The following is a 57,671-nucleotide window of genomic DNA, read 5'->3' as shown; positions in this document are numbered from 1 at the left end:
AAAAATGATCTTGCCGGTACTGACAGAAGCGGAGAGTTCGCTGTGGAGGCTTATTTAACTGCTGCACTGGTGATTTTCTTTGTTGAAGTGTTCATTGCGCTTTACGTGCACGACGATTTCGTGCGGCCCTGGGGAGGCGATGTGCTGGTGGTAGTGCTGCTATACTGCTTTGTACGTGGTGTTACCCGATTGAATGTACTGTCGGCGGCATTGGTGGTTTTGGTATTTTCCTGGTTGATAGAAATACTGCAATACCTGCAAATCGTCAGAATACTCGGTTTGGAAGGTAATGCATTTGCCCGGACGATCATCGGGACGACCTTCTCGTGGTCGGATATCGTTGCTTATACATTGGGCATTGTATTGGTGATTGGAGTAGAAGTGATGATGAGCAAAAGGCAAGCAGTATGAAATGGTTTGTGGAAGAAGGTTCGATTGTGCGGGAAATCTGGGGAAAGGCGGATACGATATTGTTCATTTTCGCAGGGGCATCAGCCGAATTTGCACTTAACAAGTCCGTCGACTGGCTCTATTTTACCGGAAGGCTTCCTGCGGACCCGTTGGGAAGGTTGTTTTCGACCGTGGGCTACGCGAGGCAGATCGTATTCTCAGAATATGATGATGCGATGCGGGCTATTCACCAGATTGCAGCGATACATCAGGGCGTGGAGCGGAGCCGCAATGCGCGTATTCCCGACAGCGCCTACCGCGACGTGCTTTTCATGCTCATCGACTATTCGATCCGTTCGTTTGAGCTACTGGAAAGGAAACTGACCATCGCGGAGAAGGAGGAATTGTTCAACGTTTTTCACGCGGTGGGCGAGGGGATGGGCGTGCAAGGCCTACCCGCGAGCCTGCGCATGTGGGAGCGGATGCGTGCGGAGCATTTGCAGGAAAACCTCGTCCAAAGCCATTTTACCATTGATCTTTACCAACAATACCGGAAACATCTTGGGTGGTACCGGTATCATTTGCTGCGGAATGTGCAAATGCGGCTCGTCCCCGAGCGCGTGAATGCATTGCTCGGCCTGGGGAAAGGCTGGGTTGTGGATTTGTTGCTTCCTGCTTACAAATTCAGCCGGCGACTGGGTGTCGGTACATTTTTTCGCAACATGCTCCTGCCCGAAAACTACAAAATGCAGGTTATTGACCTCGATATGGCCGTGCATTGATCACCGGAAATCCCGGGATGCCGGGAAAATTTCTGCCTGCACGTTCCTGTGGGGCTGTAACTTCCGGGCTTTGGCTTGTGATTCGTATTCATCCTTTTCATCGGCCCGCGACAATGTGAGCACATCGGGCTCCTGTTCCCCGCTTGCCGCAAGATTTCGCAATAGTCCGGATGCGTTGATGCATTTACTCACCACGACGTGGATAACAGAGCTCTCCTTTTGTACCTTGCCCTCGACCATCAGCAATTTGGAGCGCAGCACTTCCTTGCGATAGGTATCGAACATATTTTGAAAAACGACCAGGTTTGCCGTGCCGGCTTCGTCCTCGATGGTGATAAAACAAATGCCGCTGGCTGTGCCCGGTCGCTGCCGCACCAGTACCAGGCCCGCTACTTTCACGATTTTGCCATCGCCGATATTTTCGAGCTCCTTGCTGGTTACCGCGCCGAGCGCATTCAATTGCTCGCGCACAAAACTGACCGGGTGTTGTTTCAGCGAAAGCGACGTGGCGGCATAGTCATGGATGACGTGCTCGGAGAGCGTCATTTGCGGTAACTGCACATTCTCTTCACTGGCGCTGGCCGACGGTTGTCCCTGGAAGAGGCCAATAGGCCGGTCGGCCAGAGCGGAGGCTTCCCAGAATGCCTGCCGGCGGTCGAAGCCGATAGACCGGAATGCGTCGGCGTCAGCCAGTTTTTCCAATGCGGTATGTGAAATTCCGGTTTCGAGCAATTGATGAATATGGGTGAATGGCCTGGTGCGGGCAGCGATCAGAATTTGCATTTCTTCCTCCTTCAACCCTTTCACCTGTCGGAAGCCCAGTCTTAATGCACATCGTTCGCCGGGAATATTTTCAAGGGTATTATCCCAAAAGGAGTGATTAATATCGATCTCCCTTACTTTCACCTCATGGTTCCGGGCATCGATCACGATCTGCGCCGGGCGGTAAAAACCCATGGGCTGGCTGTTGAGCAGCGCCGCCGCAAAGACATCCGGATGGTGGCATTTGATCCACGAAGAAACGTAAACCAGCAAAGCAAAACTGGCTGCATGGCTTTCCGGGAAGCCGTAGCTCCCGAAGCCTTCGAGTTGCTTGAAAATGCGCTCGGCGAAGTCTTTTTCGTAGCCCTTTTTTATCATACCTGACACCAATTTATCTCTTAGTCTGGATACAACTCCTTTGGCTTTAAAAGTTGCCATACTTCTTCTTAGCTCATCTGCTTCTGTGGGAGTAAAATTGGCAGCAACAATGGCAATATTCATCGCTTGCTCCTGAAAAAGGGGGACTCCTTTGGTCTTTTCCAGAATTTTCCTCAGTTCTTCACTGGGATATTCTTCTTCCTCAATCTTATCCCGTCGCCTTAAATAGGGATGTACCATATCGCCTTGGATAGGGCCGGGTCTGACGATGGCGACCTCTATTACTAAATCGTAGAAACACCTTGGTTTTAATCGGGGCAGCATGGACTGCTGGGCTCGGCTTTCGATTTGGAAAACACCGATTGTGTCGGCCTTGCAGATCATATCATAGACGGCCTTGTCATCTGGAGGAATACTTGCGAGGTTGTGGCTTATATTATAATGCGCTTTAAGCAAATCAAAAGCTTTGCGTAAACATGTAAGCATACCCAAGGCCAGCACATCTATTTTGAGAAATCCCAATGCATCAATATCGTCTTTGTTCCATTCAATACAAGTGCGGTTTTCCATTCTTGCATTAAGAATAGGGCAGAGGTCCGAAAGTTTACCTTGCGTAATCACAAAACCACCGGTATGTTGGCCCAATTGGCGAGGGAAGCCCATATATTGCTTGGTGAGGTCAAGGATTTTAATCAAATGCGGGTCATTGGGATTGAAACCATGCTCGGTAATGATCTTGCCGTCAAACCATTCATCGGTAAATTCCCATAACGAGCTCGAAAGACGGTTAATGGCATCCATAGACATGCCCATGGCCTTTGCTACGTCCCGCACGGCACCTTTTTGATGCACTTGGGTAACGGTAGCGACTATGCCAGCCCGGTCGCGGCCGTATTTGTTGTAAATGTATTGCATTACCTCTTCCCGTCGCTCATGCTCGAAATCAACATCAATGTCAGGCGGCTCATTTCGGGAGGAAGAAATAAAGCGTTCGAAAAGCAGGTCAATTTCAACGGGATCCACAGCTGTAATGCCAAGGCAGTAGCATATCGTAGAATTGGCTGCGGAACCTCTTCCTTGGCAAAGAATATTTTGGGACCTTGCGAACCTGACAATGTCGTAGACAGTCAGAAAATATGGAGCATAATCCATCTCTTCTATGAATGTTAACTCATGTTCAATAGCATCTTCTACTTTTTGAGGAATGCACGCATCAAACCGGTCAACAGCTCCCTTCCAGGCCAGAATTTCAAGTTCCCGTAAAGGCGTCCGCCCCTCGGTAGTCAGCTCCTCCGGGTATACATATTTCAAACTGCTCAACGAAAACCGGCAGGCATCCGCGATTTCCTGCGTGCGTTCGATGGCTTCCGGGAATTTTAGAAACAGTCGCTGCATTTCGGCGGCTGGTTTCAAATACCTTTCCGCGTTTTCATGCAGCCGGTAACCGGCATTGTAAATGGTGCATTTCTCCCGGACGCACGTGAGCACGTCCTGTAATTCACGCCTTTGCAGGTTGTGGTAATGCACATCGTTGGTCGCGACCAGCGGAATGTTGAATCGTTGGGAGAGCTGGTCGAGGCGATAGAGTTTTTTCATATCATCGCCCTGGTACGAGCGTATAGCGCCGAGGTAGAGGTTGTTGCCCAATGCCTCGCGGTATTCTTTCAGGTTTCGGGCGAAGGAAGGGTCAAAGTCAAAAGACTCATTTAATGCGGACGGCGGTACCGCGATGAACTTGATCCCCGCCGAATGGCTGAAAACGTCGGCCTTATAGAGGTCGCATTTGCCTTTTTCGGTGCGGAGGTTGCCTTCGGTCAGCAACGCGGAAAGGCGACTGTAACCCTCCCGGTCGGTAGGGTAGGCAAGCAGGCTGGGGCCGTCGAGCAGGTCCAGGCGGCAGGCGGGGATAATGCGGAAGTCCTTGCCCTTCGCGGCCGCATGCGCGCGTACAATGCCCGCGAGCGTGTTGCGGTCGGTAATGGCAATGGCTTTGTAACCCAGTTCAATGGCATGTGCCACCAGTTCCTCGGGGTGCGACCCGCCGCGGAGGAAGCTGAAATTGGTGGTGACCTGTAATTCAGTGTAATGCATGATGATGAAGTGTAATTCGGGTAAATCGCCTTCCTTTCAGGCGAAAAAACCATGTATGAACCATTCAGGCTTTTTATCTTCCGCTTCTTCGGAATATGGGCCCAGCCTGAAAACCCAGTAACGCTGTCCCTCCTGATCTTCCAATGTATAATAGTCGCGGTGCAGGCCCTGTTGCAACCACCATTCCTGCTCGATGCGCTCGGGGCCTTCCGATTTACCTATGTAATGTACCTTACCCTGGTAGCTGAAAACGGTAGGAGGATAATCCGGGACCGGTGCGGTCACTTGTATACTTTCGGGTTTTGGGAGCAGGAAAACAGGCCTTTGCCGGTCGGTACGCCAGCTTGTATGCGGCTTTTCGCGCAGGGAGGTCACTGTTTTGACGGACCTTTCGGGCCAATGGTGTTCATCAGGCAAATACCTGTGAACCGTGTCGGTCCCGGTCCGTCCTATGACGGCATCGAGTAATTCGGTAATGGCCGCATTTTCAAAACCGCCTGTGGTGTCCCACATCGTTTCCTGTGTCACGTTCATGTCTTCTACCTCGGGCGCTTCAAGAAGGAACAACTCGATTCCAAAACCGGGCGCAATGGTTTTGATTTTCAATTCAAAAAGCCTGAAAAGGTGCTTGATATGATGAGATGCGCGGTTCGTTACTATATCGATTTGCTGCGTTTTGCCATCCACGCGGAAGCAGCTTAAAACACTTTTGCGCAGCCCCTTACCCTCCTTTACGAGGCGGGTACAAAGCATTTCCAGTAGTTTTTGCAAAGCTATTTCAATGCCTGTGGCAGTAACAATGGGTTCCAGGCAGGGAAGCCGTTCCTGGTAAGGGATAGCCTGCCGGATTGGTTCGATGAATTCCTGCGAGTACCCGAGCGCTTTGTTCAGTTTTTCCAGCAAATCTTCCCCAAAGCGTCGGCGTAGCATTCTGGCAGGTATCTGTATGAAACTGCTGATGGTGTAAAATCCCAGCTTCTGCAATTTTTCCAACGTTTCGGGTGGGAGACGAAGTGCTGCGGGAGGAAGTTTCAACAGTGCATTGTGTTGTTCCCCCGGCGGAATAATTGCGCCCAGGCGTCCATAATGCGCATGGGCCCAGGCTGTTCCAATGGTATTGGCCATAGCGGCACGTATTGTGAAGCCAGCCTGGTTAAGCCTGCTTATGAGATCATTCATGTACGCACGCTCGCCTCCCCACAGGTACGCGCACCCGGTCACGTCGAGAATAAGGCCATCCGGCGCATTCAGCGCGACGGTCGGGGTGTAACGCAGGCACCATTCGGCGAGGGCCTGCAACGCCTGCCTGGTAACCTCCGGCTCATCGTCCAGGACTATCAATGAGGGGAGTATGGCCCGGGCGTCCGCCACGACCATACCAGGCTCAATGCCTAATGCCCGGGCTTCGGCACTTACCGCGGTCACTACCATTCGCCCACGTTCGGGTGCTGCAAGCGCAAATTCAAGCCCATATAGCTCCGGTCTGACCCGAATCTGGCGGTCCGTTGCGAGGTTAGGGAACCATATGGAAATGAAGCGGGATGGCATTTTAATATTCTGTTGATGAGGTTATTAATTATTTATGATACTTTTAATATCTTAAAATAGATTACAATAATATCAAAACACTTTGAAAATTGCCAGCAATTTTTTTGCTTTGTTGAAAGCTTTTTACACACTTAAAATTTGAATAGTATGACTTCACATCAAGGCCCCTCGCTCTTCGAGCAAATCAGAAAATCCGACGACAACGGTAACGAGTTTTGGAGTGCCAGAGATTTGGCAAAAGTGCTGGAATACACAGAGTATCGGCATTTTAAACCAGCGGTTGAACGTGCCAAGGAGGCATGTGCGAATAGTGGACAGAACGTCAAGGATCATTTCGAGGATATGCTCGGAATGATCGAATTGGGAAAAGGAGGAAAACGAAGTGTCGATGATATCAAGCTCTCCCGCTACGCCTGCTACCTGATTGTCCAGAATGCGGATCCCGCAAAAGAAGTAGTTGCCCTGGGGCAGACTTACTTCGCTGTACAAACCCGTTTGCAGGAAATCCGGCAAATGGAGGAGTACAACCGGTTGAATACCGAAGACGAAAAGCGGGTTTTCCTGCGAGGCGAACTGACGCGGAATAACCTACTTTTAGCAGAAGCCGCTAAGACGGCGGGCGTTGTTGAGCCGATCGACTATGCGATTTTCCAAAATCATGGCTACATGGGGCTGTATGGCGGGCTTGATGCCAAAGCAATCCGTGAGAGAAAGGGTTTGAAAAACAGCCAGAATCTGCCTGATCATATGGGTAGTTCCGAATTAGCTGCAAATGTCTTTCGAGCTACGCAGACCGACGATAAATTGAGGAGAGAGAATATAGTTGGGAAGGATAAAGCCAATCAAACGCATTTCGAAGTGGGCGCCAAGGTGCGTCAAACGATTCAGGAGCTGGGTGGTACCATGCCTGAGAACCTTCCGCCTGCGGAAAATATCAAAAAACTCGATAAAGGGTCGAGGAGGCGCCTCAAATAGCCTGATTTTCATGATTGACAAATTTTTGAAAAAATTCTGCTTCGGAAATTTGCGTAAGTGAATACTTACATATACTATTATGTAAGCAAATACTTACATGTATGTCCGTTGAAGCAAGAAGAGATGTTTTTCAGGCGATTGCAGATCCTACCCGCAGGCAGATTATTAACCTCATAGCCTATCAATCCATGAACCTGAATGCTATTGCTGAGAACTTTTCGATCAGCAGGCCTGCTGTTTCCCAGCACATTAAGATTTTAATGGAATGTGGGATGGTGATGGTGAGGCAGGAAGGGCGTGAGCGGTATTGCGAGGCGAAGCTGGATGCTTTGAAAGAAGTATCTACGTGGATCGACCAGTACCGGCAGTTCTGGAACACGCAGTTCGATTCACTCGATCACTATCTGAACCGAATTCAAAACAACAATCAATCCGATCAATAACATGGAAAACCAGATAACACCCAAAGCGGAATTAAAAATCGTACGCCAATTCAAAGCGCCACAGCCATTAGTGTACAATGCTTTCGCTTCCAGGGAGGCGTTTGCAGCGTGGTGGGGGCCGGCGGGATCTACACTCACTGTGCTGAGTTTTGACTTTCGTGAAGGAGGGAGGACCCATTACAAACTCGATAACAACGGATTGCTGATGTGGGCACTCTTTCGCTATCAAAAAATTCAACAGCCGGATTCTATCGAATTCCTGAGCTCTTTCACCGATCCGGAGGGTAATATTACTTCGTCGCCATTCCCGATCGATTTCCCATTGGAAGTGCATAACCGCATTACTCTGAGTGAGGCCAATGGCGTTACCACACTGACCCTTTACGCCGAGCCGGTCAATGCGACACCTGAACAGGAAAAAACTTTCGCGGATTTGAATGCCAGCATGAACCAGGGATACGAAGGTACCTGGGGACAGTTGGATACTTATCTTGCCAAAGTGCAGGGGTAATGTCTTTTGGATGTGCCGTTAACTCAATTTATTGTGAATCAATGGTTTTGTGGCGAGGTTGTGCCCTTGTGTATATTGCGTTTGGTTGATTGACATGATAAGTTTGCGGTCCGGTTCAACAATGAGCCGGACACTGCAATCTTGTTTCGCACATCATCCATACACGCATGAAAGTGATCATTCAATCGATTACCCTGGCCACAGCTTCTCTGCTGTTGGCCTCGGTTCAAAGTTTTGGCCAGAGCAATAAGCCGGCGGTCAATTACATGGGCATTCCCGGACCTATTCTATTCCAAAAGAAAAGCTACCCGTTGAAATGGTCGTCGCATCCGGATGTTTCGCTTTACAAGCAGGAGTACCTGGTGGCCGGCGATGATTTTCCGAATTACAAATCAATGATTACGATTGATTTTGTAGTGGCAACGGCGAGCGTGGATGATGCGGTACGGACCAAGCTCCGTGAATTGGATCAGTTGAAAAAGACGCTCGATGTTAATTACGAGGTGATCGGCAATGCAGCTACCGGCGAAAAGATCATCGATTGCCTGCTCGGGCAGACGGCGGCCGACGACGCAAAAAGCATTTACGAACACGATGTATATCGTTTCAAAGCAATTACGGCGAAGTTGGGGCAAAAGGGGATATTGCTGTATGCACTTAGTAACCGCGCTTACGGCAAAGACATTCAGCCGTTTCTGACCCGGCTTAAAGTTGAACGTAAGGCATTGATCGCAGACGTTGCCAAGGCATCTGTTCCCGATATTACTATTAAAAAGTGACGACATGGAAAGTGAAGCTAACCGTTACGTAGGCCCGCCTACGACGCGTTACGCGTATGCAAAGGAATTTTGGGTGGAATGCCCGAAATGTGTCCAAGCAGCGCGGGTGATTAAGAAAGACCTTGTGGGGATTGGCGACGACAAGCTGGTGTGCCATCATTGCAACTATTCGGAAACTGCCGACAAACGTTTGCGATACACGGCAACTATCAGTCGCGCTTGCGGCCATTGCGGGGAGTCGATCGAGGTGAGTATTCCGAATAACAGGGAGAAAGTCGCCGAGCTGAAATATTCTTGTCCGCATTGTCATGTGCCGGAAGTGTATAAGCCCAATAATGTGCCTTATCGATTGAAATATAGCGCAGAAAGGCTTACGGACCCGGTATTTGGTCTGCCGCTTTGGTTTCAGGAAAATGTGAAAAGCGATACGCTTTGGGCCAGTAACAGGGAGCATTTGCTCGAAATCCGTAATTACGTAACCGCAAGGTTGCGGGAAAGGCAAACGATGCGAATTACGACGATGGTCGAGAAACTTCCGCAATTTATTAAAGCCGCGAAGAACCGGGAGGCGGTTCTGAAGGCTATCGAACGAATGTTGAAAAGGTAGTAAAGGGAGAAAGGAGTAGGGAGTAAAGGGAAAGCGCTTATCATAACGGTATTAATGCAAAACGCTATTATGGAAACAGTTAGACCCGTTTTTGCGCCTCAGCTTTACATCCCGAATGGTGTGAGGGATGTCGATTTTTACATTAATGGCCTTGGAGCGGTTGAGCTTCGCCGTTTCAGCAACGACGACGGCACCATTCATGTTTCGGAGCTATCGATTAACGGCGCAATTTTCCATTTGCATGAGGAAACCCGAAACCCCGCTTCATTCAGCCCGTTACGTCATCAGGGATCGACGGTGACGATCGGGTTATTTGTAGACGATGTGGATGCCTACATGGCAAGGGCAGTAGCCGCAGGAGCAAAAGTTACCTCGCCGGTGCAGGATTACGACTATGGCTACCGGCAGGGAGATGTAATGGATCCTTTTGGGCATGTATGGATGTTTGAAAGCAGGATTTGATTGATTTTGGTCCAAAATTTCCTGCCCGCTATGTAACTTGCATGAGCACAATTCAATTTCATCGTCCATGTTCAAGCAGCTACTTTTCACACTCCTGATCCTCGTTGCGTTTTCCGCCAATGCCCAGCACGTGCTGGATTCATTATTAATCGATGGACATTACCGGGTGTATGCCTATAATCCTTCTGTGAAAGTGAAGCAGGGAGCCAGTATGGTGTTTGTCATGCACGGGTCCGGTGGAGAGCCATTGGGCTTTGCGCGCAGGGGCGCGAAACTGGAATCGCTTTCGGAGTCGGAGAACGTGTTGGTGGTTTATCCGGGCGGATATAAAAAGTACTGGAACGAATGCCGCAAGGCTTCCACAGCAATAGCGAATACGCAAAACCTGAACGAGGAGGCATTTTTCACCGCGTTGATCGACCTTTTTGCTTCAAAATACAAAATTAATAAGAAGCAGGTTTTTGCAACGGGCTTTTCGGGCGGCGGACATATGGCCTATAAGCTCGCACTCACGATGCCTGGGAAAATCCGGGCGGTTTCGGCGATCGTAGCCAACCTTCCTACCGATGAAAATATGGATTGTGCTTCCATGAATGTGCCGCTTCCGGTGATGATCACCAACGGCACGGCGGATCAGACCAATCCTTACAATGGAGGTGAGGTAACAACGCCGGGTGTTACGTTGGGAACGGTACGGTCTACGGACCAATCATTCCGATACTGGGCAAAGCTGGACGGGTATTCCGGTGAGCCGGTGAAATCCATCATGCCGGATGGCGATACTTCCAACAATATCACGGTGGAGAAATACACCTATCAAAAGAAAGGCAAGCCCGAAGTCACTTTGCTGAAAGTAATCAACGGTAAGCACGAGTTCGTGACGGATTTCGATATGTTCGAGGAGTCGTGGAAGTTTTTTAAACGACAAATAGGAAGATAACGGCCTAGCGGTCACGGTAATCAAAAGGTATTTCAAGATAATGCCTGACACTCACCGGTATGCCGTCTTTGACTGCCGGTTTCCATTTGGGCATGTGATTGATCAGGTCCAATGCAGCTTGATCGCAGTTGTATTGCAGACTTTTAACGATCGAGGCTTCTTCGATTACGCCTGTTTCTGAGATGATAAACGACGTGTATACCTTACCGGTCACTTTCAGGCGCCGGACTGCGCGTGGTATTTCGAGGTATTTGTTAATGTATTTTTGAAGAGCGACTTGACCGCCGGGAAATTGAGGCTCGGTATCCACATCAATAGGCACAAAGTCTTCGGGGACCATCATTAATTCTCCGTCAAAGGCGTTGGGCATATTGTCGTAAAACTCGCCTTCGAACGCCTGTGTACCGATTTCTTCGATGATAGTGCCGGTTGTGTCGGTTGCTTTGTTTGTGGCGACGTTGGGAGCCGATTTTTCGCAAGTCAGCAATGCTGCATGAAAAACGAAGGCGAATGGAAGCAGTAAGTAACGCGTCATGGCTGTTCAGTCAATTTTTAGTTTATAAATATAAAATAAAATTATATATATAAATTAAATAATTGAAACAAACTTAATGCGTATTCGATCAACCGGTTTGTCGCAAATAAACCGGCGGCGTTTCCGCAACCTCTTTTTGGAGGTATTCGAATTGCCCGCTAGCCCATTGCATTTCCCATTCTCCCGGCTCTCCATTCCGGATCTTTTGCAGCTGCACACGCCAGCACGGATGCCCCACGCCGGGCATGCCTTCTTCCAGTTGGCTGGCTATCGGGGTGATTTGCCAGCGTGATACACACGCAAGGGTATTCACTGTGCGCGGATTGCAGCGATGCAGGAAACCGGTAACCCGGCTTTGCTCCACAGCCAGTTGCAGGCGCCGGGATTCCGTAAATGTGATTTCACGAAGCTCCCCGACCACGGCCGCCAGCGATTCGCATTTCAATGCTTCTTCCACGGCCCATATCACATCCTTCTCTTTACTGAGGTCAATGAAAATTACGCGGTGCGGTTCCACGCCAAATGCTTTCAATGACGCCGCGAACACGATAGGCCGTATGCCGATCCACAGGCATATACCATATTCCCCCATCAGTTTCCCCAGCAGCGCTGCGATAAAGCCGGTCGTCGCCGCAGCGCTTTCAGGGTCGTTACTGATAAACTCATGTACAGCTCCCGTAGGAAATGTATGATTGGGAAACGAGGTATTCATAGCCCCTAATCCGAAATCGATCTTCCTGGCCCCAACAGGCGCACGAAAGCCCTGCAATGCAAGAATATCTTCTTGCAACCTGCTAAACATGCCGTTTTTCAGGAGGGGGAGTGCCATAGGAACGTTTGAGTTACTTATTGATATTTTTGATATCAATAATTTGGTATCAAAAATAACTATTGCTCGTATTTGTTCCAACAAAAGCGGATTTATTATTCGTCATATTGCGCCAAGCAAACCTGCAATTGTTACGTCTGCCGGAAGCCACCAATGGACTATTTTGGCATCAGGCGGAACTGGGCAAGGGAAGTATCTGTGACATTGCATTGTATTATGCAGGGTATGACATTAATCATCTGCAACAGATCCGGGCAATCATGAATAGGTAAGGGTGATAGGATAGTGGCTTTTAGCGATGACAACCATGGCATGAAGAGCTGTGTCATGCATTAAAACTGCTATTTCTATGAAAAAACTCCTGGCCCTCGCCGCCATTGCTCTGGCCTGTTCCGAAAAGAAAGTGGATAAACGTGATAGTTGCGTGCCGGTGGAGCAGGTGGCGGTTTCGGCGAATTGTTACTCGGGTACCGACGGGCTGTTGCTCACGGCCGATTCACCTTCCTCCGTAGCCCTCGATTGGGTGCTGGCGCCGTTAAAAGATACTTCTGGCGCGCAGACGTACGTGCCCTATTACGCAAGCACGACGTCGAATCAGCTGGTTGTGCCGGATAGTATTGTCCGGAAATACCCGAAAATAGGAGTCATGTTTGTGGGTGCCTACGGATGCCCGTCGGATATGTATTTCAGCTTCGTCCGGCGGATGGACGGCGATTCGTGCGTGCGTTGGTATTTGCAGGAGCGCTTTTTGAAGGGCGACTAATAAAAAAGCCGGAGCATGGCCCCGGCTTACTTCCTACAATTTCCTCAGCTTGATATTGCGGTACCAAACGGTGCTGCCCCAGTCCTGCAAGCCGATGCGTCCCTTGTAATTGCCCTTGGAAATTGGCGCCGCTTTCAGGCCACTGTTGGCAATGCGCTGTTTCCAATCGGTGCCGTTGAGGTCGTGCTCCTGCACCGTGAACTCGTTCTGGTACACGGTCAGTTTGCCTTTTTTGACAATGAAATGGATCTTGTTCCATTCGCCTTGCGGGTTGCCTTCGCGGAGGCGGGCATTCGCAACACCGAAAAAGTCGCTTGCGCGGTGCGTATTTTCTTTGGCGCCTTCATAAATTTTATCGTCGATCACCTGCAATTCCAGCCCGGTATCGTGCATATTTTTGTAGGTAGGGGATTCTTGTACAAAAAAGAAGATGCCGCTGTTGGCATATTTGCTCACTTTCCATTCGGCTTTGAACTCGAAATCGCCATTTACGGCCTCGTTGATCACGATGTCGCCGCCGTTCTTGGCCTTGTTGCCTGCTCTTTCGGGCACATTCAGTTTAATGGCGCCATCCTCGATCAGCCAGGCGGAGCCGGGTGCCTTGCCATTGTATGCATGCCAGCCTTTCAGATCTTTGCCGTCGAACAGCAATTTCCAGCCTTCTTTCTTCTCAGTGGCGGTGAGGGTGTTGAGTGCTTGCGAGTAGGTGTTCAGGGAAAGCAGCACAGCAGCTGCGGTAACGAAAAAACGGGTCATAGGGGCAGATTTAAGTGTTTCTGGTTCATTTGAGTCTTGCAAAATACTGATAAATTTTCATGAAATTACCTTATTTTTGGGCATCCTAACTGACCTCTTAACTATGCGGCCTTATCTTTTCGGGCAAAAATGGCTGCTGGGTTTCGCCCTTGCACTGGTTTACATTCCGCTCCGAACCTATATAAACGTCCCCCAGCAATATTGGCATACCATCCCGCGTAACCTGCCGCTGTTTGGGCTGGAAATCGTGATCAGCACCGTTTTTTATACCTCATGGATTTACCTGATGGACTGGTTCCTGAGAAAACAGGCCTCCCTCACCGGCACCGACAAGTCACCCGCATTCAGTATCCGTGATCAGCTCATTGCATTGATACCCGCCGTGCTGCTCGCTGTTTTGTTCAATATGATCCTGGCGCGCACCTGGGGCCTCATGAGCCAATGGTGGAACCCTTACCCCAGGCCTATCTGGGGGGACCTTCGCACGCGCGACCTCATGCATACGCGTTGGCGTGCGGGGCAGGCGCTCACGATCCTCGCGCTCATCGCCGCCTATTACCTCTGCGTGAGCAATCAGGTGCAGGAAAAGATGAAAAAGCTGCTTGTAGACTCCGAGCGTTTGGAAAAAGAGAATATGCATGCGCGTTTTCTGGCATTGAAAAACCAGGTCAGCCCGCACTTTTTGTTCAACAACCTCAGTGTGCTATCGTCGCTGGTGGAGTCGCGGCCGGAGCAATCGGGGGAGTTTATACAGGAGCTATCGGCGGCGTACCGTTATATTCTGGAACAATCGGAACTGGATAAGATTAGTTTGAAGGAGGAAATGAAGTTCCTCGATACTTATATGTACCTGCTGCGGACGCGTTTCAAGGAAAAGGTCGTGCTCGACTCGACGCTTTCGCCTGCGGACCAGGAACGGTATGCCATTATTCCGTTGACTTTACAGCTGTTGGTGGAAAATGCAGTGAAGCACAATACGATGTCGTTGCTCAATCCTTTGATTATCAGCATTAAAATTATTGATCAAATGCTTGTGGTCAGCAATCCTTTGCAATTGAGGCAACAAGATCAGCCTACAACGCGTCTTGGGTTAAAAAACATTATCAGCCGTTATAATCTGTTGCAGGACAGATGTGTGGTGATCGAAAGGACAGCCACCCATTTTACTGTCAAAATCCCTTTGTTGTCATGAATGTACTGATTGTCGAGGACGAGGAACTGAGTGCCGAGCGCCTGCAAAACCTGATCCACCATATAGATCCTTCCATTTGCGTGCTCGGCATTATTCCGTCGGTTTTCGAAACCATTGCTTATTTACAAAACAAGGCCAACACGCAACCCGACCTTATTTTCCTGGACATTCACCTCGAAGACGACAATGGTTTCAAGATCCTCGAAAGCGAGGGGCTCATGACCCCGGTTATTTTCACAACGGCATTCGACGATTACCTGCTTCGAGCATTCAAAGTGCATAGCATCGACTACCTGCTGAAACCCATTAATCCGCTCGAATTGCAAGCTTCGCTGAACAAGTTCAGGAAAATCAGAACGAATGAGGGCCAGCCTACAGAGGAAATCATACATTCGCACGAGAAATACAAGGATCGCTTCCTTGTAAGCGCCGGCACGCGGATGTTCACTTTCAAAACATCTGAAATCGCCTATTTCACCATCGAAGAACGCGCCACATTCCTGCGGCTGTACGACGGGCGGCATTTTGCTGTGGAATATAGTTTGGAAAAGCTTTCGCAAATGCTCGACCCCGCCGAGTTTTTTCGCATTAACCGTACCATGCTGCTATCGCTCCACGCGATCCGTGAAATGCATGCGATGTCGGCCGGAAAGCTGAAAATTGATCTGAATCCGGCCGCTGCGCAGGAGACATATGTGAGCTCCGAGCGGATGACGGAGTTCAAAAGCTGGCTCGGGAAATAACCTCTCGTTGACTTCTGCATTTAAAATTGCCGTTTCAGCCCCGGAAAACGGGCGTTCCGCGATTTGCATTTTCATTCCAAATATGGCTTGACCAAATTGGGTTCAAACAGCAGGAGGTTTGTGTTATGTCAGTAATTCAGTTTAATGCCCACAAGAAGTACCATGTGCTTCAAAGTAAAACCCGCGTTTGGGAAACCCACAATGATCTGACCCCGCATTATCGCATCCTTTTTATCCGCAGCGGGGAGGGGCATTTCAGTCTCGACGGGAAATTGCATGATTATGCTGAGCACGGCGTCATTCTGCTCCGCCCCGGACAACATCCGATATTCCAGGAAGACAGCAGTGCCGAAATCTTCCTTATTGCATTCGATACCTGGCTTTCCGAGGATTTTTTACAAAAAAAGGAGTTCAGTCCCGATTTTGCCGACATTTACAAACAGGCCGAACACCTCTGCGACGGCCTACGCCTTACCCAGGGCAAACCGCTCCAAAACGAGCGCGACGCCCAAACGATTACCTACCTGATCAACCAGATCCTTTTTGAAGTAACCCAACAGCCCACATCGCATAACAAGCTGATCCGCGGAAGCATCGACCTGATCGTTACCATTCTCGCCCGGAATAATTTTGAGAGTAAAAAGGTCGAGGAAGCCACTTCGCGCCAGCGCCTGGCCGGGGCCATTATCGATTACCTGCGGCAGGAATTGCATCAGAACAAGAACATCCGGGTGCCCGAATTGCTCATGCGCTTCAATATCTCCGAGGACGTCGCCAATCTCTGCGTGCTCAACCAGACCGGAATGTCGCTCCGCAACTTCATTTTCAAATACAAGGCCGACCTTTTCAAAAGCAGAATGCTGAAAATCGACATTTCGGAACTCACCGGCTATCTGCAATCGGGCGGCCAGCAAACGCCTCATTTGTCTATTTAAAACGTCGCTTGTCGATTGCTGGTTGAAGCCGGCCATTCGCACATTTAGATTTGAATTCGTCGGGTAAATGCCCGGTGTATTTCAAATGTTCTAAATGTGAATTGCTATGAAAAAGCTGGTTTTTTATGCACTGGTGACGGTTTGCGGCTTGCTGAATGTGAGCGCGGGTTGCAGCGAGAAAAAGGCGACGACGCCCGAACCGGATAACTCCGCCCTGTTAGGTTATTGGAAATTGAAAGAAGGCCATTCGGAGTGGCTGAAACGGAATACCGAGGATCAATGGGTGAAAAAAGCGACTATTAATCCAGGCGTGATCGCTTATGAATTCCTGCCGGATAAAAGCTTCATCAGCTACGATCTCACCGGGAAACTGCCGGCTGTGAAGGGCACCTGGAGAATGGAAATTAAATCGCTTGACGGCAAAAACATTGAGTTAGCCACTCTTTTCCTTTTCAGTGATACTTTTAAAGACATCGCCGATACGGGTGTTCTGGAAAAGGATGGTTCCATGAGATTTGTAATTTCCATGTCGGCCAGCGCCGGAGTGGAATACCTGAATATGACATCTCCGCAAGCCTCCATTGACGAGGGAATGTATTCAGGCCTCCGCAATTATATGTCTTTTACGAAGGGAAAATAAAAAGCCCGCATCTGACTTATTTTACGGAAGTATGTGCCCTGGCGAATTCCGGGTAAAAATCCCGACCTTCGTGCATTCGATAACACACATACTTCCAGTAGTTTACGTATGAGGCGATTCTCCATCCTGATCATTCTTTTTGCATTCATTATCAGCCCGGTTGCCGCGCAGCAGGAAGCGCCGCAGACCTCACTGAACCATTATGTCGAGTTTTTGAGCCAGTCGTCGGAACTGGTTATTTACCGGTTCAAAATGCTTCGCAATTACCAGGACGACGTGACCCGTTACCGGAAAAAGCCGGATTATGGCTTGCGCTTGCCGTCGTCGGGGCCATTGGAAGAATTTTATTACAAAAAGGCAATGGGAGGGCTGGGTGTCGAGGCCGGGAAGCGGAAGCAGCTCAACGCCGGATTGGAAAATGTCTGGAACGTGCTTAACAAGCTCGATGAAACCTGCAAAACGCTGGAAACCTATGTACGCCTGAAAGACTACGAACGCGACAATCTGAAAAAATCGGATGCGCTGGGCACGGAAATACAGTCGCTTTTTGAGCGCTATGCGCACGATAAGAACGCATTGTACACGCAAATCAGGCAGGTTTATGGCGATGTTCAGAACCGCCCGGTTACCGATCCGTACGTTGTAACGGAGAAAGCAATGGGCGAGGTGATCGCTTCTCAGCAACGCCTGTTGGAAGCATTACCCTATTACCTGAACGAAGAAAACAAAGCAGAATGGCCGGTTGCGCTCGTGCGGCAAAGCATGCTGGACGACGAAAAGGCATTGGCGACCATCGGCAATACCGCCTCGCAGCTTCAATATCCGGCGTCGGATATGGTAGGAAGTTTCAAATCGGCGCTGGCTTCGATGCAGGATATCAAACGACGGGCTCTGGATGATCACAACTTCGCGGCGCAACAGTCGGCGCAGCATGGCAATGCGGTGTATCTGTCGCTGGTAGAGCAATTTAATCATGATATGCTCGAATTTTACAAGGCGTTTGTCGGGTACAGCAAACCCGGGCACCTGTTATTGAACTATCCGTTTTTCAGCCCGGTCATGAAGGCGGAGGGTTCGGCGGAGGTTGCAGATGCAGGCAGGGGCACCCCGCCATTTCAGGATAAATCCTTTCAGCCGCTGAATGTGAAAAAGGCCAATGCGCCTGCCAGCGCTGCGATCATTAAAACTTTGAATCAATATGTGGACTGGATCAACCAGTCGCTGCGGCAAATGCATTTGCTGCAAATGATCGTCCGTAATTACCAGAGTTCGGCGGAATATTACCGCGACCCGTCCAAGGCGCAGAAGCGGGCCAATCTCAGCTATTCGCATGACGATTTTAAGCTGCCGTTCTCGGAATATACCTTACTTCTGAATGCGAGTTCGGCCATTCCTGAGCCTTACCGCAAATCGGTGACCGGCCAGACGGAAGTGCTCATGAATGTTTTACAGGAAATGGACGGCCTGAGCATCGAACTGATCCGTTATACTTCCGAAAAACGATACCTGCAAGACCAGCTCAAACGATCCGACGCCATTCTCGATCGCTACCTCGTTCTTTTCGATGTTTTGGATAAAAAGAAAGAGCTGCTCTACAACGACATCCGCCGCATTCACGAAAGCTACCCCAATGCTACACCCACAAGTTCGTGGTACATCGCGGGGAGTGCCATGCTGAAAACCATTGATAATGGGCATGATGTGATGTTCGGTATGCGGGATTATCTGAAAGGAGAGGCTTCCCAACTCCCGGAAACCGACCGGTTGGAGGCCGATAGTCGCCAGTTGATCGCGGACGAGTACAAGAACATGAAAGGACTGCAACGCTACGGTCGAAGCAACGGGCTTTGTCCGTACACCCCTTACGAGGATCTGGGTGCCAATGCGGGCCGGTTTGCCGAGAGCGTTCAGAAATACAAACCGGCCAGATCCGGTTATGCGGCGCATCCTTATGAGTCGTTTTATTATTTCTATAACAATGAGCTGGTTTATGAATACAATAACTTTATAGAGTTGTCGAAAGCCGGGCTTCTGAAAACGATTAACCAGCCTGATGTTTTCGCATTCCGGCGGACTAACCCTCAAAAAACGGATGCGCCTCCGGTGAAAATTGAGGAGCCGAAAGTCGAAAAACCCAAAGCGGAAAAGCCGGTCGAAACCACGGCGCAGGTTCAAACCAATACCAGCGAAGTCCCTGCTGCGCCGAAGCCTCCCGTGCGCCAGGATACACGCCCGCTCACGAACGAGGGAGCACCTTCGCCCTTAGCACAGGTGAAGCGCGATACCGTGTACGTGGAGCGCGTACGCGTGGATACGGTGTACGTCGACCGCAATGCACAGCTGCAAAACGTTACCCGATCGCTCGAAGGATTTGCGCCGAACAATATGGTTCTCCTGCTCGATGTATCGTCGTCGATGAACTCGCCTTATAAGCTGCCATTGCTGAAATGCTCCATCAAATCACTGCTGACGCTCGTGCGGCCCGAGGATATGATTTCCATCGTGCTTTATTCCGGCAAGGCGAGGGTCGTGCTGAAACCCACTTCGGGCGCCAAGGCATCCGAAATTTCAAGGATGATCGACCTGCTGCAATCGGACGGCGACACCGATGGTAATGAGGGTATTAAGCTTGCCTACAAAACTGCCAACAAACAATACATCCGGGCTGGCAATAACCGCATTGTACTCGCAACCGACGGCGAGTTCCCCGTCAGCGACGAGGTGGTCGATATGATTCGTCAGAATGCCCGTCAGGACGTGTATCTAAGTGTTTTTACCTTCGGACGCAACGAGCATACCGGTCAGAAACTCAAAAAACTAAGCCAACTCGGCATGGGCTCCTACGCCCACGTAACCGACGCCAGCGCCGATCTGCAACTTATCCTGGAAGCCCAGGCGAAGAAGCTGGCCGGTAAATAATGCCGTGAAGGCGTCAAAGATCAACGTAATGTTTCACAAAACTGACCCAATCCGCGCCGAAAGGGACGATAAGGTACTTACCTTCCGGGGTTACTAACAGCTTGGTAGGGTAACCGGCCACCTTGTAGGTTTTTTCAATTTGATTATCCGACATCGCTACCGGGAACGTAAATTTCTTTTCGGCCATGTAATTCACTACTTTATCCTCGGTATCGTGACAGGCGATTGTCAAGAACGTGATTTTGTCGGCGTTATTTTTGAGCGTCGAATCGTAGAATTTTTGCATATCGGGATGTTCGCTGCAGCAGGGTCCGCACCAGGTGCCCCAAAAGTCAACCAGCAGCCATTTGCCTGCTCCGGATTTGCTCGAAAACGTCGATTTGTCAAGCATCGATAGCGAAATAGGATGGGCTGCTTTCGCATGCTGATTGACATTTTCTATCCAATATTTTCCAAAATTTGCGTCACTACCTTTTACTTTAATGTAGGCAGCTTTGAGCTTTTCTTTGTATTCCGGCTGCTGCAATGTGATTTGTAATAAAACGGAAAGTAAATCTTTCTGATTTGCGGCATGATCAATTAAGAATGTCAGGTAGTCATCCCGAAAAGAATCTTTCTCTTTTTCCAGGATCAAAATCATATCATAGAAATAAGCCGTCTTGCGATTGATGTCGGCCAGATCAGGACTATAATCGAACGCTTTTTTGAGATAGTCCTTCTTTTTGGACAAATCTGTTTCTTTTCCAGATTGAAGATAATTAGCATAGGCATAAAGATATCTGTACCATGCACGCTCCTCCGACTTGAACCGATCGAGTGTTTCCGAAGCCGGTATTTGCCCTTTTTCAAGATGATTATACACTGTCTGAACAAGTTTTTGGGATAGCGATTTCAATTCCGGTATTGAATTGATCTTTTTATAAATCATCAACCCATATCGGCCGGCACGGTTGGAGTAAATATCGGAATCCGACAATTCTTCTTGAATGAATTGTTCCGTGAGACGGGCCAACTGGGCACTGTTTCCAGCAGCATCTTCAATTTTGGAATAGAGAAAAAGCGTGTTAGTTGTTTGGGGTAGCACCTTGCTGGTGTCCTCCATAATCTTGATTAGCAGTATTTTGTTGAAGTCCCGTACCCTCATTCGTTCGCGGATTACAGTGCTGTCCATCCCGGGTGGAAAAGGACGATTGATAACCACCTGTGCATAGGAGTTGTGTATAATAAATCTAACGGATTCGATCGCCTTCTTATTCGATGCCAGTTTTCGAATATTGAGTAATGCCGAGGCTTCATTCAGATTTTTTTGAGTGAATGTGTTAAAACGATTAAAGTAATCGCTGGGTGTATCCGCAGGTGCCGATTGCGACATGGCTTTCGGAGCTAGGAAATGGGTGGTTATTAAAATCAATACAAATGTTTTAACACACGTGTTTTTCATAGCCGTTAATTGGTTTTGATATGAAGGATCGATTGAGGTTATGTAGCCAAGTCAATTAGATAATAGAAATGTAGTGATTTTAGTATTTATTAATGAATTATTTGTAATGATTGGCCACTTAAACTGACGACAAGCCGACTGTGTAGGAGAAAGTGAAATCGTGAAGGATGTTTTCTTTATTAGAATACGCATAACATTTCCTTCACCAACCGCTTCCTGTCATGACATCCAAGCCGCTCAGCAAGGAGTTTTATTCCTTCATTATTTTCTTTCTGTCGATCCTGGTTATTGTTTCGGTGATCCAGTCGGTGGCGTTGCTGGTTATCGGATCCGCGATGATGGGCCTGGAATCATTCAATTCCTGGGTTTGGCTGGTTCTTGGGGTGTTCGTGGTGACCAATGGAGCCGTAGTACGCTATCTGCTGCATCAGCGGTACGGGCTGGCAGCCATCGCGTGCGTGGTTTCATGCGTGACTGTACTCTTTCAATATCTGTTGATCCTCAACCGCGAGCTGCGGGTATTTTACCAGGAGCATTACCATGCCGTGACGCTCACGATTTTTGGTACGGCCGTGTTATGGGGCTTAACCCTGATATTCACAAAAGCAGGGGAGAACAGGTGGTTGAGGATCAGCGGTATCCTGATGGTACTTTTCTCGCTTTTACTTACCACTATATTTTTGCTCTACTTTCAGACTGGCGAAGGCAGCACAAAACTGCTGCTTGATAAGACGAGCAGGTGGGTTTCGTTTTTCGAATTGACCGTGCCGCTCTGCATTCTCATTCATTTTTATCGGGAAAACGAGCGGTTGGCGGTTACCGACAACCGGCCAGCCCCCACTATTCCCGCACTCGTGAAACTGACTGCATTCGTCGGGCTGCTGTTTCTGGGGTTCAACTTTTCTGTGGAAGCATTACGGTACAGCATGCCTTACAAGCCCTCAGCTACCGACATACGTCGTTCGAAGGCCATGGAATCGTATCATTTTGTCGATAAAAGCGGTGATTCCTTGCCTTACCGCCTGCTCAAACCGCTCGACTACGATTCGACCAAACAGTATCCGCTCATCGTGTGCCTGCATCACGGAGGTGCGCACGGGAATGACAATATGCAGCAGCTGTCGGCCGATCCCGCCCCGTTTCTTATGGAACTGCCTACCAGAACCAAGTATCCTGCATTCATTTTTATGCCCCAAAGTCCGCGTAACATGGGTTTCAGCGGCGCGTACGGGAATGCAAGTGTGGATTCGCTCGTTTTCAGGACGATCCGGCAATTGCAGGGCCAGCTGCCGATCGATCGTAAACGTATTTACGTCCTGGGTGTTTCCGGAGGAGGTTATGGCTCGTGGCACTTCATCAGCGCCCATCCCGAGATGTTTGCCGCGGCGATCCCCATTTGCGGCGGAGGCGAGCCGAAATATGCCCCGAAGCTGGTGAATGTACCGATTTGGGCTTTTCACGGTGCCCGTGACAAGCTCGCCCCTGTGGCGCATTCACGCGATATGATCGCTGCGATCCGCAAAGCCGGCGGCAACCCGAAATACACCGAATACGAGTTCGCCGGCCATGGGATCTGGGAGAATGTACGCAAGGAGGGAATCATGGAATGGATGTTTGCGCAGCATAAAGAATAATCAGGCGAGTGTGTGACGAAGGATATCGCTGGTCGTGGTACTTCTGGTCAATTTGATTTTTAAATGAATATGATAGGCTTTGCTCTCGTTCAGGATCGTCAGTTCGTGACCGGGATATAATGCATCCAGCCGTTTGCGCACGTTCATTAAACCGATTCCCCCCGTTTGTTGCGGGGCATTGGGTGTCTTCTGGTTGCTGATCATCAAAGTCAGTTCTCTGTTTTTCAAACGGATTTCCAGTTTAACCCACGATTTCCGGGTGGTATTGTGCACGCCATGTTTGAATGCGTTCTCCACGAAAGCGATCAGTATGAACGGTGCGATCTGCAAATTTTCATCAGGCTGTGCAGGGAATACCAGTTCGAGTTGCAGCCGTTTGGAGGTCCGGAGCTGTTCCAGGCCGACGTAATCGCGGATGAACGACAGCTCTTTATGAAGAGGCACGAGGGCACCGTCGGTCTCGTATAGGGAATACCGCATCATGGCCGAAAGCTGATCTACAATGCGGGCCGCGCGCGGGTTGTCCTCCTCCGTGAGCACGTAAATGCTGTTCAATACATTAAAAAGAAAATGGGGATTGACCTGGCTTTTGAGGAAATCCAGTTCGAGGCGTGTGTATTGCTTTTCCAGTTTAAGATTTCGAGTGTGCCGACGGTAAACCTCTATCAACAACCTCAGAGCCAGCGGATAAAATGCTCTTTCAATGATGAACAATAAATGGAAAAAGGTGATAGGGTGGAACAACGCTTCGCTGAACGACAGCTGTTCGAAGTGGTTAATAGAGCCTGTATAATCATCAGGTAAGCCGAAGTAATGCTTCACCACATAAGATGCATAATAGTAGCACGTGAAAACCACAAAATAGTAAGCTGCAAATCCCGGGATCAATACGAGCGGCTTCCGTGCGTAATGCTTCACCAGGTACACCAGCATATAATACTGCACCATTACACAAAACGCATCCCGCAAAATTGGCCCGGCATACGTCTTGAACGGAAGATCCGTGGGTGATGCGGGGTAGAGAAACCACGGGAGGTAGGCGGAAATGATCAGCAGTAATACGCCGACGATCAGCAGGCCATGGAAAGCAATGCGGGTAAGGCCGCGGTAGCGGTTTTCATCTGTGATAAGGTTGAGGATGCGTTGAGCCATGTGCGATTTTTGAATGCATGCTAAATTATCTTCTTTCAGCGTTGCCAGGCGCATTGTTTCGATAAGTACTGCCGGATTTTCGATCAAAATGCAAACCAGGCTTTTACCGAAAACGCGGGCAGGTTCGTCGAATAAATTCAGTTCCCTGATGCTGGTGCGATACCTTCGTTTTGCATTTGAATGCAGCTAAAAACAGGCGGATATCATGAATTGGCAAGCCACTTTTTCAGCAGGTTCCGGACCTCATCCCGGTAATTGGGGCCGATCAGCAGCTCCTTCCCGGAAGACAGGCGGAGCATATTGCCCTCCATGCTCCGGATATGTTGAAGCTGTACGATATAAGACCGGTGTACACGAACGAAAAGCCCGGCGGGGAGTATTTCGAGCAGTTTCTTGACGGTCAAATGGGTAACGATGTTCCGGTCGGACAGGAAAATTCGCAGGTAGTCGCCCAATGCTTCCACATACTCGATATCCGCAAAAAGTACCTGTTCAATGCGTTTGTCGGTTTTGAAATAGGCAAAGGTGAGTTCGGCTACGAAAGGTTCCTGCTGTGAAACGGCTGTGGACGAAGTGACCTGAGCTGCCGGTTTTTCAGAAACCTCGGCCATCGCCGGAAACCGTTCGCGAACGCGGCCGATCGCTTTCAGGAACCGGTCGAAAGTAATGGGTTTCAGCAGGTAATCGGCTACGCCCAGTTCAAAGCCGTCGAGGGCATGGTTTGGGTTGGCGGTGGTCATGATCACAACCGGGTGCGGCGCGGGCAGGGCTTTCAGGAACTCGATGCCGGTCATTTCGGGCATGTTGATGTCCAGGAAAATGATATGAGGCGCGAGTGCGGGCAATTCGGTAAATGCGACGATCGCGTCGTCGAACGTACCTGCCAGTTTCAGGAACGAAACTCGGCGGACATATTTTTCTAGCAGTTCCTGCGCCAGCGGTTCGTCCTCAATAATGGCGCAGCGAAGTGTCTGGGACATGCGGGATCAGATTTGTGACGGTCTTACGGCCGAAGGTAACCGCATGAAAGTAGCAAACCTTTTCATTTAAATCAAAAACAGTTACATCACCTGACGCAATGAAATCTCTTTATTTATTGAAAATCTGCATGTTCGGTCTGCTATGCCAGATGAACGCGGCCATGGCGCAATCCGATCATGCGCAATCGAAGTTACTGACTGCCAAATGCGGCTGCGAAGGCACTTTGGAACAGGCCATCGACAAGGTAGGCCGCATTTACGCCGGATTTGACGATAAAGTGACAGCACAGGCACGTCCCGCTTATGATAAACTGGTCAAAGACCTCCGCCGCCGCGCACCTGGCGCAAAAACAGAGGGCGAATGCCTAAAAATCCTGCAAGATTACACCGGCTTTTTCAAGGATAGTCATGTTTTCATGATCTGGCAGGAATGGAAAGGCCAGGGTGCGGCTGCCACGCATGGCCATACTACGAGCACGGATCTGGTGCAGTTCAAACAGCTGAGTGCCGATTTTCTCTATTTGAAACTGGGCGTGTTCAACCAGCGGGAAGTTAACCAGGTGGACAGCATCCTGGTTGCCAACAAGGCACTTTTGGCGAAAACACCCTATTTGATCTTCGATCTGCGTGGCAATGGTGGCGGCAATGCCGGTACTTCCGACGAAATGGCTAAGCTGATCTACACAAACCCGATTGTCTATCCGTCGTGGGATTACCGGTCGAGCAGGGAGTATATCGCCTCCATGGAAAGAGAACTCAAATCACAAAAAGACACCACTAACCCTTACTATGCGAGGGCGCAGCGGCTGTTGAAGGCAGTGAAGGAAAACCCGGGCAAGCTCGTAACCGACGGTGAGGATTTGCAGCGTACCTACGACATTGATCCTACGGTATATCCGCGGCACATTGCTTTCCTGATGGACAAAGGCTGCGGCAGCGCAACGGAGTTTTTTATCTATGAGGGATCACAAAGTAAAAAAGTAACTACTTTCGGGGCTAATTCGCACGGCGTTATGGATTATGGCTCGGATCAGAATTTTGATCTCTGCGACGGAACATTCAGCCTGGCTATACCGTGGGGCCGTAATGGCTGGGTGCGGGAATTTCGAATCGATAATGTGGGCTTCTCGCCTGACGTAAGGATTCCTGCGGGCGAGAAGGATTGGGTCGCTTTTGTGCAGCGGTATTATGCCGAAAAGGATAATACGGGAAAGTAATGGAAGGGATTTCAATAGAAAAAGGCCGGTCCGCATCTTCGGGAACCGGCCTTTTGCATTACAACTGTACATTATGCGCCTTGCTGCGCGGGGAAATTGATCATCCAGTTTACACCGAACTTATCCTGGAAAGCGCCGAAATAATCGCCCCAGAATTGGTCTTCCATCGGCATTTCGATGGTACCGCCTACCGATAGGCCATTGAAAAACTCGTCGGCCTGCTCGCGGCTGTCGGGGAAAATAGAAATGTAGTTATTGTTGCCGACTTTGAGCGTCTGGCCCATGGAAGGCATAATGTCCGAAGCCATCAGCAACTCGTCACCCACTGGAAGGGAAATGTGCATGATGCGGTTTCTTTCGCTTTCGGGCAAATTCTCAGTTCCAGGTGCGCCGTCCATTCTGTGAACACCTGTGAATTCTCCGCCGAACACGGACTTGTAGAAATTGAAAGCCTCTTCCGCAGTTCCGTCGAAGTTGAGGTAAGGATTGATTTTGGGCATAGCTAAAAGATTTAAAGGTGATTGGACTTGATTTTAGATTGTTGACGGATGCAAAAGTATGGACTTGCACCGTCACGCATGCTCCCTAAAACGGACATTCACAGGGGGCGGTCGCGACAAATTGAAGCCCTTTTTCCGAGACTTCAAAATTAACAAATAAATATTGCGCAAGTAAATACTTGCACATATATTTGCAAGCAAATACTTGCATGTTATGAGAGCACGAAGAGATGTATATCAGGCCATTGCCGACCCCACGCGCCGGGCGATCATCGGTATGCTGGCCGAGCAGCCCCAGAATGTGAATGCCATTGCCGAGCAGTTTGATGTGACCCGGCAGGCGATTTCGCTGCACGTCAAAATCCTGAGCGATTGCGGGCTGATTTTTATCCGGAAAGAGGGGAGGGATCACATTTGTGAAGCCCGCCTGGATAGCCTCAGCGAGGTGTCGGTGTGGGTGGAGCAGTACAAAAAGCATTGGGAGAGCAAATTGGATTCATTGGAAAACTATTTGGAACAACTAAAAAAAGAGCGATATGGAAAATGAAAAAAGCAGCACGCACGACCGCGAACTGATCATTACCCGCAAACTGAACGCGCCCGTGGAGCTGGTGTGGGAGGTATGGACCCAGCCGGAGCACATTGCCAAATGGTGGGGGCCCAACGGTTTTACGAATACGATCACGACAATGGACCTTGTGCCGGGCGGCGTTTGGGAGCTTGTCATGCACGGCCCCGATGGAAAAGATTATCAGAACAGGAGTATATTTAAAGAAGTTATTCCCTTAAAAAAGATTGTATACCAGCATTTTGCGCCTAACTTTCTGACCACGGTAGCGTTTGAAGCACAGGGTGAGGAGACGTTTCTGCGCTGGCATATGCTGTTCGAATCGGCGGAGCAAATGATCCGTATCGTGAAGTCGGCCAACGCGGCGGAAGGTTTGAAACAGAATGTCGATAAGCTGTCGGTGTATCTGGAACGCAGGAAAGCTACACCGCAGCCATGAAAACGCTGGCCGCTACATTGCTCGGCACAATGCTGAATTTATCCGTTCAAGCACAACAAACTCATATGGAACAGCCAAAAGCAACCGGTTATGCGCCCGTGAACGGGCTGAAAATGTATTATGAGATTTACGGTGACGGTGCTATTCCGCTGGTACTCATTCACGGCGGCGGCTCGACGATCGAAACGACGTTCGGTAACATTCTGCCCAAGCTTGCTGCATTCAGTAAGCTCATTGCCGTTGAGTTGCAGGCCCATGGGCGCACGAGCGACCGCGACGCGCCCGAGTCGTTTCAGCAGGATGCGGATGATGTGGCTGCATTGCTTCGCTACCTGAAAGTAGGGAAAGCCAACATCCTCGGTTTCAGCGACGGCGGCTGTACAACCATGCAGCTCGCCGGCCGCCACCCCGAACTGATTAACAAGATCATCGTCGTAGCTTCCAACTACACCCGCGCCGGGATGATCGACGGTTTTTTCGAAATGATGGATAATGCATCGCTCGATAATATGCCTGCGCCATTGAAAGAATATTATCTCAAAGTGAATCCCGATCCCAAGGGCCTCCAAACGATGTTCAACAAAGACCGCGAGCGCCGCCGGACCTTCGCCGACTGGCCCCAAAGCGACCTCACGCGCATACAAGCGCCTGCATTGATCATGACGGGCGACAAGGATGTGATCAAAACCGAGCACATTGTCGAAATCTCCAAGCTGATTCCGAAGGCGGAGCTCGTGATCCTTCCCGGCGTGCATGGTGCATTGCTGGGTGAGATTTGTACCGCGAAAGCGGGCAGCAGGCAGCCGGAGATCACGGCGACGCTCGTCAGGGAGTTTTTGGAAGGAAACTAATCGGCCAATACCTCCCGAATCCTTGTCCATTTAATTTCCGGATAACGTGCATTATCCAGCGGCTCCAATTTCGGCAAGCCGCTGAGCATGTCATGAAGGTACTGCATGCCCTGCCAGGGCGGAAATACTTCGTCCCGGGCGGGCGCAATGGTGCGCATGATGTGGATCATCGTTGCGAGAAAGCCCAATCCGCCGATCCTCCACAAACGAAACTCCTTCCCATAAGCCTGGCTGGCTGCCCTTTGCACGTCCCGTATGGTTGCTATCTCACCTGCAACGCGCAGGAACCTCGGCGCCTGCGAATCCAATGCGGCGGCGGCTGTAAATCCAGCGGTGTTGGCCATGGTCGTGAAATCCATGGGCTGGTCGGCATTGCCCCAGTAAATCACGCGATTCAGTTTGGGAAGGATCAGTGGCGCCTGATCTTTGAGCAAGTCCGTAAACATGCCATTGAGAATGGACGTAGCGTGGATCGGCGTGTTGTCTATGACCGACGCAAACGTGCGACGGAGGTCGAGGTTACGGTTGGAGCCGTTTGGCAGTTTTGTGTAATCAATGCAATAGTCGGAAGGAATGAAGCGCGGAACGCCGGCATTCAACGCGGCTTTCAGGAGGTCGGTTTGCGTGTCGACGATCACCTCCTGCAAACCCGACAATGCAGAAACAATGCATTGCGCATTGCGGAGCGCTTCGGTGAGCATCACCGTGTTCCGGTAATCGACCGGGATCACTACTGCTCCTGCTTTTTCCAGCGGGGCTGTCCTGGATAGCTGCGTATCTCTTCGCACGAGCGCCTTCACGTGCGCATGCCGCGCGAGAAGCTCCTGGACGATCAACGTTCCGAGATGCCCCGTCGCGCCGGCCACGACGATTGTTTGAGGTGTAGTATATGGTTGTCCAATCATATGGTGTCGTTTCTGTAACTATTCGTGGTTAGTGCACGGTTTGAGATACGGAAACAATTATGCCAATTGGAATAAAAAAGGAGAGGGGTTGGCCTTTCCGGGGTCGTTCGTCCGGAAGCTGGATCACTCGCATTCAATAACATTTTTACTTCCCGGCCATAGGCCATGCAAATGCGATCTTCGGGGCCAATGGAGGATAATAGTGCATTCATAATTTATTGCGTTTAAAGGTGTTGATAAAAGCCCTGTCTTAGGTGCCTTTATGCACGCAATCCGCATCCGGGGACTTTCGTCGTATCCGCACCATAACAGGGCATTTCTTGCAAGTTTTTTCATGATTAGTCATTGCGTTTTTTAAAGGTGCATGCATATTCGAGAGAAATATGGGGCTGCGCAAGTCAAAAAGCGCATGACTTTTCAATCGGCAACGACTTAATTATCAAATGCCTATCTCTTAGTTAACAGCAGAATTGTTTTGGTGTGGGACCAATGCGCCTTGCTACAAATCCAGAATGTAATCATGCCGCACCACGTCGCCTTCGGGTACTTCCCGGAAAAAGCGGAACTGCTGTTTGGTAAGAACATGAATGGAAGCCTGGTTTTCGGGGGCTACCAGGGCGACAAGCGACTCTACGCTGCCGCATTCGCGGGCGTAAGCGATGAGCCTGCTCGTGATTTCGGAAGCGTAACCTTTGCCCCAGAATTCGGGGAGTAATGCGTAGCCTATTTCAGTAAAACCGTCCTCGAAAGGTACGATTTTGCCTAGGCCAACATACAAATCGCTGCATTGCTCGTAAACAGCCACAAAGCCCATCTCGCTTTGCTGGCCGTCGGCGCGGAGCGATCTTTCAAATCTTTTGCGGGCGCCTTCCATGTCGAGCCCGGTGCCGCTGATATGCAGCATGACATCCTGCTGTGAAACGAGCCGGAAGTAATCTTCGAAATGGTCGCGGGTGAATTTTTCGTAGCGTAAACGTTCTGAATAAAACTGCATTGTGAAGTGTAGAATGGGATTTTTAATGGGTACATGGCGTGGAGCTGACGAGTTGGGTGTCGTAGCCCTGTCACTTATTTTAACAAAAAGTTGACAGAAAGAATTTGGCTGTTTGCCGGATTTTCACATTTGTTGACAATTTTTTGTCATCCATTGGTCTTGAAGGAACCCATAATGCGGCATCCTGACGCTGCGCTAACCAAATGTATAGCGGGTTGAATGGATGGTAGGGGGGCTGTTTTTTGTTAACTAAAAGAAGCCTACAAATGGCTTCATGGATTCAAAAAGGAAAACAGATCATGGAAAATCAAGGCATTGCCAGAAATATAATCAGCATTAAAACACCTCCTGCCCAACCCGGGTTTCTCGGTCCGGACCATACTGCGCGGGCGGTGGTTTACGGTGAATTCGAACACAGCGACCCATTCATTCTGCTCATGGACGATTTCCTGGATAAGAAAGATGACGAGCCGGCAGGAGGGCCGCACCCGCATGCGGGCTTTGAAACCGTTTCGCTGTTGCTGGAAGGCGAAATCGGCGACGAAACGCACAGGATGAAACAGGGGGATTTTCAAATGATGACAGCAGGCAGCGGCATTGTACATACCGAGACGATTGAGGGTAAATCGCGGATGCGCTTACTGCAAATGTGGCTGAACCTGCCGAAAGCTGATCGTTGGGCGACGCCGAGAGTGCAGGATCTCGCATTTGAAAACGCGCCGGTGGTTGAAAAGAATGGCGTGAAAACGGTTTTGTACAGCGGTTCTTTTGCCGGGCTGCATTCGCCTGTGAAGAATTATGTGCCGCTCATCTTGGCCGACATTCAGCTGCAACGCGGTGTGTCAATCAACGAAACTTTGCCGGCTTCGTACAATGCTTTTTTGTATGTCATTGAAGGAGATGTGGTGGTAGGTGATAACAGGAAGGTTTTGAACATCAACCAGATCGGTTGGCTGAGCCGCGGCGCGGCGGGCGAGTCAAGCACGTTGAGCGCCACGGCAGGCGCGGGAGGTGCGCGCGTGCTCTTGTACGCGGGCGAGCCGCAGAACGACAGTATCGTTTCGCACGGGCCGTTCATTGCCGATCGTCAGGAAGAAATCAAGGATCTTTACAATGATTTCCGGCATGGTAAGATGCGGCACGTTTCGACGTTATCGGACGGACAACGGTTTAATTACTGATCCGCATTGAATACCTTTTTTACAGGCGGTTAATCTTTCTTAATTTGGGGCACATTCAAACCTGATCTGCAATGAAAAGAAAAAGATTGACCGCCTTTTTGCTTGTGATCCTGCTTGCACCTGTTTTCGCATTCGGGCAATCGCCGCTCAAAGGATCGGTGGAGCGCGTTAAAGTACATGGCAAATCACTGGAAGGGAACCTGGAAGGTAATCCGGCTGATCCCGACGTGTCGATATACCTGCCGCCGAGCTATAAAAAGGAGTCGAAACGCCGGTACCCGGTTGTGTATTTGCTGCACGGCTTCACGGATACGCAGTGGTATGGGTTCGTAAAACACTGGATCAATCTGCCTGTGATTGTCGACAAGGTGTTTACTTCGGGTCAGGCGCAGGAGATGATCATCGTCACGCCCAACGCGCTCACGCGCACCGGCGGTAGCTACTATTCCAATTCCATTACGGCGGGCAACTGGGAGGATTTTGTTTCCAAAGAACTCGTCGCTTACATTGATCAGCATTACCGGACGATTGCCAAAGCGGCTAGTCGCGGTTTGGCCGGACATTCGATGGGTGGTTATGGCACGATCCGCATCGGTGAGCGTCACCCGGAGGTATTTTCGAGTATTTACTTGCTGAGCCCTTGCTGTCTGGCGCCAGGGAACGCACGTTCTGCCGAAGCGTTGGCCAAAATAGAGGCAGTGAAAACCCCCGAGGACATCGCGAAGGCTGATTTTATGACCAAAGCCGCCCTGGCCTATGCCGCCGCCTGGTCGCCCAACCCGTTGCGCCCGCCATTCTACACCGACGCGATTGTAGAAAATGGGAAGCTCAACCCCGTCGCGGAAATCAAGTGGAACGCCAACATGCCGCTGACGAGCATTGATCAGTATATTACCAATTTAAAACAAATGAAGGGGATCGGTTTCGATGCCGGCGATCGTGACCAGCCGATTGCTTCCAATATCAAAATCCTGCACCAGGTGCTTGACAATTACAAAATCGAGCATTCTTATGAAGAATACCAGGGCGACCACATCAATAAAATAGGCGAGCGGATCGAGACGAAAATGCTGCCGTTCTTTTCGAAGAATCTGGCAACAAAGTAACCGAATAGGCTAACTGATCACCGGTGCGACAGGGTTCAATTCGTTAGTGAAAGAGTCGATGTCGTCCGGTGAAAGGAGGATTGCCCTTTTGTTGGCGGTTTTAATTAATACCAAATGGTCGCGGCGTGTGATGAACCAGATCATTTTACCATAGACCGAGTTATAAAAATACCCGTAATACCCCCAAAGTCCGCCGACACCGAAAGTCCGGATCGTGAATTGCAAATCCTTTTTTACGATTACCTGAACCGATTCCAATACTTCTCTTGCATAGCGGACATTATTAATAGGCCGGTGGATAATTAGCTCATGTTCCGTGATTGTGTAACCAGTTGGGCGATAAAGATATGCCGAGCCATAAGTGATTGCCAGAATGGCGCTAATAATGATAAAACCTGTTTGCTCACTTCTGTTAAATGTTTGCAATTCATAAACCAGGATTCCCGCGAATATTAGGGTAATCGCTGCGGTCATAATTTTAGTCGTGTTGTCGAGCGAAGCGCTGTACTTCATGGCGGATAGGTAGGAAGTTGATCATGCTTAAATGTAAGCAATTGATTTCAGTAATTTCCCTCCATCGACCAGGGATTAAAACAGAAGCCAATTATTGAGCGGCTTCTGTTTTAATAACCAGACTAATGTTTTAAATGAATATTTATTCCACCACCAGTTTCTCCACAGCTCTGGATTCTCCCGATTCGGCTTTCAAAATGTAAATGCCTTGCCGAAGCGACGAAATGTTCAGTATGCGCTCAGAAGATTCTATACTGTTGTTTTGCAGTGAATTCCCACTACGATCGAGTATTTGCACAGCAACCGGATATTTCCAGTTACCTTTCAAATTAAGCCGGACCTCTTTGGAGGCAGGGTTTGGAAAGAGCGTCAGGCTGGTAGCTGGCTCGGTTACCTCGCTTTCTACTTCTCTCTTTTTGCTGGAATAGACGAATGCGACGACCTTGCCTTTTAATGCCGGTTTGGTGAGATCTACATTAGCCACGTGCTTGCCCGATGCATCAACGGCAGTGAGGAAATCGCCGTTGCGGTTAATGGTCAATGCCTTTGTGTTGTACCGGATTTGTTGCGCGTGGGCCGTCAACGCGGAAGCCGAAAGGAGGCCAGCGGTTAATAGTAATTGGGAGATTTTCATAGCGTGTTTGTTTAGATTTTAAGATTTATTTGATATCCAGGATAATATCTGCGAACTGGAAGCCTTCCTTCCATTCATCAAAGCTTGACGCTGGATTGAAGATATCGAACGTAATGACATGGTTCAAAACGACAACCTGGTCGTTGAGAAAAACTGAGAAACGGGGTTGATCGAGCGGATAATAGGTGTTGGGCGGGAAAATTTTGGCCAATTTGAGTCTCAGTTTGTACTTCCCCTCGGGGACATTGTTGCCAACAATGATTACCCCTGAATTTTCAGAGTCGACAAGCAGGCTTGTTACCTGCATACTATTTGGATCGAAAAGTCCCAGCGTATTGCCATCGGGGTCGATGAGTGCGATGCCGAGCTCATAATTGGATGTCCCATAGGCAGGAGGAATCGATAATGCATCCGGATCGTTGCGGAAGCCTTTTAAGTCAATCTTGAAGTTCACAAGCTTAGGCTGCGGGGGTTGATTTGAACCACCTGAACCGACAGCCGAAAAGAAGGTTACAGGCAATGATAATGCTGCGCAAGAGGCTGAATTTTTAACAGTTACCGTATAGTTTTTGCCATTTATAAGCGTACCTGCGGACACGAGCATGAAAGTGCCGGTCGTGGGTTTGTTCGTGAATCCTGGCAATGCGTTGATTCCGGCCTCTTTGATGGTTACTAAAAACTGGCTGCCGGGAGGAAACGACTCGCTCGGAAACCACTCAACTTTAAAATCTTTGGTCGGATCGACTTTGCCCAAATCACCGGGGAAGAATACTGCGGGGTGATCAGGGCATATCACGTAATCAAACGGTTGGCAAAGAGCTGTTTTTGCGCCAAGCGCGTTTACCGCAAGCACCCTTGCCTGTAAACCTTGTGGGTCGTTAAATATCAATGGATCCTGAACGAATAATTGCATTGTCTTGCCTTGCGAAGTAAAAATGGAGGTCAACCCCGATGTCTTTTGGGTAAGGTGAAGTTCAAAATGCTCGACCGTATTCATGTTCAGCGTCCCGCTTATCCAATCAAAACCGGCGGCGGCAAAGTTTTTAAATGGGAAGGTTGTGCCGTTTGCAGGGGATTTCATGGCGGGCAATGCGGCACTTTCGTCTATTTTGATCCGCCACACATTGCTGCAAATGCCAAAAGCCAAGTTGTTTTTGGGTAGCACCCGAACAAATAAGTTTGTTTGGTTGGGCAATGGCGGAAAGAGCAGGATCGTGCTGGTGTGATTGCCACCTATTGTTACCGATGAAATAATATTACCGAAAACATTGTCCTTCGCAACTTCTACGACGAATCCGTCTGCCCCTGGTACCGGATCCCAACTTATGAATCGGCCGAGGCTTCCTACGGGGAGTGGGGGATCATTTAGTTTTTGCGTTTTGGCTTGAATGATTGTAGTGGAAGGTGTGGACGCCTTAATGGTTAGTGGTTTGGACTAGAGCCCATAATTACTTTTGAGTATTGGCTTATTCAGTCGCTTCGCGGCGACGCGTGCATAGTATGTCTGGCCGATCTCCAGAGTGGCATTAATCAACCCGGTTTCCGTAAAATTGCCGGTATGCGGTGAAAATCCTTCGTAGACGATGGAATTAAAAGAAGCGTCGCTGGCTACCTGCATTAGGTATAGCTCTGCATCTTTCTCTGATTTCCATGTTATTTCCGGATACCAGGGTTTCACAGACGTATAGGTTGTGGCGGGCCAGAATTGAACCTTCTTATCACCCAGTTTAAAGGCATGCGTTGGACTGAATTGTTGATAAATCTGGCAGAGCGGATTCAGCCCTTTGCAAAAGTTGGAGTCAGCCTGCGTTATTCTCGCCCGTACATATACCGTTTCGTCAGGCCGAAAATAACCGCTCGCACTGCCTTTGTAAAATACTCCTCCCCCATACTTGAAAAACATATCGAAGTTGTTCACCTCGTATACCTGCGGGTTTGTGAAGTTGTAATCAGAGGCCATTTGCACCTCTACTTTTTTGACGCGCGGGTCGTTATCCCAGGAAAAATTGACTTTAACCGCAGGCCAGGGATCGATGTTGGAGGATGCATTGGGAGGGTAGATTTTAAAGAACGGCAGGTTGTTATCGCATACCCCCACCGCGCACCAGGCCTTTTCGACTGCTTGATATTCCGTTGAGTTTGCGCCGTAAAGTTGCGTTGCTACGTCAAGCGTAAATGCCTTGAAAGCAGGGTAATCGGAGTAGTTTTTTAGTTTAGGGATTGCGTCCCAGACAATTTGAATTGCCTTTTCAACACCGATTCCCGTCAGGTTGCTGTATTGATAACCTAGATCATTCGTCGCTGAGCCTGCAAAACCGGAAGAAAGTAAGTAGAACCACTTTGCCAAGACGCCAGCTCCCGCATCGTAGTTATAGTTATCAGAGCAGCCGTTATCGAAGTTTTTACCTCTGTAAGTATCGGCTCTGCCATGTGATTTAGGATTTGACATATCATGTGGTATTGTCTGAATCTCTTTCAAAAGTAGCCAGTTGTAATTTTGAGGAGTTGATTGCAGAAACTTGTTCTTCACATATATCCCAAATACATCTGCGAGGCCCTCGTCAATGGACCTGTATTCCGTACATAGGCTACTAAGGGAGGCAATATTGCTCCGGTATTTCATAATCGCATGGCCTAGTTCGTGGGATACAATATCAATTGACGAAGGCAGGGGTGAATTATGTATGAAACTTTTGCCAAAACGGAAGAAGGGGTTATTTAAATCGCCCGAAAAGCGCGCGTAGCTATAATCATTCTGGGTCCCGTCAGAATTCTCAATCGATATTTTGATCGGATTTGTGTCGGTCCCATCCATACCTTTCCATCCAAACCGTTGATCGAGAATCTTCATGGCGGTTTGGAATCCAAAATATAATTGAACCGCTTCAGTGCTTAGATAGGGGGTTGGATTATCCGCAAACGTATTATCATAGGGGGTCTTATCTTCGAAAAATACGGTGGAACCGTTATCTGTTCCATAGATTTGAATGCCAGGAAAACCGTTTTCGGGTAATGTTTGCAAGCGATAGATTTTCTCGCTCACTGGATCAGGATTGATGGTGTACTCAAGTGCTCTGAAAGTCCTTAACCCGTTATAGTAACTCATTGCCGTGCGATCGACATTTTTGGCATTGTACAAAGTTTGGGATACTGCCGTGTACTGCTGAAAGAGGAGAAAGGCTCCTGTTAGGACGAGGTGTAGCTTTTTCATCATGATAGTGTTGTGTTAAGTGATGTTGTTTACTTGATGTCCAAAATGATATCACCGAACTGAAACCCAATTTTCCATTCATGGGAGAAGGAATTGGGATCGGCAAAGTTGGCGGTGATCACATGGGGATTTATGATCGGCTTCCCGTTAAGGAATACAGAATACCTGGGCTGATCGAAGGGGTAGTAAAGGAGAGGGCTGAAAATATCCTTCATTTTGAGCCGCAATTTGTATGTGCCCTGGGGCTTGTTGTTGCCGGCCAGTATGACGCCTGAGTTTTCGGAATCCACATCTAGTTGAGTGATCTGGTTTCCATTAGGGTCATTGGGATCAATGAGCCCCAGTACATTCCCATCCGGATCAAGTAGTTCGAATCCAAGGACATAATCAGAGGTTTCCCATGCGAGGCCGTCCTGATCATTTCGGTATCCTTTTAATTCGATTGTGAAATTGACGAGCTTGGGAGGCTGCGGTTGATTGGAGCCTCCTGATCCTACTGTGGAAAAAATGTTTGCCTGGAAGACGATTCCCGCACAGGAAGGCGAGTTCAGGACCGTTAGCGAATACTGCTTTCCGTTCATGAGCGTGCCGGCAGGTACCAGCATTGAGGAGGCAGTAGTTGATTTATTATTGAATCCCGGGACAGGAACACCGCCATCTTTAATAGTAACCTTGTATTCGCTTCCGGGATCAAACCAGAAGCTATCTTTCCATTTGACAACGAAATCCTGCAGTGCATCGACTTTACTGATCTGATCGACTGGGAAAATGATTTCCGGATGGTCCGGGCAAATATTGTAATTAAATGTCTCTGAGAATCCCGACTTGGATCCGTGAGGACCCACAGCTAACACTTTTACCTGAATCCCCATTTTGTCATCAAACATGAACTGATCTTGCAAAGCAAAATCGAAGACTTTACCCTGGGTAGAAAAGATGGATGTCAGGCCGAAGGTGTTTTCGGTGACCCATACTTCAAAGTGATCGACCAGATTGAGGTTGAGAGTCCCGCCTTTCCACCCAAATACGGAGACGAAGTTTCTGAATGGGAAATTGGTGCCTTTGGCCGGGCTTTTCATCGCTGGGACGGTAGCATTTTCATCTGTTTGAACCCGGTAAGTATTATTGCAAATGCCAAATGCGACCCCTTTTTGCGGTAACACCTGAACGAAAAGGTCGGTTTGGTTGGGTAATGAGGGTAAAGCAAATTCGATTGTGGTGGTATTGGAAGGGACTGTCTGAGACCGGACAATGTTTGTGAATGCGGCATCTTTGGCAACCTGAATGACATAGCTTGTGGCGCCGGCGTAGGCATACCAGGTAATCCAGAAACCAAGGCTCGATACCTTTTTCGCAGGATCGTTCACACTCTGACTCAGCGCTTGAATAACAGAAGTCTGAGGAGTCGAGACGTTGACCGCCTCCGTTTTAGACCAAGCGCCATAATTGTTGATCAAATTTAGTGTGTTAAACCTTTTTGCTCTGACGCGGGTAAAGTAGGTTTTACCTGGATCCAGCATCGTGTTAATAGTGCCTGACGCCGTAAAATTGCCGGAAGCTGTGGTCGTTTCTGTAAAAGCTATTTTTGTGAATGCTTCATCTTCACCTACTTCATATACATATTGTTCTGCGTTTCCGACCGATTTCCATGAAATGGATGGATCATCCCATGGATTGACGGTCCAGTGGTCGCTGCCGACTGCATGCCAGAATTTGACTTGTCTGTCATCGAGTACAAAAGCATGAGCCGGGCCATATTGCTGAAATAGCGCGCAGAGCGGGTTATACCCTTTGCAGAAATTGGCATTGGCCTTCGTGATGCGTGCGCGGGCGTACACACGCGTCCCTGGGAGATAGTAACCTGTTGCGAACCCCGAATAGGCACTTCCTCCTTCCGGCTTAATCACGACATTGAAATTTTTGATCAGTACATTCTGGACGTTTTCGGTGAATGCTGCGTTGGTAGCCATTTGAACTTCCCATTCATCCACAGGCAAGCCCTCCCACGTTACATTTACATTTACGCCAGGCCACGGCCCGACGCCGATAGTACCATGCGCCGGGGACATCGAGAACGGCCCGAGATTGTTTTCACAAATACCTACTGCGCACCATGCGTCCATTACTGCGAGGTATTCGGTAGAGTGCAGGCCATAAAGTTGTTCGGCCGCTTTGCGCGTGGCATCTTTGAGGTCGTTGAAATTCGATTTCAGGTCGAGGAAGTCAATGCATTTCCAGACAATCTGAACAGCCTTGCTGACACCGATGCCGTTCAGTTTATAAGAGTAGCCCAGGTCGTTAGTTTCTGTTCCTGTCGTACCGGCTGCCAGTAGATAATACCAGTGGTCTATGACGGTTGCATTTTCATGGACCGGGTAGTCGCCGTCCTCCGGGCAGGAGCTAAGGTAAAAGTTTCCGTAGTAAGTGTCTGGTAGATTTGAGGCATTAGGATCGGCAAAAGGTCTGCCCTGATACACAATGCCCTTGGACCAGTTCCACTGGTATAACGCGGGAGAATTTTGTTCATATTCATTCAGAACGTATAACCCGATAATATCCCCAATGGATTCCTCTAACACATGCCTTTCACTACAAGGGTCAACTCCAACCAGTGTCGCATTTCCGATTTTCGAATGAATGATAGCATGGACGATCTCATGGCATACAGTTTCGATCCTGGTGACTTTCTCTAGCTCGTCTCCGTTTGCGAAGAGGAAAAATTCTTGTTGGACGGGGCCGTACTTGGGCGCCGGGATAGAATTTGGGTTGACCGTTTCCACAACATTCCATATAATTGGCTTACCATTGACGGCCTGATTGTCGATTCCGATCCAACCTAATTTATCTTTAATTACATTTAGTGATACTTCGGTGCCATGCAGTAGCGTAGCGGCTGTTTCTGCTATTTTAAAGTCAGGAGCTCCGTCATCGAATAGTGCGTCAAATGGTGGTGCATTAACAAAAGGGAATACTGTAAGATTTTCGTCTAGCCGCGAGACCTTTATCGACGGTAGATCATTCTCGGGCAAAACTTCCAGTTGGCGTCGAATTATAGTTCCTGCCTGATCTGTGGAATATTCCATTACACGCAACGGTTTTGAATCGTCATAGTGTGTCGTCAGAGCGTCCTGCGTCACATTCTTTTGATTGTAAATGGGCTGTGCATTAACCCAAGAGGCTCCGATCCAAAAACTTAATAGGCAGCAACCAAGCAATAGTAATTTTCTCTTCATAATGCGTGTAGTTTTTGTACTAAATACATATTGCAAATAGCCTGAAAAAACGCCGCATTCTGCCACTTTTTCCGGTGGTTAAGAACCAGTCTGGTGATACTTTTAACTAGTTGTTGACAGGAGTAGAAATAGGAGTGTACACAGGCTAATCAATCGGTTGCCGATTGAAAAGTGGGAGTAGGAACGAAGGGTAACTAATGCCCTTTATTCATGTAAAGAACTGTCAGTGGCACCCCATGAAAGAACATAAAATTCCTATCGGTGATAATATACGTCTCGTGCGTAACCGCCTGGGCTATTCGCAGGAATATGTGGCCGGGCGGCTGGGGATTTCCAAGCAGCGTTACCGGCAGCTGGAAAATGAAGAGCAGGATTCCATTACGATGGGCCGGCTTTCGGAGATTGCCGCGGTGCTGGAAACAGATGTCGAAACATTGGTAAGCCTGCATAAGGTGAAGTTTTTGAAAGCCGATTTGCAAAGCGATGACAATCAGGTATTACATCAGCTGATCCAAACGCAACAGGAGCTGATCATCGCCCTTAAAGGCAAGACCAGCTCCGAATAATGATAGCAGGTATTTTGAAAACGTGTTATTCGCTGCGAAGGCTTTTCACCGGGTTGAGCAGCGCTGCGCGGATTGCCTGGTAGCTGACAGTCGCCAGCGATACCGCAATCGCCAGAATGCCCGATACGGCGAATATCCACCATTGAATGCCGATCCGGTATTCGAAATCATTCAGCCAGAGGTCCATGACATACCAGGCAACCGGCACCGCGATGACGATGGAGATAATCACCAATGCCATGAATTCGCCGGAAAGCAATGCAGCAATGCTCATCACGCTGGCTCCCAATACCTTGCGTACGCCGATTTCCTTCACGCGGTTTTCGGCCATATACGCGGCCAGTCCAAATAGCCCGAGGCAGGAAATGAAGATCGTCAGGCCCGCGAAAATCCCGGTCAGTTTAGCTACCCGGCGGGTATCTTCAAATTTTAATGCATAATCCTCGTCCACGAAATGGTATTCGAAGGGATACTCGGGGTTATAGCGGCGGAAAATGGCCTCTACCGCAGGCATGACGTCAGCGGCCGGCTTATCGGCGGTGAGCTTCATGTGGATCACATTGAAATAGCTTTGCGCCCCTTCGATGATCAAGGGGCTCGGGCGGTCATAAGGCGACCGGATCACAAAGTCCTTGACCACCCCAACGATTTGATATTGAGCACCGTTGTCTTTGATCGTTTGCCCGATCGGATCTTTGAAGCCCATGATTTTAGCCGCCGTTTCATTGAGGAGGGCAGCCGCAGAGTCGGAAGGGAATTTGGTAAGGTCCATATCGCGGCCCTGGACGAGTTGCAGGCCGGCAGTTTTAACGAGCCCTTCATCTTCGGTGAAAATATCGAAATCAATTTTTTCGGCCATGTTTTTGCCATGCCATTCGATGCCCCATGTATCGGAAGAGACGCTGCTTAGCGGGGAAGAGGTTTTGGTAACCGATGTGGCAATGCCTGCACTCAACAGCTCGCGTTTGATTTGGGGATATTGTTTGCCCAAATCGCCGGTAATCCAATGGTACACCACCTGTCCGCGGTCGTAACCTGCGTCGCGGTTCTGGGCGTGGCGGATCTGCTGTACCACGATGAGCGTGGAAATGATGAGGACGATCGCAAAGCTGAACTGCACAACCACCAGTACTTTCCGCGGACTGAATGCCGAATGGGTCCTTTTAAATGCTCCTTTGAGCACGCTGATAGGCTTGAACGACGAGAGGTAGAATGCGGGGTAGCTTCCTGCGACAATACCTGTAAAGAGAATAAAGGCAAATGCGGCAGCCCAAAATGCGGGATTGGCAACCGGCACTTCCAATTCCTTGCCGATGAGCGTATTGAATGCGGGTAATATAAGGTAAACTGCCAGCAAGGCGATCGTACCGGCAATCATCGCGATGAGGATCGATTCGCCGATGAACTGGCCAATCAAAAGGCCTTTGGGGGCTCCGGCTGTTTTGCGGATACCCACTTCTTTGGCGCGTTTTTCGCTCCTGGCGGTGCTCAGGTTCATGAAATTGATGCAGGCGATCAGCAGGATGAACGCTGCAATGATGCCAAATAACCGCACAATGGCGATGCGCCCGCCAACGACTTTGCCATTCTCGAAATTGGAATACAAATGCCATTGGCTGATGGGGTGAAGGAATACTTCGTGTTCTTCGGTTTTGTTCGAGTGGCGGATCGTGATATCCCTGATCTTCCCGGCAAACGCTTCCGGGTTGGTGCCAGGTTTCAACTGAACGTAGGTGTTCACGGTATTGAACACCCAGCCGTCATCGGCCGAGCCGATCCTTTTCAGGTATTCGATCGGAAGAATGTACTCAAACCTGAATGCGGTGTTCGGCGGGAGGTTCTGCATAACACCGGTGATCGTGAAGTTGTCCTTGTCGATCGATATGACTTTGCCCAGCACATCCTCCGTGCCGAACATTTTAATGGCCATTTTCTGTGTAACCACCATCGAGCTGACCGAGTTGAGGGCAGTCCCCGCGTTTCCCCGCAGCAGCGGGAAGTCGAACATGCTCAGAAAAGCAGGATCGGTAATGATGGCTTCACTCGAAATTTTCTTGTCGCCCACGCGCGTCACAAACCAACGCGAGTAATTGCGTGAAATGTCGGCAACTTCGGGATATTCTGCTTTCAAAGCAGGGCCGAGAACCTGCGGGGTGGAATTCCAGCATTGCAGTTTCCCATCGAACTTTCCACGGTTCCACGCTTCGTAGAGGTAATCCTTATTCTTATGGAAGCGGTCGTAGCTGATTTCATTGTACATCCAAAACAGGATCAGCACGGCGCTCGCCATACCCACCGATAACCCCAGGATATTGATCGCCGAAAAAGCCTTGTTTCGGAGCAGGTTCCTGAATGCGATTTTGAGATAGTTTTTTAGCATCTTTTTGTTCTTCCAGACAAATCTGAAATAGTTTGAATCAAATAGTCTGCCAAAAAATCAAATAATTGATAATCAGTAATTTGAATAATCTAGAAGACGCAGTCACTGTCCGGTAACGAACAATGCGCGTTCGCGCCGGGACGCTCCCGTTTCGCTCCGTAATATCCTTTCAAAACAAAGGATAAGAGCGCTACCGGTACAATTCGAACTCCATTATTCCCATTCCCCGGCCTGTTTCGCCCTGTTTTTCAGGTTTAAATGACCTGATTTTAAAGTAGCGCGCATCAATGGGGTCGAACTTGATGTCAATGGTCCGGTCCGAATTGTTCTTTTTCTCCATCAGCGTTGTCCACGTTTTATTATCCGGGGAAGCCATCACCTGGAATTCCGTCGAGTAGGCCGTTTGGGCAAAGGTAATTTTCGCTTGTTTGAGGCCGGTCTCGACCTTCGTAAGATCTAAGAATAGTGTCCAGGGGTATTGACCTCCTGCCGCCGCCATCGTATTAAAGTCACCATCGACGGCGTTTTCCGCGAAATAGATTTGGCTCGCCGGGCCGAGAGCGGCTTCATTGTTAGCCCGCAAAAATGCTTGCTTCCCAAGTGCCAGGTTAATCTTTGCTCCGCTGACATTCACCTTTTCATATTTCAAACCAAGTAGCTGGCCTGTTTTGTCATCAACGATGGGTTTTCGGGTGCCTTGCGCGCTCAGAATGCTATATTGGACTATCCGATAGTCTGCGAAAGAAGGTGCATTCTTTAAATCGTCGGGTGCAAACTGATCGGTAGCGTTTTCGCTGATGCCGATCAAATAGGCTTTCCCGGCTTCCAACACGGTGGGAGGAATGGGCGCATATTGGTAGCCGTCATCGGCAATAGGGAGTATCGCGGTATTTAATGAAGCGGTCAAAATCGGCTGATCGTCGGTAAACCGTCTGATGACGATCGAATGGCGATCCTTGTTTCCCTGCAAGTACTTCCGGCCAATGTCCGTGAGCCGGATAGGCGTAGGGCCTACAGTAATGCGCATCCCTCTGTAAAATCCATTCGGTTCGGTTTTCCCGGCCGCTTCTTTGGTCGCCAGCGTGGCGGCGGGAGCAGCGGAACGGGCATTGGCGGCAGTTCTGTTCGAGTTAGTCAAAACGGTGAACGTCTGGTCAAACACTTTGCTGGCAGGCTTTCCCGCTTCAACCGAAATAGCCTGTATGCGGCAGGTCTTGCTGACCGGAATAGGCGTTTTATAGAGTTTGGAAGCGGTCGTCGGCCGGTTTCCGTCAACGGTATAGTATATTTTTGAACGTGCGGATGCAGTCAAGGTCAACTTCTGTGCTTTGTCGTAATCAATTGTATCGGAAAGGGAAGCACGCGGCGTCTCACTCCATCCCTGATTCTTTTTGACAAAACTGGCGATCTGTTTCAGCTCGTCCCGGTAGATTTCCGGTAAAATATCCCCATTTGCAGGCACCGGGTAACTAAGTATATAAGTCGCGCCCGCCTCCCAGTTTTTCTTGATATTACGGATCATCATATCGAGTGGCTTTGGATTCCTGAGCTTGGGATCTTCCCGCCATGACCACGTATTGTCCAGCAAATTATCTACCTCGATAGCCAGCTTTTTCTTGACCGTAGTCGGTTTAGCCACTTCCAGTGCTGTTTCAAACTGAGATGTACCGCCTTCATAAATGATTACGTCCGTATTGGGATATTGCAGTACCGTGCCGCCATTATATATGCCGGTGTTGTTGGCAAATATCAGTTTGGGGTTGTTGGCCCGCATGATCGGGATCATCTTGTTCCACGGGAACCAGTTGTAGTCAAAGTTATAAAGTTCCGTTGCCGAGGTCATGTCGATCCATAAGCCGTCCACACCCATCAGCACAAGTTCTTTGATTAACCCCAGATTGAGCGTGCCGTAGGTGCCGTCGAGGCCGGTGTCGACCACATCCTTGTTCCAGGCTTTGTCGGGTGCGAAATAGGCCACGAACTTGATACCCTTTTTGTGGCAGGCGTCGATCAGCTCCTTGACAAGGTTGCGCTGGGTTTTCAATTCCAGCTTGCTGGGAGTTGTGGAAGGCCACAAACGGACCCCGTCGCCTGCATTGATAGTGACGGTCAATACCTTCCCGCCAAGGTCGATCACATTTTGCGCCCATTCGTCGGCATTGAACTTGGTGATTCTTTTCTCAAACTGTGCTATGCCGTCCTTTCCTTTGAGCGAAGGTTGTGTGAAGACTCCCCATTGAATAAATAAGCCGAATTTGGCATCCGAAAACCATTTGGACCGATACGGGGCCGCTTCAAAAACAAGTGGTTTGGTAATCGAGGCGCCCTTCGAATCGGTTACCTGGGCGGTGAATGCGTAGTTGCCCTCCTTGCTGGCCATACCCTGAATTTTTCCGGTCTTATCCAGCCGGAGTCCCTTTGGCAAATTGCCGCTGGCTATTGACCAGGTATAAGGCGGCGTGCCGCCCTGGGCCGTCAGTTGAAAGAAAGGCGACGGTCCGGCCTCCGTCCATGACTGGTAAATGATGTTATCGACGAATGCAGGGTAAATCGAAGTTTTGGGGCTTTTACTGTATTCGCTGGAAGATGTGGTCGTGATTTGAAGGTTGGGATTTTGTCCTGAAACAGACAATGAAACCGCTAGCAGTGTGAACAAGATACCACTCATCAATTCAGAAATCCTTTTCATAGCATCAAGGTTGTTTTGGCAAATATGGCTAGAAATATTGTGCCAAAGCGGCGACAAATGAAAAAGCCGCCTCACAAAAGGCGGCTTTCGGTTACTTATCGGAATGTCTTTGGCCTGAATTTTAGAATGAATAGGTAAAATTAGCCAGAAATGCACGTGGCGTCTGTGGGGCGATCGTCGACCACCCTTTGTAGTATTCCTTGTCAAATGCATTGTTGAGTTTCAACCCGATGCGGTAGTGCGCAGCCTGGTAGAAGAGCGATGCATTGGCCACCGTGTAAGCAGGCAACATAAAGTCGCCGGTTGACGTATAGTTGATCGCGTACCGCTCGCTCGCGCCATTGAAGCCGGCGCCAATGCCGAAGCCTTTCAATTTTCCTGCCGGTAACTCGTAATTGGCCCACATATTGTAAAGTGTCTTGGGACCTGCACCTAACGGACGCTTGTTCAGAATCTGCTCATTATCCGACTTGGTTGTCTTGCTTTCATTGTTGCTGAACCCAGCCCTGATATTGAGCCCTTTTACCGGATTGGTATTCAGCTCCACTTCAAATCCCCGGCTGAATGCTTCTCCGCCCTGGATTTTGTTGAAAGGTGAGGCCGGATCGGTGATTACCTGATCTTTCACTTTGATATCGTAGTAGCTGACGGTCAAATTCAGTTTGTTTTTAATGAGATTGGTTTTGAAACCGAACTCGATCTGGTTTGCCTGCTCAGGTCTGAAAGTCTTGATGGTTTGCGGACCGTCTTCCGGGTTACCGACGAGTTCAGGTGCTACATTGGTGAAGCCATTCTGGTAGTTGGCGAAAACAGAGAGCCTGTCGACCAGCGGCTGGTACAAAATCCCGAACTTCGGCGAAAGCGTAGTTTGGTTGTAATCATCGTCCGGGTTGGACACGCTGCCCACGTTGTCGAAATGGTCGAGGCGGAGGCCTACCATAACTGACAGCGCCTTGGTAATATTCAATACATCGGAAGCATAGGCGCTGTAAATATTGTACTTCGATTTGGCGTTAGCCACCGCTTGTGAGGCCAGCACGGCGTCCACAGCCGCTGCGGAAAGGGGATAAGCAGTAGTTTCGACACCTGGTGTAAATGGATTGTCGCCATTGGAACCGCCGTCCGCCGTCACGTTCCCGTAAAATGCGTAGCCCGTACCGTTGCTGGTGAAAGTGGCGGTAAAATAATCCAAACCTAACACGACCCGGTTTCTCAGCGAGCCCAGCTTGAAATCGCCGATGAAGTTCTGCTGGATGTCGGATGTTCCGGTGTATTCATTCTGTTTGTTGAGGAAGCGGGAGAATGTGTTGCCCGGCAGGATACCGTAGTCGTAGAGATAGGTGTAATAACCCTTGGTAGAAGTGGCGCTTTTGGAAACCAGCGTTTGGGATTGCCAGGTGTCCGACAGCTTGTAATTCATTTCAACCCGGTAATTTTGGGTAGGATTTTGCAAAGTCAGGTCGTTGCTGGTGAACGAGAGCTTGTAGTTGTATCCCAATTCCTTCATGTTTTTGGCCACGGAAGGAGCTGCGCGGTTCAGGAAAAGGAACATCGGGTTGGTTTGCTCGGCCTGGGTGATTTCGCCGTAAAACGAAAAGGACAACTTGTTGTTCACTTTGTAAGAAAGCGAAGGCGCCACGAAAAACGACTTTCTGAAACCCGCGTCCTGGAAGCTGCGCTCGGTGGCGTACGAAGTGTTCAAACGAAAGTAAAGATTCTTTTCCTTGTTCAGAGCGGTGTTGAAATCGCCGGTAATCTGGTTTAAGCCGAAAGAGCCGGTCGTAAACGAGAGCTCGCCGCCGGTTCCTACGTAAGGTTTTTTCGTAACGACATTAATAAGTCCGCCATAGGAACTCACCGCATTGCCGAACAGCGTCGCCGAAGGCCCTTTCAGCACCTCGATCCGCTCGATATTGGCCGGGTTGATCGTCCCGTTCGTTAGCCCCGGAAGGCCATTTACAAGCTTTGGCTGCACAGAGAACCCACGAAGCGAATAGTAGCCGGCCCCATCTCCGCCGCGGCCGGTCGAAGTCCAGAGGTTATCGACCCCGGCTGCATTTTTGAGTGCGTCGTCGAAATTGGTCACAATCTGCGATTGCAAAAGGTAGTTGGTGATCGTGCTGTATACCTGGGTATTTTCAAAGTCCTTCAAAGGCAGCTTGGCAACGTATGCCGTGTTACTGCGCGAGAATTTGTTCTCCCTTTCACCCTGCACAACTACCTCCCGCAAAATTTCATCACCCTCATAGAGCGTAATCGATCCAAGCTCCACTTCATGCTGCGAAATAGCCATCGGTAATTCACGGGTTTTAAAGCCAACAGACGAAATGGATAATGTGTAACTGCCATCGTTGATATTGGATATTTCAAATATGCCATTTTCGTCGGTGTGAGCACCGAGTCCGGCCCCCTGAACAACAATACTGACGCCGGGTAACCCGCTTTGCGTATTGTCAACAACCTTTCCTTTTACTTTTCCTGTTTGGGCAAGTACCAGTGAAGGTAAAAGCAGCCAAATGGAGAGCGATAGTAAATATTTCATTTATTTAGACTTATTATAATTTGAGTGCTGCAAAAGTATTTCCTGAATGCAAGAGTTCCAAGCGTTTTTGTAATATTCCGGTAACATGGAAGTGGATGGGTGTCGCTGCGGGCACAGGCATAGCAAATGAAAACAAGCCGGTTAATGAAATAATGTATATACATATGTACATATACACTATATTTAGGAAAAATTGGACTGCGGATGAGAAACACCACGCTGACTTTAGGGATTATTCTGACTTGCCTCGCGTATGCGTCCGGGCAGGTACGCAACGGTGTGAACGGGTTGAATGTGAACGAGTTCACGGCTTCACCCGCGCCGGAATGGTCGGACCTGTTCCTGAGAAAATCGGGCTGGCTGGGCGGCGACGGCATATTTGCGATCCCGTTTTCCGGCCGCGACGCACAGAAGGAGGATAGCATTCTTTTCCTTTTCAGTGATACAGTGCTGGGGGAAATTGATGGTGCCGCACTGAAATCCGGGTTCTCACTGGTAAACAATTCGGTGGCATTGTTGAGGGGGAAATCACCCGATACGGGCAAAATTACATTCAGGATTGCCGGCGAAGGGAAGGGGCACCGGGCTGTGTTTATTCCAAAATCTGACAAGCCCGACAAGGATACCTATTTCTGGCTGGGAGATGGCTTCGTGAATCCCGACGCGGGCAAAGACCTTTTTATTTTTGCTTACCAAATCACTAATACGCACGATAATTCGGCATTCCCATTTAAGGAAACCGGAAATTCGGTGATCAGGATACCCGCCGGTAGCCATTTTCCTTACACGGGTCAGGAGCAATTTGCGCTGCCGTTTAATGACTATCAGGCCGGTGGTGAAACAATTTCGTTTGGTGCGGGCATTTATAACAACAGCCGGGCAGCCGGGGAGGCCTCGCCCGATGGCTTTGTCTACATTTATGGTACCAAAGGGCCCACCAAAAAACTGGTTGCAGCGAGGGTGAAGCCGGATCGGCTTACGTTGTTCGATCAATGGGAGTTTCGTGGAAAAAGGGGGTGGACGCAGAACGCAAGTGAGGCCGCAGCTTTAAGCGACTCGGTTTCGAATGAGTTAAGTGTGAGTATGTTGGCGCCGGGTAAATATGCATTGGTGTATCAGCTTGGCAGCATTTTTCCGGAGATTTGCATGCAGGTAGGACCGACGCCTTACGGGCCTTTCGGGCCGAGAATTGTGTTGTATAAAACATCCGCGGATATCCGCGACCCGGATCTGTTTACCTACAATGCCAAAGCGCATCCCGCATTGTCGGCCCCGGGCGAATTGCTCATTTCTTATAACGTCAATACATTCAAGTTCCTGGAAGTGCTGCCGAAGCAGCCCAATCTTTACCGTCCGCATTTTGTGCGGATCCAATTTAGCCAAAGCTCCAAATCAAAATAAAAATGTCTTCGAATTACGATAAATACCCTTTTATAGAAGTAAGCAAATCATCCTGCATGTGCTTTGTGGGCTGGGAGGAAATTTTTGGGGAGATAGCATGCTCTGTTCAGAAAACAAGCCGGCCGAAATGCGTGATTTGTTTGGATGTATACCACGGAGTCGATACCGACTCAATACACGAGGCAATCGAGCGGTACCTGGGGCCTGCCGCGGTGATCCATACCACCGATATGCTCAAAAGTATGGCGGATATCGGGGAGATGGTGTACCCGTTCGTGACCGACGACCAGGTTTTCGGGAAAATGAATGACCTGGAAATGGTCGATTTTTTTGACACCGACGAGCTGGAAAGGGCACGCGAGCAGATTCGCAGCATTGCGTCGGGCACAGTCGTTGTTTACGGCGAAGGCGCGGCCCTTTTTGCTGACGCCGACCTGCTTGTCTATGCCGATCTCGCGCGCTGGGAAATTCAGAAGCGAATGAAACGCGGCATAGTCGGCAACTTCGGTATGGAGAATGCCGATGACCAGTTTGCATTGAAATATAAGCAGGGCTATTTCCTCGATTGGCGGGTTTTCGATCGGCACAAACTCCTTTTCTTCGATAAAATAGATTTTTTCATTGACGCCTGCCAGGAAGACGAACCCAAAATGGTGGATGCACAGCTTTACCAGCAAGGATTGGATGAGGCGGTCAGGCGGCCATTCAGAGTTGTGCCGTTTTTCGATCCCGGACCGTGGGGAGGGCAATGGCTGAAAGAGGTGGCTGATCTGGATCGCGGAGAAGTGAACTATGCGTGGGGATTCGACTGTGTTCCGGAAGAAAACAGCCTGCTTTTCAAGTTTGGCGAATGTATTTTTGAGCTGCCCGCGATCAACCTGGTGCTTACCCGGCCGCGGCAGTTGCTGGGTAAGCACGTTTACGGCCTGTTCGGTGCCGAGTTCCCGATCCGTTTCGACTTCCTCGATACCATGGATGGCGGCAATCTGAGTTTGCAGGTGCATCCTACGAGGCAGTATATCAAGGAGCATTTTGGAATGGATTACACCCAGGACGAAAGCTATTACTTTCTGGAAGCCGGGGATGATGCGTGCGTATACCTGGGTACGCGCAAGGACGTGAAAGCGGCCGATATGATTGCTGATCTCGAAAAGGCGCAGGGCGGATTGGCGGATTTCGATGCAGAAAAGTACGTCAATAAAATGCCTGTCAAAAAGCATGACCACATCCTGATCCCAGCCGGCACGATCCATTGCTCCGGCAAAAATGCGGTGGTGCTCGAAATTTCGGCCACTCCTTACATTTTTACATTCAAGCTATGGGACTGGGGCAGGCTGGGGCTCGATGGCAAGCCGCGGCCGATCAATATCGAACACGGTAAAAAAGTGATCGACTGGGGCCGGGACGAGGATTGGGTGAAGGAGAACCTTTTCAACAATGTCGAACAGATTTCGGTGAATGGCCATTCGATGGAAGAGTCGACTGGGCTGTTTAATACCCAGTTTATTGAAACCAGAAGGCATTGGTTCGACAGCAAAGTAACCCATTACACCAACGGCAATTTGAACGTAGTCAATTTGGTAGAAGGCGATGAGGCGGTGGTGGAAAGCCCCGACGGTCTTTTCGAACCATATGTGATCCACTATGCCGAGACGTTCATCGTGCCGGCAAATGTACCGTCGTACACGATAGCACCCTCGGGAGCGAGTGTGGGAGGGAAGTGCGCCACGCTGAAAGCCTACGTGAGAAAATAGGAATTTCGTTTATTCAAATGTTTAGAAGAGCAACATTATTGTTTTTGATGGCGCTGGCTTTGCCGGCGTCGGCGCAGAAGAGCGCAGCCGATCATCCGAAGGTTACGGATATCTGGCTGGTTTTCAAGACGCATTTTGACCTCGGTTTCACCGATTTACCCGAAAATGTATTTCAAAGGTATCGGGGCGAAATGATGGATGGGGCGCTGAAAATAATTGACGATAACGCCAAACTCCCGCCAGAAAAGCGTTTTGCCTGGACCGTGCCGGGCTGGCCGCTCAGCGAGCAGATTCTGGGACCGTTGCAAACGCCGGAACGCAAGCAAAAAATAGAAAAGGCAATCAGGGAAGGAGCGATTGCTGTGCATGCATATCCGTTCACGACCCACACCGAATCGCTGGATTATGAAGATCTCGTCCGCGGGCTGGGATTTTCATCCAAAGTAGCCCGGACCTACGGGCTGCCCTTACCCATCAGCGCCAAATTAACGGATGTGCCGAGTCACTCGTGGGTGTTGCCCACGCTGCTGAATCACGCGGGCGTCAAATTCCTTCAAATGGGGTGCAACCCGGCGAGCCAGTACCCGCGGGTGCCGCCGCTGTTCTGGTGGGAAGGTGCCGACGGTTCGAGGATATTGTGCCAGTACACGGCACTTTACGGGTCGGAGATTAAACCGGGAGTGGATTGGCCCTGCCGTAATTACCTGGGAATGATCATGACCAACGACAATGAGGGACCTCCGGCAAAGGAGCACCTGGACGCTATTCTCAGAAAAATTGCAACTGATATGCCCGGAGTAAGGGTGCATTTGGGCACGCTGGACGATTTTGCCCGCGCGGTTTTGAAAGAGAACCCGGAACTTCCTGTTATCAAGGGGGATATGCCCGATACCTGGATACACGGGATTATGGCCAACCCAAAAGAAACCGGAGTTGCCAGGAGAGTACGGCCCCTGGCTCCTGCACTGGAAGGTTTGAATACACAAATGAAAATATGGCAGCTGCCCGTTCAGTCCGTTTCAGCGCAATTGGCAAAAGCATATGAGCAAAGCCTTTTGTACGCCGAACACACCTGGGGAATGAATGCGGAATACGGGCCGCGTTACAGCTATGGTGAAGATTGGAAAAAGTGGATGCGGGAAGCAGAGGCCGAACCGATACCTGCGAATGGCGATTATTCGCAGTTAAAGAATAGCTCCGCCCGCCACCCCGAGACGGGCAGCAAGCGAAAATGGCTGCATTCCTATGATGAGAAACGGCAGTACATGACGAATGCAGCGCAGATTGTGGAGGGCGAGTTGGCCAATCACCTTGATCTGCTGGCCAGGTCGGTCGGTATGGAAGGAAAGCGGATGATTGTGTACAACCCGTTGCCGTGGAAGCGGTCGGGAGTGGTGGAAATACCCTGGAAAAAGGGGGCTTACTTTCTGGCCCGTGATGTGCCGGCTTCGGGTTTCGTGTCGTTTTCGGAAAAAGAGATCGGGGAGGCTGCGGGGGCCACAAGCACGTATTCAATATTGGAAACGCCTCATTTCAAAGTAGTTTTTGATCTGAAAAAAGGAGGGATTTCGTCACTTGTTGAGAAAAAGAGCGGTAAGGAACTCATCGATAGCAGTCAGGGATATGTGGCCGGGCAATTTTTGCACGAGCGATTCAGCAGCAATGAGGTCAATGCGTGGTTTAACGAGTACAGCCGAATTAAGGAGGGCTGGGGGCTGAATGACCTCGGGAAACCCGGCATGGCTAATGCGGCGCAGGTTCCGTACCTGGCCGTAACCCCGCAGACCTGGCGTATCGAGGTCGCCCGATCCGACGCGGCCGATATTGCGACGTTGACCCCCGCGGATACCAGAGGACTAGCCAAGGGCTATAAGATCGCATTCTCATTCCCAAAGCACGAAGGTTATGTGGATGTGGAATGGTTTGTGGATTCCAAAACACCGGAAAAGCATCCGGAAGGCGGCTGGCTATGTTTCCCGCTGGCAGTGAAGAAACCGGTTTTTACGATCGGGCGGCTGGGAGGAATGCTGGATCCATCAAAGGATATTATTATAGGTACCAACCGGTACCTGATGGCGGTTAGCACGGGAGTGGCCGTTACCGCTGCTGACCATTCAGGTGTGGGTATTTCCCCGGTCGATTCTCCGTTGATCAGCCTGGGTGAACCGGGGCTTTGGAAGTATTCGGAGGAGCACACGCCCCGGAAAGCTGCGGTATTTGTCAATATTTACAACAATATGTGGAATACTAATTTCCCGCTCTGGCAGGGTGGCTCGTGGAGTGAAAAGGTGAGGATTTGGGGGATCGATGGAAAAACCGGTGCAAACGAGTCGCTCGCACACAGCGCCTGGGAAGCGCGGTTGCCGTTGCTCACAGGCGCGGCCGATGGTCCCAAAGGCCAGTTGCCAAGCCGGCAGGAGGGATTGAAGGTTTCGAATAAAGGTACGCTGGTAACCGCATTCGGCGATAACCCGGATGGTGCGGGGACTGTGCTGCGCTTGTGGGAGCAGGCGGGTGAGGCAGGGGATATTACAATTACATTTCCCGAAAAGTCGAAGTTTACAAAAGCTACACCGGTCGATCTTCGCGGAGAAGTGGCGGGAGAACCTATTCCTGTGAGGCATAGCAAGCTCCGTTTACCTTTGCGGGCGTACCAGCCTGCGAGCTTTTTGCTGGAATAATGCCCCGGTGGTTGCGGGACTTTGAAGGGATCGTTTGGCTTATTATTTCCGGGCGTGGTCAAAATTGCTATTTTTGCTTTTGTCTATCTGCAATCCGTCAATATGAAATTTAGTATCGATCACAAGAGTCCCGTTCCTTTGCATATCCAGGCAGAGAACCTATTGCGCAATATGATCAACTCTCCGGAGCATCTGGATGGGAAGTTCTTGCCGAATGAGGTGGAGCTGGCAAAGCGGTTGGCCATTTCCCGGTCGACCTTGCGCCAGGCGCTCAATAAGCTGGTATATGAAGGGCTGCTTATCCGGAAAAAAGGGGTCGGTACGAAAGTGACGGAGCCGGTAATTAGTTCAAAATCAAAAAACTGGCTCAGTTTTACGCAGGAAATGAATGCGCGCGGGATTATTGTCAAGAATTTCGAGCTGCATGTGACCTGGGTGACGCCGGATGAAAAAATAGCCAACTTTTTCGATATCGGTACGGACAAAAAGGTGCTGAAATTGGAGCGGCTACGGGGCAAAGCCGAGGGGCCCTTCGTTTATTTTATATCCTATTTCCATCCAAGGGTAGGGCTTACAGGCGAAGAAGATTTCAAGCGGCCATTGTACGACATTCTCGAAAAAGACCATATGGTGATCGCTACGCTCTCAAAAGAAGAGGTGAGCGCGATTTCCGCCGACAAGTTTACCGCCGCAAAACTGGAAGTGGAACCCGGAAGTCCCATTCTTTTTAGAAAACGGTTCGTCTTTGACCAGGGCGAACGACCTATTGAATACAATATCGGCTATTACCGGGCCGACAGCTTTGTATATACAGTTGAGAGTGTAAGGGAGTAGCCGGGGAGAATTTTGAAGCCTGCTCAGGGAGCCGCAAGTCCGGACATTGCCGGATGCGGCTCCCTGTCTTTTAACCGCCATCCCATATTTAACGTTAGCGATGTGTATTGGCAACAGGCTATCATAACACGTTAAATGAGTATTAATCTGCCTGGATAATTGTAGATACATTACCGCCCTCCTACACGCATAGTTCTACGGGTTTTCATTTTTTGTCAAACAAAGTTTACTTATAAAATTCATACAAAATCAATGAATTATTATTTCTGATAATATTTGTATGTTCGATTATATGTTTATATGTTTGTACATATTAAAGTGCGATTACCGATAATATCATAACCGAATAACGTGAGCCCCGCTCCGATGGCTACTGCATTGCTTCTATTTCAGCGAAAAGCAAAGCGGAATGCCGATAGGGCCGCCTGGTCGAGGAATTGCGGCATGATGACCGCATGTCAACCGTGCGGGATGCATTGACGTTTACTTATTACCGTTATACATATCATCAGCAGACCCCAAAGAATTTAAGATCATAACCCGGCAGGTTTTTAAACCTACCGGAAGGGACTTTATTAATTAAACTTTCCTTTTATGAAACCAAAACTACTGACTGTAAATGGGTACGGTGCATCGTGTACCTTATGGGGGATTGCGTTGATGGGTTTTCTCGCCCCCATGACGTGGGCGAATGCCGGTCCGCTCAGTCGCGCGCCCGGCGTAGCGACGCTCGGCGTAGCGACGCCCGGCACGGGTACACATGCGGCGTACAGGGGGCGGGCCGACCAAGTTGTTTCCGGGAAGGTTACGGATGAAAACAATGCCGGGATACCGGGCGTCAACATCCTGGAAAAGGGGACTAACAACGGCGTGGTGTCCGATCAGGACGGGAACTATACCATCCGGGTAAGGGACGAAAACAGCCTGCTGGTTTTTTCGTATATAGGCTATACGAGCAAGGAGGTTAAGGTTGGCTCGCAGTCGACCATTGCGGTGAAGCTGGATGTGTCGCCGCAGGAGCTGAATGACGTAGTAGTGGTAGGTTATGGCACGCAGAAGCGGTCGGAGCTGACCAATGCCGTTGTGCAGACGACCGGTGCCGAGATCAAGAAATCCAATGCGGTGTCGCTTTCCAACTCGCTCGCGGGCCGCATGGCGGGCGTGTATGTGACGCAGAGAAGCGCTGCGCCGGGTTTTGATGATGCGCAAATCCTCGTGAGGGGCGCCAGTACGTACCGCAACACTTCGGCGCTGATCGTCATCGACGGGGTGGCTAATGCCGACCCCGACGGCCTGAACCGCCTCGATCCCAATGATATTGAGTCTATTTCGGTGTTGAAAGATGCCTCAGCGGCCATTTACGGCGCGCAGTCGGCGGGAGGGGTTATTCTCGTCACCACCAAAAGAGGAACAACCGGAAAGCCCGCATTCGACTTCTCTACGACACAATCATGGCAATCTCCAACGATGAAAGTGAAGTCGGCCGACGCATTCCAGTACATGAAGGTGCTGAACGACAGACGTGCATTGGAAGGAACACCGCCCGACTTTCCCGATGCATTGGTGGAGGCCTTCCGGACAGGTCAGCGCAGGCCGGAAAACTGGTGGAATGCCCTGATCGGCCCGCCGGTGCGGCAAACGCGCTACTCGCTGACCATGCGCGGCGGAACCGACCGCGTGCGGTATTTCTTGTCGCTGGGTACGGCGTCACAAGGCGGTATTTTGCGCGGCGACACCAAATCGAAGCTCCGGCAGTACAATGTGAGAAGCAATATTGATGTGACGGTAACGAAAGACTTTGAGGTTGGCCTCGACCTGTCGGTTCGTGAGAAATATACCCAAACGCCCCAGGGCGGTGCAGGCGGGGAAGTGGGTGCGCTGGCTAGTACGAGTCCATTGCAGGAAGCCTATATCGGTGGGGATTACCGGTATCCCGGCGAAGGGTGGTCGCATTTGAACCCGGCCGCTCGTCTGCAAAGTCCGGGCTATCGCAGGTTCAAGGCTGATGTCGCCAGCGGAACGCTGCGGGCTAAATACAGCATCCCGTTCGTAAAGGGATTGGTGCTGGATGGTTATCTGTCGCTTGTCAAAACGGTAGACTACAATAAGCAGTTTAACTACGTATGGCCTTATTACGAACGCGCTCCGGATGGGTCCATCGTGAAAAAGCAATCCAGGACGGTGGAGGATATCGGTCTGCGGGAGGATTTCAAACAAAGTTTGCGCACCACCGGAAACGTAAAGCTCTCGTACGCCACTACGTTCGCCAGAGATCATAAAATAAG

The 57,671-nt window shown here is 49.7% G+C and carries 47 protein-coding genes (2 of these 47 cut by a window edge); 28 read left to right on the top strand and 19 right to left on the bottom strand.

Annotation, left to right across the window (positions count from 1 at the left end; all coding sequences use genetic code 11):
• Nucleotides 1–411 carry the 3' portion of a ribosomal maturation YjgA family protein gene (locus tag CLV60_RS17405; protein WP_106596867.1) on the top strand. It extends 15 nt beyond the left edge of the window, so the window shows 411 of its 426 coding nt (coding positions 16–426); the start codon falls outside the window, past its left edge; its stop codon occupies nt 409–411.
• A complete protein-coding gene (locus tag CLV60_RS17400; protein WP_106596651.1) occupies nt 408–1,172 on the top strand; it encodes an oxygenase MpaB family protein in 765 nt (254 codons plus the stop codon). Before CLV60_RS17405 ends, CLV60_RS17400 begins: the two co-directional genes overlap by 4 nt.
• On the opposite strand, the gene CLV60_RS17395 is transcribed toward CLV60_RS17400, so the two are convergent.
• Together CLV60_RS17395 and CLV60_RS17390 are read right to left on the bottom strand one after the other, a co-directional pair.
• On the bottom strand, nt 1,173–4,403 hold the full coding sequence (locus tag CLV60_RS17395) for an error-prone DNA polymerase (RefSeq protein WP_106596650.1): 3,231 nt from the start codon (nt 4,401–4,403) through the stop codon (nt 1,173–1,175).
• A 36-nt stretch (nt 4,404–4,439) separates the two neighbouring features.
• Nucleotides 4,440–5,951 (bottom strand): Y-family DNA polymerase, encoded by a 1,512-nt coding sequence (locus CLV60_RS17390; RefSeq protein ID WP_106596649.1) that lies wholly within the window; start codon nt 5,949–5,951, stop codon nt 4,440–4,442.
• Between the two features lie 147 nt (nt 5,952–6,098).
• Between CLV60_RS17390 and dinD the strand changes: the two genes are divergently transcribed.
• From dinD to CLV60_RS17355, 7 genes are all read left to right on the top strand, one after another.
• Nucleotides 6,099–6,926 carry a DNA damage-inducible protein D gene (gene dinD, locus CLV60_RS17385; protein ID WP_211302250.1) on the top strand — a complete coding sequence of 276 codons (828 nt, stop codon included), beginning with the start codon at nt 6,099–6,101 and terminating at the stop codon, nt 6,924–6,926.
• Between the two features lie 101 nt (nt 6,927–7,027).
• On the top strand, nt 7,028–7,369 hold the full coding sequence (locus tag CLV60_RS17380; protein WP_090387246.1) for an ArsR/SmtB family transcription factor: 342 nt from the start codon (nt 7,028–7,030) through the stop codon (nt 7,367–7,369).
• A gap of 1 nt (nt 7,370) precedes the next feature.
• Entirely contained in the window at nt 7,371–7,880 is a 510-nt protein-coding gene (locus CLV60_RS17375) for an SRPBCC family protein (protein ID WP_106596647.1), read from the top strand.
• Nucleotides 7,881–8,047: 167 nt separating this feature from the next.
• Nucleotides 8,048–8,659: an HI_0983 family protein gene (locus tag CLV60_RS17370; protein ID WP_229211013.1), complete on the top strand. Its 612-nt coding sequence runs from the start codon at nt 8,048–8,050 to the stop codon at nt 8,657–8,659.
• Between the two features lie 4 nt (nt 8,660–8,663).
• On the top strand, nt 8,664–9,266 hold the full coding sequence (locus tag CLV60_RS17365) for a hypothetical protein (RefSeq protein WP_106596646.1): 603 nt from the start codon (nt 8,664–8,666) through the stop codon (nt 9,264–9,266).
• Nucleotides 9,267–9,335: 69 nt separating this feature from the next.
• Nucleotides 9,336–9,728 carry a VOC family protein gene (locus CLV60_RS17360; RefSeq protein ID WP_106596645.1) on the top strand — a complete coding sequence of 131 codons (393 nt, stop codon included), beginning with the start codon at nt 9,336–9,338 and terminating at the stop codon, nt 9,726–9,728.
• A 67-nt stretch (nt 9,729–9,795) separates the two neighbouring features.
• Entirely contained in the window at nt 9,796–10,668 is an 873-nt protein-coding gene (locus CLV60_RS17355) for a CE1 family esterase (protein WP_106596644.1), read from the top strand.
• A gap of 4 nt (nt 10,669–10,672) precedes the next feature.
• Here CLV60_RS17355 and CLV60_RS17350 read toward each other — a convergent pair whose 3' ends face one another.
• Nucleotides 10,673–11,203: an energy transducer TonB gene (locus CLV60_RS17350; protein ID WP_106596643.1), complete on the bottom strand. Its 531-nt coding sequence runs from the start codon at nt 11,201–11,203 to the stop codon at nt 10,673–10,675.
• An 88-nt stretch (nt 11,204–11,291) separates the two neighbouring features.
• Nucleotides 11,292–12,032 (bottom strand): ImuA family protein, encoded by a 741-nt coding sequence (locus CLV60_RS17345; RefSeq protein WP_106596642.1) that lies wholly within the window; start codon nt 12,030–12,032, stop codon nt 11,292–11,294.
• Nucleotides 12,033–12,381: 349 nt separating this feature from the next.
• On the opposite strand from CLV60_RS17345, the gene CLV60_RS17335 reads away from it, so the two are divergent.
• Nucleotides 12,382–12,795, top strand: a complete 414-nt coding sequence (locus tag CLV60_RS17335; RefSeq protein ID WP_106596640.1) for a hypothetical protein — start codon at nt 12,382–12,384, stop codon at nt 12,793–12,795.
• Nucleotides 12,796–12,828: 33 nt separating this feature from the next.
• On the opposite strand, the gene CLV60_RS17330 is transcribed toward CLV60_RS17335, so the two are convergent.
• The gene (locus CLV60_RS17330; protein WP_106596639.1) at nt 12,829–13,551 is read right to left on the bottom strand and encodes a 3-keto-disaccharide hydrolase; all 723 of its coding nucleotides are present in this window, start codon (nt 13,549–13,551) and stop codon (nt 12,829–12,831) included.
• Nucleotides 13,552–13,654: 103 nt separating this feature from the next.
• Between CLV60_RS17330 and CLV60_RS17325 the strand changes: the two genes are divergently transcribed.
• The 5 genes from CLV60_RS17325 to CLV60_RS17305 all read left to right on the top strand — a co-directional run bounded on the left by CLV60_RS17325 (nt 13,655) and on the right by CLV60_RS17305 (nt 19,980).
• Complete coding sequence (locus tag CLV60_RS17325; RefSeq protein WP_106596638.1) at nt 13,655–14,743, top strand: sensor histidine kinase; 1,089 nt, start codon at nt 13,655–13,657, stop codon at nt 14,741–14,743.
• Nucleotides 14,740–15,486, top strand: a complete 747-nt coding sequence (locus CLV60_RS17320) for a LytR/AlgR family response regulator transcription factor (protein WP_106596637.1) — start codon at nt 14,740–14,742, stop codon at nt 15,484–15,486. The genes CLV60_RS17325 and CLV60_RS17320 overlap by 4 nt, the downstream gene beginning before the upstream one ends.
• A 125-nt stretch (nt 15,487–15,611) precedes the next feature.
• The gene (locus CLV60_RS17315; RefSeq protein ID WP_106596865.1) at nt 15,612–16,421 is read left to right on the top strand and encodes a hypothetical protein; all 810 of its coding nucleotides are present in this window, start codon (nt 15,612–15,614) and stop codon (nt 16,419–16,421) included.
• A gap of 106 nt (nt 16,422–16,527) precedes the next feature.
• On the top strand, nt 16,528–17,061 hold the full coding sequence (locus CLV60_RS17310; RefSeq protein ID WP_106596636.1) for a hypothetical protein: 534 nt from the start codon (nt 16,528–16,530) through the stop codon (nt 17,059–17,061).
• A gap of 108 nt (nt 17,062–17,169) precedes the next feature.
• Nucleotides 17,170–19,980: a vWA domain-containing protein gene (locus CLV60_RS17305; protein WP_106596635.1), complete on the top strand. Its 2,811-nt coding sequence runs from the start codon at nt 17,170–17,172 to the stop codon at nt 19,978–19,980.
• 13 nt (nt 19,981–19,993) lie between these two features.
• Here CLV60_RS17305 and CLV60_RS17300 read toward each other — a convergent pair whose 3' ends face one another.
• On the bottom strand, nt 19,994–21,421 hold the full coding sequence (locus CLV60_RS17300) for a TlpA family protein disulfide reductase (RefSeq protein WP_106596634.1): 1,428 nt from the start codon (nt 21,419–21,421) through the stop codon (nt 19,994–19,996).
• Nucleotides 21,422–21,642: 221 nt separating this feature from the next.
• Here CLV60_RS17300 and CLV60_RS17295 point away from each other — a divergent pair, with 221 nt between their 5' ends.
• Entirely contained in the window at nt 21,643–23,055 is a 1,413-nt protein-coding gene (locus tag CLV60_RS17295) for a dienelactone hydrolase family protein (RefSeq protein WP_106596633.1), read from the top strand.
• Here the strand turns inward: CLV60_RS17295 and CLV60_RS17290 are convergent, their stop codons facing one another.
• Entirely contained in the window at nt 23,056–24,207 is a 1,152-nt protein-coding gene (locus CLV60_RS17290) for a sensor histidine kinase (RefSeq protein ID WP_170118803.1), read from the bottom strand.
• Between the two features lie 203 nt (nt 24,208–24,410).
• A complete protein-coding gene (locus CLV60_RS17285) occupies nt 24,411–25,187 on the bottom strand; it encodes a LytR/AlgR family response regulator transcription factor (protein WP_106596631.1) in 777 nt (258 codons plus the stop codon).
• A gap of 98 nt (nt 25,188–25,285) precedes the next feature.
• Between CLV60_RS17285 and CLV60_RS17280 the strand changes: the two genes are divergently transcribed.
• The gene (locus CLV60_RS17280; RefSeq protein ID WP_106596630.1) at nt 25,286–26,404 is read left to right on the top strand and encodes a S41 family peptidase; all 1,119 of its coding nucleotides are present in this window, start codon (nt 25,286–25,288) and stop codon (nt 26,402–26,404) included.
• A 71-nt stretch (nt 26,405–26,475) separates the two neighbouring features.
• On the opposite strand, the gene CLV60_RS17275 is transcribed toward CLV60_RS17280, so the two are convergent.
• Nucleotides 26,476–26,904, bottom strand: coding sequence for a VOC family protein (locus tag CLV60_RS17275; protein WP_106596629.1), 429 nt, complete (start codon nt 26,902–26,904; stop codon nt 26,476–26,478).
• A 214-nt stretch (nt 26,905–27,118) separates the two neighbouring features.
• On the opposite strand from CLV60_RS17275, the gene CLV60_RS17270 reads away from it, so the two are divergent.
• From CLV60_RS17270 to CLV60_RS17260, 3 genes are all read left to right on the top strand, one after another.
• On the top strand, nt 27,119–27,451 hold the full coding sequence (locus tag CLV60_RS17270) for an ArsR/SmtB family transcription factor (RefSeq protein WP_106596628.1): 333 nt from the start codon (nt 27,119–27,121) through the stop codon (nt 27,449–27,451).
• Nucleotides 27,441–27,911: an SRPBCC family protein gene (locus CLV60_RS17265; RefSeq protein WP_106596627.1), complete on the top strand. Its 471-nt coding sequence runs from the start codon at nt 27,441–27,443 to the stop codon at nt 27,909–27,911. The genes CLV60_RS17270 and CLV60_RS17265 overlap by 11 nt, the downstream gene beginning before the upstream one ends.
• Nucleotides 27,912–27,976: 65 nt before the next feature.
• Nucleotides 27,977–28,762, top strand: coding sequence for an alpha/beta fold hydrolase (locus tag CLV60_RS17260; protein ID WP_106596864.1), 786 nt, complete (start codon nt 27,977–27,979; stop codon nt 28,760–28,762).
• Here the strand turns inward: CLV60_RS17260 and CLV60_RS17255 are convergent.
• Nucleotides 28,759–29,667 carry an NmrA family NAD(P)-binding protein gene (locus CLV60_RS17255; protein ID WP_106596626.1) on the bottom strand — a complete coding sequence of 303 codons (909 nt, stop codon included), beginning with the start codon at nt 29,665–29,667 and terminating at the stop codon, nt 28,759–28,761. The genes CLV60_RS17260 and CLV60_RS17255 overlap by 4 nt on opposite strands.
• 499 nt (nt 29,668–30,166) lie before the next feature.
• Nucleotides 30,167–30,661 carry a GNAT family N-acetyltransferase gene (locus tag CLV60_RS17250; protein ID WP_106596625.1) on the bottom strand — a complete coding sequence of 165 codons (495 nt, stop codon included), beginning with the start codon at nt 30,659–30,661 and terminating at the stop codon, nt 30,167–30,169.
• 266 nt (nt 30,662–30,927) lie between these two features.
• Here CLV60_RS17250 and CLV60_RS17245 point away from each other — a divergent pair, with 266 nt between their 5' ends.
• Complete coding sequence (locus CLV60_RS17245; RefSeq protein WP_229211012.1) at nt 30,928–31,842, top strand: pirin family protein; 915 nt, start codon at nt 30,928–30,930, stop codon at nt 31,840–31,842.
• A gap of 71 nt (nt 31,843–31,913) precedes the next feature.
• Nucleotides 31,914–32,948, top strand: a complete 1,035-nt coding sequence (locus CLV60_RS17240; RefSeq protein WP_106596624.1) for an alpha/beta hydrolase — start codon at nt 31,914–31,916, stop codon at nt 32,946–32,948.
• Nucleotides 32,949–32,957: 9 nt separating this feature from the next.
• Here the strand turns inward: CLV60_RS17240 and CLV60_RS17235 are convergent, their stop codons facing one another.
• From CLV60_RS17235 to CLV60_RS17215, 5 genes are all read right to left on the bottom strand, one after another.
• Complete coding sequence (locus tag CLV60_RS17235; RefSeq protein ID WP_106596623.1) at nt 32,958–33,461, bottom strand: PH domain-containing protein; 504 nt, start codon at nt 33,459–33,461, stop codon at nt 32,958–32,960.
• A gap of 142 nt (nt 33,462–33,603) precedes the next feature.
• Nucleotides 33,604–34,095 carry a T9SS type A sorting domain-containing protein gene (locus CLV60_RS17230; RefSeq protein ID WP_106596622.1) on the bottom strand — a complete coding sequence of 164 codons (492 nt, stop codon included), beginning with the start codon at nt 34,093–34,095 and terminating at the stop codon, nt 33,604–33,606.
• 25 nt (nt 34,096–34,120) lie between these two features.
• Entirely contained in the window at nt 34,121–35,242 is a 1,122-nt protein-coding gene (locus CLV60_RS17225; protein WP_146151567.1) for a hypothetical protein, read from the bottom strand.
• Nucleotides 35,243–35,530: 288 nt separating this feature from the next.
• Nucleotides 35,531–37,309 (bottom strand): M4 family metallopeptidase, encoded by a 1,779-nt coding sequence (locus tag CLV60_RS17220; RefSeq protein WP_106596620.1) that lies wholly within the window; start codon nt 37,307–37,309, stop codon nt 35,531–35,533.
• A 26-nt stretch (nt 37,310–37,335) separates the two neighbouring features.
• On the bottom strand, nt 37,336–40,539 hold the full coding sequence (locus CLV60_RS17215) for a M4 family metallopeptidase (RefSeq protein ID WP_106596619.1): 3,204 nt from the start codon (nt 40,537–40,539) through the stop codon (nt 37,336–37,338).
• Between the two features lie 236 nt (nt 40,540–40,775).
• On the opposite strand from CLV60_RS17215, the gene CLV60_RS17210 reads away from it, so the two are divergent.
• On the top strand, nt 40,776–41,105 hold the full coding sequence (locus CLV60_RS17210; RefSeq protein WP_170118802.1) for a helix-turn-helix domain-containing protein: 330 nt from the start codon (nt 40,776–40,778) through the stop codon (nt 41,103–41,105).
• A 25-nt stretch (nt 41,106–41,130) separates the two neighbouring features.
• On the opposite strand, the gene CLV60_RS17205 is transcribed toward CLV60_RS17210, so the two are convergent.
• The 3 genes from CLV60_RS17205 to CLV60_RS17185 all read right to left on the bottom strand — a co-directional run bounded on the left by CLV60_RS17205 (nt 41,131) and on the right by CLV60_RS17185 (nt 48,716).
• Nucleotides 41,131–43,485 (bottom strand): ABC transporter permease, encoded by a 2,355-nt coding sequence (locus tag CLV60_RS17205; protein ID WP_106596617.1) that lies wholly within the window; start codon nt 43,483–43,485, stop codon nt 41,131–41,133.
• 190 nt (nt 43,486–43,675) lie between these two features.
• Nucleotides 43,676–46,174, bottom strand: a complete 2,499-nt coding sequence (locus tag CLV60_RS34145; RefSeq protein ID WP_170118801.1) for an alpha-L-fucosidase — start codon at nt 46,172–46,174, stop codon at nt 43,676–43,678.
• Between the two features lie 121 nt (nt 46,175–46,295).
• Entirely contained in the window at nt 46,296–48,716 is a 2,421-nt protein-coding gene (locus CLV60_RS17185; RefSeq protein WP_106596616.1) for a TonB-dependent receptor, read from the bottom strand.
• Nucleotides 48,717–48,920: 204 nt separating this feature from the next.
• Between CLV60_RS17185 and CLV60_RS17180 the strand changes: the two genes are divergently transcribed.
• The 5 genes from CLV60_RS17180 to CLV60_RS17160 form a co-directional block, all read left to right on the top strand.
• Nucleotides 48,921–50,117 carry a DUF5005 domain-containing protein gene (locus CLV60_RS17180; protein WP_106596615.1) on the top strand — a complete coding sequence of 399 codons (1,197 nt, stop codon included), beginning with the start codon at nt 48,921–48,923 and terminating at the stop codon, nt 50,115–50,117.
• A gap of 2 nt (nt 50,118–50,119) precedes the next feature.
• A complete protein-coding gene (locus tag CLV60_RS17175) occupies nt 50,120–51,871 on the top strand; it encodes a class I mannose-6-phosphate isomerase (protein ID WP_106596614.1) in 1,752 nt (583 codons plus the stop codon).
• Between the two features lie 17 nt (nt 51,872–51,888).
• Nucleotides 51,889–54,552: a glycoside hydrolase family 38 N-terminal domain-containing protein gene (locus CLV60_RS17170; protein WP_106596613.1), complete on the top strand. Its 2,664-nt coding sequence runs from the start codon at nt 51,889–51,891 to the stop codon at nt 54,550–54,552.
• Nucleotides 54,553–54,654: 102 nt separating this feature from the next.
• Nucleotides 54,655–55,386, top strand: coding sequence for a GntR family transcriptional regulator (locus CLV60_RS17165; RefSeq protein WP_106596861.1), 732 nt, complete (start codon nt 54,655–54,657; stop codon nt 55,384–55,386).
• 594 nt (nt 55,387–55,980) lie between these two features.
• Nucleotides 55,981–57,671: the 5' portion of a SusC/RagA family TonB-linked outer membrane protein gene (locus CLV60_RS17160; RefSeq protein WP_106596612.1), read on the top strand. The gene runs 1,507 nt beyond the window's last position; 1,691 of the gene's 3,198 nt are visible here — the first part of the coding sequence; it begins with the start codon at nt 55,981–55,983; the stop codon falls past the right edge of the window.

Source organism: Dyadobacter jiangsuensis, assembly GCF_003014695.1.
GTDB classification, from domain to species: Bacteria; Bacteroidota; Bacteroidia; order Cytophagales; family Spirosomataceae; genus Dyadobacter; species Dyadobacter jiangsuensis.
Note: the sequence above shows the minus strand (reverse complement) of the source record. Positions and strands in the feature narration are given on the sequence as shown.

Excerpts from the sequence above, each read along its gene's own strand:
- CLV60_RS17175 (WP_106596614.1), top strand. The coding sequence starts at position 50,120 with ATGTCTTCGAATTACGATAAATACCCTTTTATAGAAGTAAGCAAATCA.
- CLV60_RS17335 (WP_106596640.1), top strand. The coding sequence starts at position 12,382 with ATGAAAAAACTCCTGGCCCTCGCCGCCATTGCTCTGGCCTGTTCCGAA.
- CLV60_RS17315 (WP_106596865.1), top strand. The coding sequence starts at position 15,612 with ATGTCAGTAATTCAGTTTAATGCCCACAAGAAGTACCATGTGCTTCAA.
- CLV60_RS17365 (WP_106596646.1), top strand. The coding sequence starts at position 8,664 with ATGGAAAGTGAAGCTAACCGTTACGTAGGCCCGCCTACGACGCGTTAC.
- CLV60_RS17185 (WP_106596616.1), bottom strand. The coding sequence starts at position 48,716 with ATGAAATATTTACTATCGCTCTCCATTTGGCTGCTTTTACCTTCACTG.
- CLV60_RS17265 (WP_106596627.1), top strand. The coding sequence starts at position 27,441 with ATGGAAAATGAAAAAAGCAGCACGCACGACCGCGAACTGATCATTACC.
- CLV60_RS17305 (WP_106596635.1), top strand. The coding sequence starts at position 17,170 with ATGAGGCGATTCTCCATCCTGATCATTCTTTTTGCATTCATTATCAGC.
- CLV60_RS17270 (WP_106596628.1), top strand. The coding sequence starts at position 27,119 with ATGAGAGCACGAAGAGATGTATATCAGGCCATTGCCGACCCCACGCGC.
- CLV60_RS17310 (WP_106596636.1), top strand. The coding sequence starts at position 16,528 with ATGAAAAAGCTGGTTTTTTATGCACTGGTGACGGTTTGCGGCTTGCTG.
- CLV60_RS17280 (WP_106596630.1), top strand. The coding sequence starts at position 25,286 with ATGAAATCTCTTTATTTATTGAAAATCTGCATGTTCGGTCTGCTATGC.
- dinD (WP_211302250.1), top strand. The coding sequence starts at position 6,099 with ATGACTTCACATCAAGGCCCCTCGCTCTTCGAGCAAATCAGAAAATCC.
- CLV60_RS17370 (WP_229211013.1), top strand. The coding sequence starts at position 8,048 with ATGAAAGTGATCATTCAATCGATTACCCTGGCCACAGCTTCTCTGCTG.
- CLV60_RS17165 (WP_106596861.1), top strand. The coding sequence starts at position 54,655 with ATGAAATTTAGTATCGATCACAAGAGTCCCGTTCCTTTGCATATCCAG.
- CLV60_RS17295 (WP_106596633.1), top strand. The coding sequence starts at position 21,643 with ATGACATCCAAGCCGCTCAGCAAGGAGTTTTATTCCTTCATTATTTTC.
- CLV60_RS17400 (WP_106596651.1), top strand. The coding sequence starts at position 408 with ATGAAATGGTTTGTGGAAGAAGGTTCGATTGTGCGGGAAATCTGGGGA.
- CLV60_RS17240 (WP_106596624.1), top strand. The coding sequence starts at position 31,914 with ATGAAAAGAAAAAGATTGACCGCCTTTTTGCTTGTGATCCTGCTTGCA.
- CLV60_RS17235 (WP_106596623.1), bottom strand. The coding sequence starts at position 33,461 with ATGAAGTACAGCGCTTCGCTCGACAACACGACTAAAATTATGACCGCA.
- CLV60_RS17250 (WP_106596625.1), bottom strand. The coding sequence starts at position 30,661 with ATGCAGTTTTATTCAGAACGTTTACGCTACGAAAAATTCACCCGCGAC.
- CLV60_RS17215 (WP_106596619.1), bottom strand. The coding sequence starts at position 40,539 with ATGAAGAGAAAATTACTATTGCTTGGTTGCTGCCTATTAAGTTTTTGG.
- CLV60_RS17245 (WP_229211012.1), top strand. The coding sequence starts at position 30,928 with ATGGCTTCATGGATTCAAAAAGGAAAACAGATCATGGAAAATCAAGGC.
- CLV60_RS17380 (WP_090387246.1), top strand. The coding sequence starts at position 7,028 with ATGTCCGTTGAAGCAAGAAGAGATGTTTTTCAGGCGATTGCAGATCCT.
- CLV60_RS17390 (WP_106596649.1), bottom strand. The coding sequence starts at position 5,951 with ATGCCATCCCGCTTCATTTCCATATGGTTCCCTAACCTCGCAACGGAC.
- CLV60_RS17395 (WP_106596650.1), bottom strand. The coding sequence starts at position 4,403 with ATGCATTACACTGAATTACAGGTCACCACCAATTTCAGCTTCCTCCGC.
- CLV60_RS17260 (WP_106596864.1), top strand. The coding sequence starts at position 27,977 with ATGGAACAGCCAAAAGCAACCGGTTATGCGCCCGTGAACGGGCTGAAA.
- CLV60_RS17180 (WP_106596615.1), top strand. The coding sequence starts at position 48,921 with ATGAGAAACACCACGCTGACTTTAGGGATTATTCTGACTTGCCTCGCG.
- CLV60_RS17210 (WP_170118802.1), top strand. The coding sequence starts at position 40,776 with ATGAAAGAACATAAAATTCCTATCGGTGATAATATACGTCTCGTGCGT.
- CLV60_RS17355 (WP_106596644.1), top strand. The coding sequence starts at position 9,796 with ATGTTCAAGCAGCTACTTTTCACACTCCTGATCCTCGTTGCGTTTTCC.
- CLV60_RS17330 (WP_106596639.1), bottom strand. The coding sequence starts at position 13,551 with ATGACCCGTTTTTTCGTTACCGCAGCTGCTGTGCTGCTTTCCCTGAAC.
- CLV60_RS17170 (WP_106596613.1), top strand. The coding sequence starts at position 51,889 with ATGTTTAGAAGAGCAACATTATTGTTTTTGATGGCGCTGGCTTTGCCG.
- CLV60_RS17325 (WP_106596638.1), top strand. The coding sequence starts at position 13,655 with ATGCGGCCTTATCTTTTCGGGCAAAAATGGCTGCTGGGTTTCGCCCTT.
- CLV60_RS34145 (WP_170118801.1), bottom strand. The coding sequence starts at position 46,174 with ATGAAAAGGATTTCTGAATTGATGAGTGGTATCTTGTTCACACTGCTA.
- CLV60_RS17350 (WP_106596643.1), bottom strand. The coding sequence starts at position 11,203 with ATGACGCGTTACTTACTGCTTCCATTCGCCTTCGTTTTTCATGCAGCA.
- CLV60_RS17290 (WP_170118803.1), bottom strand. The coding sequence starts at position 24,207 with ATGGCTCAACGCATCCTCAACCTTATCACAGATGAAAACCGCTACCGC.
- CLV60_RS17375 (WP_106596647.1), top strand. The coding sequence starts at position 7,371 with ATGGAAAACCAGATAACACCCAAAGCGGAATTAAAAATCGTACGCCAA.
- CLV60_RS17345 (WP_106596642.1), bottom strand. The coding sequence starts at position 12,032 with ATGGCACTCCCCCTCCTGAAAAACGGCATGTTTAGCAGGTTGCAAGAA.
- CLV60_RS17300 (WP_106596634.1), bottom strand. The coding sequence starts at position 21,421 with ATGAAAAACACGTGTGTTAAAACATTTGTATTGATTTTAATAACCACC.
- CLV60_RS17360 (WP_106596645.1), top strand. The coding sequence starts at position 9,336 with ATGGAAACAGTTAGACCCGTTTTTGCGCCTCAGCTTTACATCCCGAAT.
- CLV60_RS17285 (WP_106596631.1), bottom strand. The coding sequence starts at position 25,187 with ATGTCCCAGACACTTCGCTGCGCCATTATTGAGGACGAACCGCTGGCG.
- CLV60_RS17275 (WP_106596629.1), bottom strand. The coding sequence starts at position 26,904 with ATGCCCAAAATCAATCCTTACCTCAACTTCGACGGAACTGCGGAAGAG.
- CLV60_RS17320 (WP_106596637.1), top strand. The coding sequence starts at position 14,740 with ATGAATGTACTGATTGTCGAGGACGAGGAACTGAGTGCCGAGCGCCTG.
- CLV60_RS17230 (WP_106596622.1), bottom strand. The coding sequence starts at position 34,095 with ATGAAAATCTCCCAATTACTATTAACCGCTGGCCTCCTTTCGGCTTCC.
- CLV60_RS17205 (WP_106596617.1), bottom strand. The coding sequence starts at position 43,485 with ATGCTAAAAAACTATCTCAAAATCGCATTCAGGAACCTGCTCCGAAAC.
- CLV60_RS17255 (WP_106596626.1), bottom strand. The coding sequence starts at position 29,667 with ATGATTGGACAACCATATACTACACCTCAAACAATCGTCGTGGCCGGC.
- CLV60_RS17220 (WP_106596620.1), bottom strand. The coding sequence starts at position 37,309 with ATGATGAAAAAGCTACACCTCGTCCTAACAGGAGCCTTTCTCCTCTTT.